Origin of the sequence: Actinomyces sp. ZJ308 (assembly GCF_011752065.1) — a bacterium.
Taxonomy (GTDB): Bacteria; Actinomycetota; Actinomycetes; order Actinomycetales; family Actinomycetaceae; genus Actinomyces.
Map to the genome: position 1 here is coordinate 1 of NZ_JAAIJY010000030.1, position 43015 is coordinate 43015.

Consider the following 43015-nt stretch of genomic DNA (forward strand, 5'->3'; position numbering starts at 1 on the left):
CCGCGCCGGGTCGGCCAGTGCCTCCAAGGTCATCCTCGTGGCTCGCTCGCGCAGCTCATCGGGGTACTTCTTCTGTCCCATGACAGTGATCCTTCCGTGTCATCACTGCCTCCATCAAACCCGGGGCGATTCAGGGAAGTACAACTAGTGGCCAACACGGTGGCCTGCCTGGTTCTGGCGCTGGCCTTCTTCCAGGCGACCCAGGACGTCGTCCTTCAGCTCTCCGCCTTCATCGCCCCCGGGGAGGCCGTCTTCTCCACCGAGATGCTGCTGAGGGTCCTCGGCTTCCTGGGAGGGTGGTGCGCCGTGGCCGTGCTGGCCTTCACCTACGTGCGTGCCTGCAAGGGGCTCCCACGGCGCGTCGCCAACCTGGCGGTACTCGGCTTCGCCGTCGTCATGACCGGAACCGACATCCTGAGCCTAACGCGTCTGCTGCATGCCACGCATCGCGTCGTGCTGTCCCCGGGGGCGTTTCGGTTCCTGGCCTGGGCCGGCAACAACCTGCAGACCATGATCCTGTTCCTTGCCGCCGCGGTCTTCCTCGTTCCCCTGGCCGGTCTGTTCGTCACCAGCCTGCGGCGCCTGCCGGATCAGCCCAACCCGGCCGTGCTGCGCTCCCGCCGGGCTGATCGACGTCGCAGCCGCCGGTGGGTTCTGGCCTCAGCGCTCGGCTTCAGCGCACTGGTCCTGACCCGTACCGTTGCGCTGGCCAAGGTCAACGAGGTGCCCCAGCTCTCCGAGCCCGAGCCCTACAACCTCGACCAGGCCGCCGGGCTCGCCCGCGTCTCGCTGTCCGGCCTGGCCGACGGCCACCTTCACCGTTATGCCTATGCCGGCTCCGAGGGGACCGAGGTCCGGTTCATCGCGATCCTCAAGAACGGTGGTGCCTACGGCGTCGGGCTGGACGCCTGCGAGAACTGCGGGCCGTCGGGCTACTACGAGAAGGACGGCAAGGTCATCTGCAAGCGCTGCGACGTGGCCATCAACCCGGCCACCATCGGGTTCAAGGGAGGCTGCAACCCGATCCCGGTGGACTTCGAGGTCGACGGCGGGGACCTGACCATCGCCACGACCCTGCTGGAGGACTCCGTCAAGGTGTTCAAGCGGTGAGCCCCGTGCGTCCATCATTCCTTCACCCGGCCGTCCACCCCGCCCACGGAAAGGAGTCCTGAGATGTTCTTCATCCGGCTGCTTCGCCGTTCCTTCCTGCGTCAGCTGCGCCGTCGCTCACTGATCGCCCTGACCGTGGCCCTGTGCGCCTCCATCTCCGTGGCCATGCTCGGCGTCGTCCTCGACGTGGGCGACAAGCTCAACGCCGAGCTGACCAACTACGGCTCCAACATCGTGGTCCAGCCCCGCGCCGGCGCTGTGGTCGACAACCTCTATGAGACGAGCAAGGACAAGGAGGCGGCATCCTTCCTCGACGAGAAGGAGGTCACCAACATCAAGACGATCTTCTGGGCCTACAACATCGTCGACCTCACCCCCAGGCTGTCGGGTGCCGTCAAGGTCAAGGGCTCCGGCAGCGGTCAGGAGGGCTCGGAGGGGACCGATGTCCTGGCCGCCGGAGCCTGGTTCAACAAGGACGTCAAGCTCTCCACCGGGGAGTCCACCACCCTGGGGGTGTCCACCATGCGTTCGTGGTGGAAGATGCAGGGCGCCTGGCCCTCCGACGACGCCGCCGAGGCGGTGGTCGGCACCAAGCTGGCGAAGCGGCTGGGCGTCTCCCAGGGGGACACGATCACGGTCACCGGGCCCCAGGGCGAGGAGAGTCTCACCGTGACCGGGATCTACACCTCCGGGGACAAGGACGACCAGACCTTCTACGCGCCGCTGGCCGGCATCCAGCAGGTCACCGGGCATGAGGGCCAGGTCGATGAGATCGAGGTCAAGGCTCTGACCACCCCTGAGAACGACCTGTCCCGCAAGGCCGCCGCCAACCCGGCGGCCCTGTCCTCCGCCGAGTGGGAGACCTGGTACTGCACGGCCTACGCCTCCTCCATTTCCTACCAGATCGAGGAGGTCGTCACCGGCGCCGTCGCCAAGCCCGTCCGTCAGGTCGCCGCGGTCGAGGGCAACGTGCTGTCCAAGACGCAGGTGCTCATGATCCTCATGACCGCCCTGAGCCTGGTGGCCGCGGCGCTGGCCGTCGCCTCCCTGACCACCGCCTCCCTGGTGGAGCGCACCGGCGAGTTCGCACTTCTCAAGGCGGTGGGGGCCTCCTCGGCCTCCATCAACCGACTCATCCTGGCCGAGAGCGCCGTCATCGGGGTGATCGGGCTGGCGATCGGAGCGGCGGTGGGCTCCGGACTGGCCCAACTCATCGGCAGAGTCGTCTTCCACTCGGGCATCACCATGCGTCCCATGGTCTACGTGCTGGTCGCGGCCCTCGTCTCCGTGGTCCTGCTGGCCGCCACCGCCTCGTCCATGCGCTCGATCCTGAGGATCCAGCCCGCCATCGCCCTGCACCGGAGGTGACGCAGGTGCCCACGGAGTCCCCACGCCGCGGCGGCCGGTTGATGACGAACCGCCGTATGTTCCTCACGATGCTGGCCGGCGCCACCTTCCGACGCCGGAGCCGGGCCCTGGCCGCCATGCTCTCCTCCGCCGTGGGAGCCGCCACCCTGTTCTGCCTGGCCGCGGTCTGCCTGGCGGTTCCGGCCCAGATGACCGCCCAGATGCGTCAGTTCGGTGCGAACCTCATCGTCGTGCCCGTCTCGGCCGATGCGACCACCCCGCGCATCACCGAGCAGTCGGCCCAGGCCGCCGTCCAGGCCGCCGCTCAGGCCGCCGGTACCGACACGGGCCGGCTGCGGCAGGCCGACTACCGCTACGAGACGGTCCGTATCAACCGCTCGCCCTACCTGCTCGCCGGCATCAACGTCGACGACGTGCGCCGTCTCAACGGCCACTGGTCGCTGGAGGGCTCCTGGCCGGACCAGGGCCAGGTCCTGGTGGGCAAGGACGTCGCCCAGGCCGCCTCCCTCAAGGTGGGCTCGACCGTCACCGCCGAGTACCTCTCCAGCGACAACCTCTCCCTGGACAACTCCCATCAGGGCTCCGCATCCAGTGCCGGCGATGCCGCCACGGGCTCGCCCCAGGCCACCGAGGGGAGCTCCGACGGGGGGAACGGGGATGCCGGCCACTCCGCTCATGCCGGCCACTCCGGTCACGGAGGCAGCGGGGGGCACGCGGGTCACGGGGGTTCCTCGGACGGGGGAGCGACCGGTGCCGCTGGTGACCCCGCTGCGACGGAGAGCGCCCAGGGCACCGCGCAGTGGCAGGTCGCCGGAATCGTCGACACCGGTGGTCAGGAGGACGACATCGTCTACGCGGCATCGGCCGACGTCGACCGGCTCACCGGAACGTCGACGGTCGGCTACGACGTCGTCGAGATGTCCGTCGACACCTCGTCGACGACGATGGACGACGTCGTCTCCGCCGTGGAGTCCGCCGGCGGCGGCCAGCTCCAGGCCGAGCCCGTCTCCAAGATCACCTCCGGCGACACCCGGATCATCACGATGCTCAACACCCTGTTCTGGGTGGTCTCCGCCGTCGTCCTGGGACTGACGCTGGTCGGGGTGTCCACCACCATGACCGTCATCGTCTCGGAGAGACGCAACGAGATCGGCCTGCGCAAGGCCCTGGGAGCCTCGGGACGGTCCATCGCCACCGAGTTCTACTCCGAGGCCGCCGTCCTGGGAGCCGTCGGAGGTGTCCTGGGCACCGCCGTCGGGTACGGTCTGGCCGTCGCCGTGTGCCGCGGCGTGTTCGAGACGACCCTGGCGTTCAACTGGCCGCTCGCCATCGCCTCGGTGGTGCTGACGTCGGTGGTGGCCGTGGCGGCCTCCTACTCCCCGGTGCGTCGCGCCTCGCGCATCGATCCCGCTCTCGTCCTCAGGGAGGAATGACATGCTGCTCGAGCTGTCCCACGTATCCAAGATCTACGGCGAGCTGCACGCCCTGGACGACCTCAGCCTGGAGGTGCCCCGCGGCCAGTGGCTCTCCGTGGTCGGATCCTCGGGATCGGGCAAGACCACGCTGATGAACATCATCGGCTGCATGGACACGCCCACGAAGGGGTCGGTCAAGCTCGACGACCGCGAGCTGGGCAGCCTCAACGCCGCCCAGCTCACCGACATCCGCAAGAACGTCATCGGCCTGGTCTTCCAGCAGTTCCACCTCATCGGCCACCTCACCGCGGTGGAGAACGTCATGGTGGCCCAGTACTACCACTCGATGACCGATGAGAAGGAGGCCCTCGAGGCGCTGGAGAACGTGGGACTGGCCGACCGCGCCCACCACCTGCCCTCCCAGCTCTCCGGCGGCGAGCAGCAGCGCGTATGCATCGCCCGGGCCCTCATCAACCACCCCGAGATCATCCTGGCCGACGAGCCCACCGGGAACCTGGACGAGACCAACGAGCAGCTGGTCCTGGACATCTTCTCGCGCCTGCACCAGCAGGGGACCACGCTCATCGTCGTCACCCACGACTCCCACGTCGCCTCCTGCGGTCAGCGTCAGATCCTGCTCAACCACGGCCGCCTCGTGGGGGAGAGGCTGTCCGACGGCGGTCAGGGCCCTCGCACCAGCACCATGCTCGACTTCGAGGACAGCTCATCGAGCACCGATGACAGGGGCGCGACCAGTGCGAGGACCATGAGCGAGGAGAACGCCGGTCTGGCCGACGAGCCCGAGCCGAAGGAGCAGCAGTGAGTCCTCAGACGCCCTCAAGCCCGCGACTCCCGGACGGCGGCCGATCCGGCGGCCGGGTCCTGGCCGTGGCCGGGGTGCTTCTGGCCTCTGCCGGCCCGCTGACCGGCTGCGGGGGAGGGGAGGTGACCCCCTCCCAGGGCGACTACGCCGGGCGCGAGCAGACCGCTAACCCGACCGCCGGGTCCTCCAACGGGTCCACCGGCTCCGCATCCGCGCCCGTCGCCTCTCCGACGGCGGGCCCCTACGCGGACGGGACCTTCTCGGCCTCCGAGGCGTACGGGCCCGTGGACGACCTCATCGAGGACGACTCCCTCGACGTCAGCCTCACCCTGTCCGGCGGCGTCATCACGGACGTCTCCGTCACCGGTCACGCCTCGACCGGCACCTCCAAGGAGCACATTCAGAACTTCGTCGACGCGATCAACGGGGCCGTCGTCGGTCACAGCATCGAGGACGCCCACGTCCAGGCCCTGGCCGGAGCCTCCAAGACCTCGAACGCCTTCAACGACGCCGTCGACGCCATCGCCGAGCAGTCCCGGGCATCGGCGACGCAGTCGGCCTCCTGAGACCCGTAGCAGCCCGCCGAGCCGGTCTGTATCCGGTTGACATTGCGCTGACGGTGGAGCGGGCCGGGATGCGGTGGGGAGCAGGCCGCTCACCCCGCTAGGCTGGGAAGCATGCCCAGCTCCGACGCCAGCTCTGCTGCCGCCGCCACGGTCCCCAGGCCCGTGGACGTCGACCGTATCCACGAGTGCGTCAAGCGCCTGGGGCTGCGCTACTTCATCGACGACGAGGGCGACATCGGCATCCCGTGGCGCTACGTCACCGTCCACGCCATCTTCCAGGACACCCGAGCGGTTCAGATGCGCGGGATCTGGCACCGTATCGCCGACACCGAGCACCTGACCCAGCTGCGCGCCCTGGTCGAGGACTGGAACACCACCCGCATCGGTCCCAAGGCCTACCTCACCGTCGCCGACAGCGGTGTGGTGCGCCTTCACGGCGAGTACACCTACCCTCTCGAGGCGGGGATGACGGACCGGCAGCTCGAGGACTTCGTCTTCGGCGGCTGCCGGCTCATCGTCGCCCTCATGCACGAGGCCGAGGAGCAGTTCCCCGACGAGCTGCGCGGAAACCTGGAGCCCTGATGCCGCGACTGCAACGCCTCACCGACTTCATCGCACGGCTCCTGGGCAAGGAGTGGGACGTGCGGGCACTGGACCATCAGCGAAGCAGCCGGTCGACCAGCCAGCAGGGAATCCGGGTGGCCAGCCAGCAGAGCGACCCGACGGGCCACCAGCCGGGAGGCCGGTACAGCAGCCGGCGGAGTCACCAGGACGAGTCCCCGGCCGCCTTACCGGACCCGGCGGATTCAGGGCATATGACGAGTGCAGCGGGCTCGGCCGGATCACTGCGATCCCGGGGCTCGGCGGTTTCCGCGGACTCAACCGACTCAGTCGACTCAGCCGGCTCAGCGGACTCGGTCGGCCCCACCGATCTCGCCGGCTCCGTGGGCCCGTCGGAGCGGACAGCGGGGCCGGCCGGGGAGGCCGCCTCGGCGCGGACCTCCCACGCCTCACGCGCCGGGTCCAGCGGATCAGGCCGGCCGGACGAGGGCCCTGCCGGGGGAGGCGACGTCGTCGACCGATCTCAAGGGCCGCAGCGAACCGGTGAGACGACCGAGGCGCTCACGCTGGCGAGGATCGAGGCCATGCTCACCGGCCCCATGGAGTACAACGTCCAGCTGGCCGACGACCGTGAGCACCCCTGCCTCCTGGGGACCTGGGACTCCTTCCCCTTCGTCATCGAGATCCCCGAGGGACACGACGGCTGGCTCCTGGTGTCCGGGGACTGGGAGGAGGCCGTCCCCGCCTCCCAGCGCGACGAGATCGCCGCCAGTGTCAACGACTGGAACCGGGACAAGTTCTTCCCCACCGTCGGCGTCGTCGACACCCCCATCGGGCCGCTGGTGCGGGCCACCTACCTCACCGACATGTCCGCCGGCGTCACCGACGCCCAGCTGCGCCTCCACCTCGACACGGCGCTGTCCGCCTGCACCCAGGCGCTCAGCCTCGTGGGCCCCCTCCTACCGGAGATCTGAGAGCCGTGAGCCCCACGGCCCAGAGCACCCCCCGCCTCCCGCGAGTCGCCGTGGTGGGGCCCACCGCCACCGGCAAGACCGACCTCGCCCTCGCCCTGGCCGATCAGACACGGGTCAGTGGCCCGGCCCGGCGAGCAGAGATCATCAACGCCGACGCCTCACTGCTCTACCGGGGCATGGACATCGGCACCGCCAAGCCCGGCCCGGCCGAGCGGGCCCGCGTCCCCCACCACCAGATCGACGTCCTCACCGTCAGGGACACAGCCAGTGTGGCCGCCTTCCAGCGCTCCGCCCGCGGTGACATCGACGCCGTCGAGTCCCGAGGGCACCTGGCGATCATCGCCGGAGGCTCCGGCCTCTACGTGCGCGCCCTGACCGACGGACTCGACTTCCCCGGCACCGACCCGCAGACGCGCGCCCGCCTGACCCGGCGCGCCGAGCAGGAGGGCACCGCCCCCCTCCACGCCGAGCTCACCCGACTCGACCCCATCGCGGCTAAGCGGATCGAGGCCTCCAACACCCGCAGGATCGTGCGGGCGCTGGAGGTCATCGAGATCACCGGACGTCCCTTCTCCGCCTCCCTGCCGCGCTACGAGGACGTGGTCCCCACCGCCCACATCGCTCTGCGCTGCGAGCGCCGGCTCCTGGACACCCGCATCAACGCCCGCGCCCGCGCCATGTTCGAAGGCGGCCTGGTGGAGGAGGTCGAGGCCCTCATCGACCAGGGCCTCAGACAGGGGGAGACCGCACCGCGCGCCATCGGCTACGCCCAGGCGCTCGCGGTCATCGACGGGACCATGAGCGTGCCCGAGGCCATCGCCTCCACCGCCCTGGCCACCCGCCAGCTCGCCTCCCGCCAGATCAAGTGGTTCCGCCGCGACCCGCGAGTGCACTGGGTCGACGTCTCTCTCACCGAGGACGGGCACTGCACCGACGCTGAGCGTTCCCGGGTGACCAGGCAGGCATGGGAGCACGTTCTCGCATCTCACGGCGTCGCTTAGGCTAGGGGCCATGCCGCACTCGACAGGTCTTCGTGGTCGCGAGCTCATCAAGGGCCACGCGACCCTCAACGACTTCCTCATGCTGGTCGATCCCAGCTGCGAGGTCGCCGTCAGCGGCGCCGACATCGCCGCGGTCTGCGACCGCCACGGCGGCATCGGCGCCGACGGATTCGTACGCGTCGTGAGAACCACCGCCCTGCCCGGAGCCGGGGCCTTCGCCGCGGCCGTGCCCGAGGCCGAGTGGTTCATGGACTACTACAACGCCGACGGCTCCGTGGCCGAGATGTGCGGAAACGCCACCCGCCTGTTCGCCCACGTCCTGGACAGTGAGGGTCTGCGGCCCATCGCCGACGGCGAGTCCGTCACCATCGGCACGCGCGGCGGAGCACGTACCGTCACCCGCCTGGGGGACCTGTGGACCGTGGACATGGGGGCGGCCCGCCTCACCCGGCCCCGTCAGGCGCAGGACGAGGGATGGGACACGACCGTCGTCGTCCCCGGCCTGGCGGGTGAGCGCGCCGCACTGAGCGTCGAGATGCCCAACCCCCACACCGTCGTCGCCCTGGGCGAGGAGAACGAGCTCGAGGCGGCCCTCTTCGCCGGGCTCACCGACTCCGCGGCCCCGGTCGTCTACGATCCTCCTCCCGAGGCCGGTACCAACCTCGAGCTGGTCGTGCCGCTGGGGGAGGAGACCGACCCCGATACCCAGGCTCCTGTCGGCATCGCCCGCATGCGCGTTCTGGAGCGCGGGGTGGGGGAGACGCTCTCCTGCGGGACGGGCTGCTGCGCCGTCGCCGTCGCCCTGCACTCGTGGACCGGCCCGGGTGCCCCCGAGGACTACCGGCTGCTCGTGCCCGGTGGACAGATCGGGGTGCACGTGGGCGCCGATCCCCTGGCCGAGGACAGTACCGTGCTGCTGACCGGACCGGCCACCATCACCGGACGGGTCACCATCGCCTGACGGTCTGCCTGCCAGCCCCGACCCGCCCGAGCAGTTCCCGGACGTCGCACCGACGCCGCATCCGAGAAGAGAAACCGACCACCACCATGACCCAGCCATCCAACCGCAGCGCCATCGGCACCATCCTGCCGACCGGCCTGATGCTCTTCGCCCTGTTCTTCGGGGCCGGCAACCTCATCTTCCCGCCCCTGTTGGGGGCCGCCTCCGGCAAGTCCTTCATCCCGGTCATGGCGGGCTTCATCGCCACCGGCGTCCTCATGCCACTGATCACCGTGGTGGCGGTCTCCACCTCCGGTGAGGGCATCCTCGGCCTGGCCCGCAGGGTGGGGCCCCGATTCGGCCTGGTCATGCCGCTGGCGGTCTACCTGGCGATCGGTCCGCTCTACGCCATCGCCCGCGTCACCACGGTGGCCTACGAGCTGGCGACCCGGCCGATCCTCGAGCTGTGGGGGCTTCACGACTCCCGTCTGGCCCTGCTGGTGCACGTCACGGTGTTCATGGCCGTCGCCTTCGGCATCGCCCGCAGCCCGAGCCGCCTGGCCGATCGCGTCGGCCGCTGGCTCACGCCCGCGCTGCTGGCCCTGCTCGCCCTGCTGTGCGGGGTCACCGTCCTGGCGGCCCCCGGCGTGGAGCGCGAGGCCATCGAGCCCTACGCGAGCGCGCCACTGACCACCGGACTGACCCAGGGATACCTCACCATGGACGTCCTGGCGGCAACCGTCTTCGGCATCGTGGTCATCACCTCCCTGCGTGAGCGCGGCCTGACCTCTCCCAAGCGCCTGGTGCGCGGCACGATCCTGTCCGGGGGCATCGCCGCGGCGCTCCTGGGGCTGGTCTACATCGGTCTGGCCGTCCTGGGCACCCACACCCGCGGGGAGATCACCACCGACACCAAGGACGGCACCGAGCTGCTGCGCAACGCAGCCTCCTCGACACTGGGGACCTACGGTGTCGTCATCTTCGCCGCCATCGTCATCCTGGCATGCCTGACCACCGCGGTGGGACTGCTGGCCTCCTGGGCCGGCTACGCCTACACCGCCTGGCCCGCCGTCTCCTTCAACCGGCAGCTCGCCGCCTGCGCCATCGTCTCCTTCACCCTGGCCAACCTGGGCCTGAGCGCCATCCTCAAGGTCGCAGGACCGCTGCTGTTCCTGCTCTACCCCTTCGCCATCGCCCTGGTCGCGGTGACACTGGTCGACGCCCTGGCCCCCGGTCGGCTCAGGGCCGCCTACCAGTGGTGCGTCATCACGGCCGGGACCTTCGGATCCGTCTCGGCGATCACCGCCGCCGGCTGGGAGGGGCCCAGCAGATTGCTCGCGCGCACCGGGCTGTGGAGCGACTCCACCGGCTGGATCCTGCCGGCACTCATCGCCCTGGGCATCGGGATCGCCCTGGACGTCCGGTCCGGGGCCTGGTCCACACCGGCGCCCGAGGAGCCCAGTCAGGCCCAGCACGACGTCGAGCACGCGGCGGCCTCACAGCTCTGAGCCGATCAGGGCGCGGTAGCCTCTCGGGGTGCCCAGCTCACGACCCCCGGCCCCCGATGCGGCCGCGCCCGACCACAAGCGGCTCCTGCCGACACTGCTCATCCCCGCCTTCGTCACTCTGCTGGCCGTCTCCTCGGTCAACGTCATCCTGCCGGCCGTCTCCCAGGACCTGAGTGCCGGCACCGCCGGACTCCAGCTCGTCGTCTCCGGCTACGCCCTCGTCTTCGGGGTCGTTCTCGTCCCGGCCGGACGGGCCGGTGACGTCATGGGGCGGGGTCGGATCTTCGTCATCGGCATGATCCTGTTCGGCGCCGGCTCGCTGGCCTCGGGGCTCGCCCCCGACGTCGTCACCCTCAACCTGGCCCGAGTGGTCATGGGAATCGGCTCCGGACTGCTCAACCCGCAGGTGGCCGGCATGATCCAGCAGTTCTACTCCGGTGAGGCCAGAGGGCGGGCCTTCGGGATCTTCGGCGCCGTCATCGGGGTCTCGGTGGCGGTGGGGCCGGTGATCAGCGGCGGGCTCATCGGCTGGCTCGGAGGCGACTGGGGCTGGCGCACCTCCTTCCTCATCAACGTCCCCCTCGTGCTGCTGGGCATCTGGGCCGCGCGCCGCTACCTGCCGGACTCCGCCTGGCGCCGCCAGGACGATGATGGCCGTGAGGACCGTACGGATGGTGCGGATCATGAGGATCGTGCGGACAGGGCCGGGATGCCTCGTCGCAGCGGGGTCGACCTCGACCCGGTGGGCATGGTGCTGCTCGCCGTGGGAACGCTCCTGGTCATGATCCCCTTCATGGAGGCCTCCGCCGGCGCCTGGATCTGGGGCCTGGAAGCGGCCGGCATCGGCGTCATCGGAGCCTGGGTGGCCTGGGAGAGGCGTTACCGCGCCCGGGGCGGCGCCCCCATGGTGGACCTCAGTCTCCTGGCCATCCCCTCCTTCGCCTACGGGAGCCTGGCCATCGCCGTCTACTTCCTGGGCTACACCTCGGTGTGGATCATCGTGGCCCAGTACGTCCAGGCCGGTCTGGGCTCGACCGCCCTGGCCAGCGGGATCATCGGTGTCCCGGCCGCCCTGGCGGGATCGGTGGCGGCCGCCGTCGCCGGCCGCCGCGTCATCCGGGTGGGCCGAGTCATGGTGCTCGGCGGCATGGCCCTGGGCATGGCCGGGCTGCTGGCAAGCGTCGGCGTCATCCACATGCACGCGAGCGCGGGCTGGAGCCCCTGGTGGCTGACGCTGACGCTCCTGTTGCTCGGGGTGGGGCAGGGCCTCGTGGTCTCACCGAACCAGACCCTGTCCCTGGCCGACGTCCCCCTGGAGTACGCGGGCGCCGCCGGCGGCATCCTCCAGACCGGTGAGCGCATCGGCACCTCCATCGGTATCGCCGCGATCACGGGCCTGACCTTCCGCGTCTCGCACTCCTCGGGGTGGGACGCCGCCGCTCAGGCCGGTCTGCTGGCCGTCGTGGCCGCCATCGCCGTGTCGGCGGCGGTCGCCGTGGTCGACCTGCGCCTGGCCGCCCGACGACGCCGGTCACCGCGGTAACCGGCGTAGCGGCCGGAACCGTGGGCAGCCGGCTCAGCCGTCAGCCGGCCCGTCCTGCGTACGGCGCACCCGCAGGACCCGGAAGCCCTTGGACGACGCCTGCCGGCTCACGTCCCAGCCCCGGCCGGTCAGCCACGTGGCCAGTGAGTCCGCCCCCAGGTTCTTGAGCACCACCAGCCAGGCCTCGCCGTCGTCGGACAGTAGCGGCAGCCAGGCCGCCAGCAGCTCGTGAAGGGCCTCCTTGCCGATGCGTACCGGCGGGTTGGACCAGATGAGGTCCAACGGCGTCGAGCCCTTGCGCAGCTCGGCCAGCAGCTCCTCGGCCGGGCGGACGCGCACGTTGTCCAGGCCCGCAGCGGTGGCGTTGCGGGCGGTCAGGGCCAGTGAGCGCTCGTTGACGTCCGCCGCCAGGACCGTGGCCCCGCCGGCGGCGTCGGCCAGGGCCAGCGTGATCGGGCCCCAGCCGCAGCCCAGGTCCAGGAAGGTGCCGGTCTGAGGCGGGTCGGGGACGTGGTCGAGGAGGACCCGGGTGCCCCTGTCGAGACGGTCGGCGCTGAAGACGCCCGAGGCCGTGACCACCTCGTGCTCCACGCCGCGGATCGTGAAGCGGTGGGTGCGCTCCTCGGCGCCGACGGCGGGGGAGGCGGTGAAGTAGTGCTCGCTCACGCGGGCCAGGCTACCCGCGTACCCTGACGGGCATGACTGCCCCCACCTGCCCCTCGAGCAGCCCGTCGCTCGGGGCGCTCCTCGGCTCACGGTCGGGGCACCTGGCGCTGGCGGTGCTCGTCGTCGAGCTGCTGTCGGGCATGCAGGTCTACCTCAACCAGACGGTCCTGCCGCTGCTGGCCACCGAGATGGGGGAGCGCAGCGCCTACGGGCTGGTGACGGCCGCCGCCCAGGTCCCCGCCTTCCTCACGATGCCGCTGGGCGGGGCCATGCTCACCCGGTGGCGCCCCGTCCGCCTCATGACCGCTCTGACCGCCCTGCTGGTGGCCGGCGCCGTCGTCGGAGCCCTCGCCCCGAGCATCGAGGTCTACGTCCTGGGGGAGATCCTGCGGGGCCTGGCCGCCGGGGCGCTCGCGACGGCGACCATGGGGGTCATGGTCGCAGGCCTGCCCGACGCCTGGAGACGGCTGTGCCTGGCAGCGGGATCGGGCATGTGGGTCCTGGCCGCCCTGATCGGTCCCGTCTATGCCTCCGGCATCAGCGCCTCCTGGGGCTGGCGCTGGGCACTCGTGGTCTACCTGCCCCTGCTCATCGCCGCCCGGGCCGTCATGGCCGGCCAGATCCGCGACCTCGGCCTGGATGAGGAGACGGGCGACGATGCGGCGGTCCCATGGCTGCCCGCTGTGGCCATGGCCGCGGGAGTGGCGATCATCGGGGCGCTGCGCGCCGCCAGCCCGTGGTTCTGGCCCGGCGTCGCCGGCGGGACCGCGCTGGTGCTCTGGTCCTGCTCGCGCGTCCTGCCCGCAGGAACCCTGCGCCTGGCGGCCGGCCGGCGCGCGGGCATCGCCACCCTGCTGTGGGTGTGCGCCTTCTTCCTGACCCTGGACTACCTGGTGGCCCCCACCGCCCACGACGCCCTGGGCATGAGCCCGACCCAGACCGGCTGGGCGCTGACCGCCGGCGGCATCGGCTGGTCGGCCACCGCCATCGCCTGCGGCGCCCGGGTGGCGCGCGAGCCGCGGGCCTACCGGCGCCGCACGGCACTGGCCGCGGTCTTCTTCGGGCTCGGCACCGCCCTCATGGTGGCCACGGTCCTGGAGCGACCGGACTGGTGGGGCTGGTGGGGACTGCCCGTGGGATACGGCGTGGCGAGCATCGGCATGGGCCTGACCCACCTGGACACCATGAACCGCATCGTCACCGACCCCGCCGAGCCCGACGGCATCACCCACGCCCAGGCCGCCACCGCCGTGACGATCGCCGGGGCGGCCGGCGGCGCCGTCCTGGGAACGGCCGCCACGGCCTTCGTCGCCCCCACCGCGTCCGGCGTCGAGACCGCCCGGCTGTGGCCGACGCTCACCCTGCTCGCCGTGGGACTCCTACTCACCCCGCTGCTGGCCCGACGCGCCGCCTGAGCGCGCAGGTGGCCTCACCGGCCCCTGAGCAGTAGCATCACCCCCATGTGGATCCTTCGTATGCGCTGACACGGCGGTCGACGCCGCTCCCGCCAGAACCATCGCGCCCCATCGAAGGGGCGCAGGCATACGACGAAGGATATTTTGTGACCCAGAACCACTCCACGACCCCCTCCACCCCCGAGGACGTCGGTGACACTCGTGACGGCCGTGACGTCCGTGACGTCGTCGCCCGGGTCCTCTCCCGGACCGGAACCGCCCTGGCCTCCACAGCCACCCAGCACGAGCGGGAGACCGGCCGCCGAGAGGGAGACGACTCCGACGACGGTGCCCTCGAGCGCGAGGCCCGTGCCGCCCGTCGCCGCGTGGCCGGCCTGTCCACCGAGCTGGAGGACGTCAGCGAGGTCGAGTACCGCCAGGTCCGCCTGGAGAAGGTCGTCCTGGTCGGCCTGGAGCTGCCCCGGGCCCATGGCACTGGTGCGCCGGGCGGAAGCGCTCTGGAGGCGCGGGACCTCCAGGACGCCGACACCTCCCTGCGCGAGCTGGCCGCCCTGGCCCAGACCGCCGGCAGTGAGGTCCTCGACGCCCTCATCCAGAGGCGCGACCACCCCGATCCGGCCACCTACCTGGGCAGCGGCAAGGCGCGCGAGCTGGCCGACGTGGTGGCCGCGGCAGGAGCCGACACGGTCATCGTCGACGGCGAGCTCGCCCCCTCCCAGCGCCGCGGACTGGAGGATGTCGTCGGTGTCAAGGTCGTTGACCGCACCGCCCTCATCCTGGACATCTTCGCCCAGCACGCCAAGTCCCGTGAGGGCAAGGCCCAGGTCGAGCTCGCCCAGCTCGAGTACCTCCTGCCGCGCCTGCGCGGATGGGGCGAGTCCATGTCCCGTCAGGCCGGGGGACGGGTGGCTGCGGGCCAGGGCATCGGCTCACGCGGCCCCGGAGAGACCAAGATCGAGCTCGACCGGCGCCGCATCCGCCAGCGCATGGCCCGGCTGCGCCGCGAGATCCAGGCCATGGCCCCCTCGCGCGAGACCAAGCGCGGCTCACGCCGACGCGGCGCCATCCCCTCGGTGGCGATCGCCGGCTACACCAACGCCGGCAAGTCCTCCCTCATGAACCGGCTCACCGAGGCCGGCATCATGGTCGAGGACGCCCTGTTCGCCACCCTCGACCCCACTGTGCGGCGCGCCGAGACCTCCGAGGGGCGCACCTACACCCTCACCGACACCGTCGGCTTCGTACGTAACCTGCCCCACGAGCTCATCGAGGCCTTCCGCTCCACCCTGGAGGAGGTGGCCGGGGCCGATCTCGTGCTCCACGTCGTCGACGCCGCCCACCCCGACCCCCTGGGCCAGGTGGCGGCCGTGCGCACCGTCCTGTCCGAGATCCCAGGCGCCCTGGACGTGCCAGAGCTCATCGTCCTCAACAAGGTCGATCTCGCCGACGCCGTGACCCTGGCGGCGCTGCGCACCCGCCTGCCCGGGGCGGTGGCGGTCTCGGCCCGCACGGGGGAGGGGATCGAGGAGCTGCGCGCCCGCATCGAGCAGATGCTGCCCCACCCGCAGGTGAGTATCGACGCCGTCGTGCCCTACTCGCGCGGAGACCTCGTCTCCCGGGTCCATGCCGAGGGCGAGATCGACACGGTCGACTACGTCGAGACCGGAACCCACGTCGTGGCGCGCGTCGGCGCCGCCCTGGCGGCCGAGATCGAGGGCGTCGCCACGGGCGCCACCGTCGGCTAGAGCCGCCGTGACCCCGACCGAGCCGGACCGGCCTGATACCGACGGCTCCAGTGGCCGCAGGGTCCTGGATGCCCTGGGCGCCGCGGTGTCGTCGATGGGCGGCAGCCCCCGCCAGGGCCAGACCACCATGGCCGTCGAGGTCGCCCGGTCCGTGGCCGACGGCACCCACCTCCTGGTGCAGGCCGGCACCGGAACCGGAAAGTCCCTCGGCTACCTGGTGCCCGCCATGGTCCACGCCGTGGAGACCGGCAACCGGGTCGTGGTCTCCACCGCCACCCTGGCCCTTCAGCGGCAGGTCCTCACCAAGGACGCGCCCCTGGCGGCCGACGCCGTCGAGCGGGTCACCGGCGCCCGCCCCGAGGTGGCCCTGCTCAAGGGCTGGCAGAACTACCTGTGCCGCCACCGCCTGGAGGGCGGCTACCCGCAGGAGGAGGACGAGTCCGCGCTCTTCGGCGTCGGCGACGCCATCGCCCAGCCGGCGGCGGGGCACGGAGGAGACGCGAGCCTGGGGGAGCAGGTGGTGCGCCTGCGCCAGTGGGCGACCAGGACGGACACCGGTGACCGCGACGACCTCGTCCCCGGCGTCTCGCAGCGCGCCTGGGCCCAGGTCTCCGTCTCCCGGGCCGAGTGCCTGGGCCAGTCCTGCCCCCTGAAGGCCGAGTGCTTCCCCGAGCTGGCCCGCGCCGCCGCCGCCCGGGCCGACCTCGTGGTCACCAACCACGCCATGCTCGGAGTGGTCGTGGCCGGCAACCCCGGGGTCCTGCCCGACCACCAGGTCCTCATCGTCGATGAGGCCCATGAGCTGGCCGACCGGGTCCGCTCCCAGGGCACCATCGCCCTGTCCGCGGCCGCCGTGGCCCGCACCGCCGCCACCGCCCGCAAGCACGCCTCCGTCGTCGTCAGCGAGCTGGAGTCCGCCGGACAGAGCCTCCAGCTCGCCCTGGCCGAGCTGCCCGACGGCCGCCTGGAGGCGCCGATCCCCGCCGCCCTGCACGACGCGCTCGTGGTCCTGGCCGGCGCCGCCCGGCAGGTCGCCTCCGACGTGCGCGACCAGGCCCGCTCCCTGGGCCGCGAGCGCTCCGGCGAGGCCGCCGGGGCACTGGCGATCGCCCGCACCGCCGTCGGCGACCTGGTCGACGCCCTGGACCGCATGACCTCGGAGTCGGTGGCCCAGGGGCGCGACGTCTCCTGGATCGAGCGGCCCCGCATGGGCGCCGAGCCCCCGCGGCTCCTCCTGGCACCCATCGAGGTGGCCGGCTCGGTGGCCGGCCACCTGCTGAACGGGCGGGCGAGCGTCATGACGTCGGCGACCCTCGCCCTGGGGGACAGCTTCGACCCCATGGCCCGGGCCCTGGGACTGGCCCTGGCCGAGCAGCCCTGGAAGGGCGTCGACGTCGGGTCCCCCTTCGACTACCCCAGGCAGGGGATCCTCTACGTGGCGGCCCACCTGCCGCGTCCCGGCGCCGGCATCTCCGAGGCCGCCCTGGACGAGATGCTCGCCCTGGTCGAGGCCTCCGGCGGCGGCATGCTGGGACTCTTCTCCTCCCGGCGCGCTGCCCAGGAGGCCGCCGAGGTGCTGCGCGGAGCCACCGACCTGCCCGTCTACGCCCAGGGGGACGACCAGCTGCCCACCCTCGTGCAGGCCTTCGCCGACGACGAGGCCGCCTGCCTGGTGGGCACCCTCTCCCTGTGGCAGGGCGTGGACGTGCCCGGGCCCACCTGCCGCCTCGTCGTCATCGACCGCATCCCCTTCCCCCGCCCCGACGACCCGGTTGCCCAGGCCCGCACTGACGCCGTCGTGGCCGCCGGCGGCAATGGCTTCATGAGCGTGTCCGCCACCCACGCCGCCCTGCTGCTGGCCCAGGGGGCGGGCCGACTCATCCGCCGCAGCCAGGACCGCGGCGTGGTCGCCGTGCTGGACTCGCGCCTGCGCACCGCCCGCTACGGGGGATTCCTCACCCGCTCCATGCCACCCCTGTGGCCGACGACGAGGCCCGACGTGGTCCGCGCCGCCCTCGGGCGCCTGTCCGGCCGCCGTGAGGTCCCGAAGGCGTAGCGAACCTGCCGGGTGGGCCCTTAGGTATGTGCCCCTCAGGAGGATCTGCACGTAGGCTTGGCGCGAGCGGGTGCTCTCGCCCCTGCGGTCCTGCCCAGCAGATCCCATTGAGGAGAAGAACGTGTCAGACCACATCACCACTACCGCTGAAGGCTCCTACCCCACCAACCGTTCCGGCCGTCCCTCCAAGGTCGCCGTCATCGGCGCCGGGGCCGTCGGCTCCACCCTCGCCTACGCCTGCGTGACCAAGGGCGTTGCCCGCGAGGTCGTGCTGCAGGACATCGTCAAGGAGAAGGTCGAGGCCGAGGCCCTCGACATCGCCCAGGGAATCCAGTTCACCTCCGCCGGCTCCGTCTCGGGCTCCGACGACCCCGAGATCTGTCGCGACGCGGACGTCATCGCCATCACCGCCGGTGCCAAGCAGAAGCCCGGCCAGTCCCGCCTCGAGCTCGCCGGCGCCACCGTCGGCATCATGGAGAAGATCCTCCCCAGGCTCGTCGAGGTCGCCCCCAACGCCATCTTCGTCCTCGTGGCCAACCCGGTGGACGTGGTGACCTACTGCGCCAAGAAGATCACCGGCCTGCCCGAGAACCAGGTCTTCGGCTCGGGCACCGTGCTGGACACGGCCCGCATGCGCTACCTCATCTCCTTGGAGACCGGCACGGCCGTCCAGAACATCCACGGCTACATCGCCGGTGAGCACGGCGACTCCGAGGTGCCCCTGTGGGCCTCCACCGAGATCGGCGGCGTGCCGATCACCCAGTGGGGCACCACCCTTGACGGAGGTGTGTTCGACGAGGCCAAGCGTGAGCGCATCGCCCACGACGTGGTCCGCTCCGCGTACCGCATCATCGAGGGCAAGGGCGCGACCAACTACGCGGTCGGCCTGGCCGTCCAGCGCATCATCGGCGCCGTCCTCAACGACGAGCAGCGGGTGCTCACCATCTCCCCGCTGCTGGACAACTGGCACGGCATCTCCGACGTGTGCATGGCCGTCCCCACGATCGTGGGCCGTGAGGGCGCCGGGCGTCGCCTCGAGCTGCCCCTGACCGCCGACGAGAAGGAGCGCCTGACCGCCTCCGCCGACCACCTGCGTGAGGTCGCCCGCGGTCTGGGCTACTGAGCCTGACTCACGTCCGCTGAGGGCCCGCCCCGTTCACCGGGGCGGGCCCTCAGTCGTAGGGCTGCGAGCAGCTCGAGCAGCTACAGAGAACGCAGAACCGTCACCACCTTGCCCATGATCGTGGCGTGGTCGCCGTCGATCGGGGCGTAGCTGGAGTTGCGGGGGAGCAGCCACTGGTGGCCGTCACGGCGCGAGAGCACCTTGACCGTCGCCGAGGCGCCGTCGACGTCCTCGACCATGGCCGCCACGATCTCGCCGTTGGCCGCGTCGGGCTGCGAGCGCACCACCACCCAGTCACCGTCGCAGATGGCCGCCTCGATCATCGAGTCCCCGTGCACCTCCAGCATGAAGAGCTCGCCCTCACCGGTGAGGCGGCGGGGCAGAGCCATGACGTCAGTCACGTCCTGCTCCGCCAGGATCGGGGTCCCGGCCGCGATCCGTCCCACGAGCGGAACGGCGACCGCGTCCCCGTCCTCGACGCCCAGGACCCGGGGGGCCTCCAACGGTGCCGTTTGTGCGGTGCCGGCGGGCGCGTCCCCACGGGCGCCGGCACCGCCGGCGGCCACGACCATCGCCCGAGGACGGTTGGGGTCCCGGCGCACCAGGCCCAGGCGCTCGAGCTTGTCCAGCTGGTGCTTGACGGAGGAGGGACTCGTCAGACCCACCTGCTCGCCGATCTCCCGCAGCGAGGGCGGGTAGCCGTGGGCCGCGATCGCCTCGCGAACCGCCTCGTAGACCGCGCGGGCACGCTTGTCGAGCCCGTTGACGGCCTCTGCGACTGCGCCCGCCTCAAAGGAATCCGCACCGGTGCGCGGGGCCGACGCCGGTGCGGCGCCCTGGTCTGCTGTGGTGCTCATGGTCCTGGCCCTCCCCGTCGGGCAGCCCTCACGCCCGGAGGCGTTAAGGGTGCGGAATAGATGTCGGTGGTCCGTGATCGTCTTGGTTGCGCCAAGCCTAGCGTTGAGACGACCGCGATTCAAACACATGTTCGAAGAAGTGCTGGACGTGTCGCGCTTCAGGCGCTAGTGTATCGAACAAGCGTTCGTCGAACATGTGTTCAGGAGGTAGCTATGAGCGCCATCGCCATCCCGCCCTCGCCCCGTTCGGCCTCTCGGGCCCGGGCTCGCGGGCGCGTCAGTGGTCGGACCGTCAGTGGTCAGGCCGCCGGGCGGCCTGCTGGACACTCCGGTGGGCCGGATGTCGTGCAGGCCTCCCCCAGGCCCCGGTTGCGTCTGGTCACCGACGACTTCGTCCCCGAGGCCCCGGTTCGTCATGGCGTCGACAACGCCTCCCGGCGCCCTGCAGCGACGTCTGCCTCCGAGTCGGCATCGATGCGTCGCCCCTCCGGGCCGGTGGCCCTGCGCGGCCGTCGGTCGGACCTGGAGAGGCTGGCTCCCCAGCACCCGGCGGTAAGGGCCGCCAGGCTGCGTGACGGCGCTCGGCGAGACGATGATCAGCAGGACAGCACCCCGCCGGCCACCGAGAAGGGGGCGGCCGGCCCGGCGCGGCGGCAGAACGGGCCGGAGCGGTCCGGGGCGGATCTGCGCCTCCTTCGCGGTGGTTCCCTCGTCGTCATCGCGGCGATCGTGCTCGCCTGCTGCGGGCTCATGGTCGGGGGCCTGGCGGGGCTGGCCTCCCCGTCCTCCTCCGCCGCAACCGCTCAGGCGCCGGCCAGGACGACCACCACAGTGGTTCGTCCCGGTCAGTCCCTGTGGGAGATCGCCGCGGCGAGCGGGGCCTCGGACGTCTCGGGGATGGTGACTCGGATCGTCGAGATCAACGATCTCCAGGACACGACGGTCCGTGCCGGGCAGACCCTTGAGGTCCCCGCTGCGTGAGAGTCTGCGTGTGGGCCGCACTGTGAGGCAGGCTTGCGGGGCGGCCCGTCGGGCGTTTAGTCTCCGATGGACTGACAGGTAGTCCAGTGAGATCGGAGGTCGAAGGCGTGCACTGCCCCTTCTGCCGTCATGACGGCTCTCGAGTCGTCGACTCCCGAACCGCGGAGGACGGCACCTCGATCCGCCGTCGCCGGGAGTGCCAGCAGTGCGGGCGCCGTTTCACCACGCTGGAGACCGCCAGCCTGTCGGTCCGTAAACGCTCCGGCGTCGTCGAGCCCTTCAGTCGTGACAAGGTGATGGTCGGGGTCAGACGCGCCTGTCAGGGACGTCCCGTCTCCGACGACCAGCTCGCGCTGCTGGCGCACAAGGTCGAGGAGGCCATTCGGGCGGGAGGTCAGGCCCTCGTCGACTCCCACGACGTCGGTCTGGCGATCCTGGGTCCCCTGCGCGAGCTGGACCAGATCGCCTATCTGCGCTTCGCCTCGGTCTACTCCTCCTTCGACTCCCTGGAGGACTTCGAGAACGCCATCGCCGAGCTGCGCCGCGCCGAGGTCGCCTCCTAGGGTCGGGTGCCCGCCCTCGACGGGGCCCTGTGAAGGAGGAGGCGTGGCAGACTTGAGGTCATGCGCGTCCTCATCGTCTCCGACTGCTACGCGCCGCGGCTGGGCGGCATCGAGACCCAGGTGCGGGACCTCGCCCGCAATCTGAGGCTGGCCGGCCACCGGCCCGCCGTCGTCACCGCGACACCGGTCGGTGACGATCGTGGCCGCAGCATCGAGAGGGATGACGGTTTCCCGGTCTACCGCACCACCGCGCACCTGCCCAGCGAGCTGCCCGTCCACCCGCGAGCCGGGCGCGAGCTGGGCGACCTCATGTCCCGTCTGCGTCCCGACGTCGTCCACGCCCATGTCGGCATCGTCTCTCCCTTCGCCTGGTCCGGCATCGCCGCGGCTCACCGGGCAGGGCTCCCGCTAGCCGTCACCTTCCACTGCGTCCTGGGTCCGTGGGCGCCGGCGGCAGGGGCGCTGGGGCCGGTCAGCCCCGTACGGCTGTGGCAGCGCGGCGGCGCCGACCTGACGGCCGTGTCCTCCATGCTCGCAGCCGAGGTCCGGCGCGCCGGCGCCCACGACCCGGTGACCGTCCTGCCCAACGGCATCACCATTGCCGACTGGCGCCTGGAGCATCCCGGCCCTCAGGAGCGCAGGCCCCATCGGCCGGTCACCGTCGTCGCCTCCCTGCGGTGGATCGAGCGCAAGCGCCCCCTGCAGGTCGTGCGCGCCTTCGCCCAGGCGGTCAGGAGCACCCCGGGATGCGACGCCGTCCTCAGGATCTACGGGGACGGCCCGCTGCGCGAGCGGCTCACTCAGGAGGTCGCCGACTCCGGCCTGGCCGACCGCATCACCCTCGTGGGGCGTGTTGAGCGCAGTGAGCTCGCCCGGGCCTTCACCCGAGCCGACATCTACCTGCAGACCTCGCCCGCGGACTCCTTCGGCATCTCCACCCTCGAGGCCCGCAGCGCGGGACTGGCGGTTGTCGCCCTGCGCTCCAGCGGGGTCAGCGACTTCGTCACCGACGGCGTCGACGGCCTCCTCGCCGACGACGACGCGGGCCTGGCCCGTGAGCTCGCGGCCCTCCTGGGTGACGACGAGCTGCTCGAGCGCATCAAGGCGCACAACTACGAGGTCGACCCGCTGCCCGAGTGGGGCTCCGTGGTGCGGATGAACGTCGAGGCCTACCGGCGCGCCATCGATCTGAGGGGTGCGCACCAGCCGCAGCCGTAAGCGAGAGGCCTGGCCGGGAGGCGCTGCGCCGCGAGGCGGGTCAGGCTGTGCCGGTGTCGCTGAGCACCTCGGACAGGCGGCGCGCCGCCGCCATGACCACGTGTCCGTGGACGCGGCCGGGTTGACGGCCCATGCGCTCGATGGGCCCGGAGATCGAGATCGCGGCCACGACCTTGCCTCCCGACCCGCGCACCGGCGCCGAGACCGAGGCGACCCCGGGCTCGCGCTCACCGACCGACTGGGCCCATCCCCGACGTCGGACCGCCGAGAGCATGGTGGCGGTGAAGCGGGCGCCCACCAGGCCGCGGTGCAGGCGGTCGGGCTCCTCCCAGGCGAGGAGCACCTGGGCCGCCGAGCCTCCCTGCATGGACATGGTGGCGCCCACGGGGATGGAGTCGCGCAGCCCGATGGGGCGCTCGGCGTTGGCCACGCAGATGCGCACGTCGCCCTGACGTCGGTAGAGCTGGGCGGACTCGTGGGTCTTGTCCCGAAGGGCCGCCAGTACCGGTCCGGCGGCGGACAGCAGATGGTCCTCGCCCGCGGCGCTGGCCAGCTCGGTGAGCCTGGGGCCCAGGACGAAGCGCCCCTGGGGGTCGCGGGTGACCAGGCGGTGGAACTCGAGGGCGACCGCGATGCGGTGCGCCGTGGGGCGGGCCAGGTGGGTGGCGGACACCAGCTGGGCCAGGGTCGCCGGGCCCGATTCCAGTGCGCTCATGACCAGGGCCGCCTTGTCGATCACGCCGACGCCGCTGCTGTCGTTCTCAAAGGAGCTGTCCATAATCTGATACTGGCATTTCAAGGTATGAGATTTCAAGTTAGGGTCGCCCATGGAAGCGGCACAGTGTCAGCATCCTGAGGTCGAGGCGGTGGCCGGTGCCTCAGGCGCGGCGCGGCCGCCTCTCGCAGTCTGTGCGGGGTCTCAGCGTGAGTCTCAGGGCCTGCCCGAGGCCGGCGCGACTGCGACCACCTGTTTCTGAGAGGATGAAGTCGATGGGAATGACTCTCGCCGAGAAGGTCTGGCGTGATCATGTGGTGTCCAAGGGTAGCGACGGCGCCCCCGACCTGCTGTACATCGACCTTCACCTGGTTCACGAGGTCACCAGCCCTCAGGCCTTCGAGGGGCTGCGGCTGGCGGGGCGCGAGGTGCGCCGCACCGATCTGACCATCGCCACCGAGGACCACAACACCCCCACCCTGGACATCGATCTGCCGATCGCCGACGTCACCAGCCGCGCGCAGATCGAGACCCTGCGCGCCAACTGCGCCGAGTTCGGGGTGCGCCTGCACTCGCTGGGGGACGCCGATCAGGGGATCGTCCACGCCGTCGGCCCCCAGCTGGGGCTGACCCAGCCCGGCATGACCGTGGTCTGCGGCGACTCCCACACCTCCACCCACGGTGCCTTCGGGGCGCTCGCCTTCGGCATCGGCACCTCGCAGGTCGAGCACGTCCTGGCCACCCAGACCCTGCCCATCGCCCCGTTCAAGACGATGAGCGTCACCATCGACGGCGACCTGCCCTCGGGCAGCGGGGCCAAGGACATCATCCTGGCCATCATCGCCAAGATCGGCACCAATGGAGCCCAGGGCCACGTCATCGAGTACCGCGGCCGCGCCATCGAGCAGCTCTCGATGGAGGCCCGCATGACGATCTGCAACATGAGCATCGAGGGCGGGGCCCGGGCCGGCATGATCGCCCCCGACCAGACCACCTTCGACTACCTCAAGGAGCGTCCCCACGCGCCCGTCGGCGAGGAGTGGGACGCAGCCGTGGAGTACTGGTCCAGCCTGCGCACCGACCCCGACGCCGTCTTCGACACCGAGGTGGTCCTCGAGGCCAAGGACATCGAGCCCTTCGTCACCTGGGGCACCAACCCCGGGCAGGGCCTGCCCCTGTCCGCCACGGTGCCCGACCCCGAGGACATCGCCGACGCCACCGAGCGGCTCGCCGCCGAACGGGCCCTGGAGTACATGGACCTCGTTCCGGGGACGCCCCTGCGCGACATCAAGGTCGACACCGTCTTCATCGGCTCATGCACCAACGGACGTATCGAGGACCTGCGGGCCGCCGCCGAGGTGGTGCGTGGACGCAAGAAGGCCGAGGGGCTGCGCATGCTCGTGGTTCCGGCCTCCGCCCGAGTGCGTCTGCAGGCCGAGGCCGAGGGGCTGGACCGGGTCTTCAAGAGCTTCGGCGCCGAGTGGCGCAACGCCGGCTGCTCCATGTGCCTGGCCATGAACCCGGACAAGCTCTCCTCCGGTGAGCGCGCCGCCTCCACCTCCAACCGCAACTTCGAGGGACGCCAGGGCAAGGGCGGACGCACCCACCTGGTCTCTCCCGTCGTCGCCGCGGCCACCGCCGTGCGCGGGGCCCTGTCCGCCCCCGGGGACCTGCCTCCGCGCCCCGCCGACTGGGAGGACGCAGCCGATGGTCCGGCTCTGGGGCAGGGCGACATCCCGGTGGTCACCGCGGTTCCCCCGGTGCCGCAGCCGGCGTCCATCATGCTCCCGGTGACCGTGCTGTAGCGCCCGGCCCGTGAAAGAGACGAAGAGACGTAAGGCAAGGAGCTGAAAGAGGCTGTGGAGAAGTTCATCCGGCACACGGGAATCGGCGCCCCGCTGCGGCGCAGCGCCGTCGACACCGACCAGATCATCCCGGCGGTGTACCTCAAGCGCATCACGCGCACGGGCTTCGACGACGCCCTGTTCGCCTCCTGGCGGGCCGGCGAGCCCGACTTCATCCTCAACCAGGAGGCCTACAAGCGGGCCTCGGTGCTCGTGGCGGGCCCCGACTTCGGCACGGGCTCCTCGCGCGAGCACGCCGTGTGGGCGCTCAAGGACTACGGGTTCAAGGTCGTCCTGGCTCCCCGCTTCGCCGACATCTTCCGCGGTAACGCCGGCAAGCAGGGGCTGGTGGCCGGGATCGTGTCCCAGGAGGACTGCGAGCAGCTGTGGAAGATCCTCGAGACCGAGCCGGGCACCGAGGTGACGGTGGATCTGGAGAACCGTACGGTCGAGGCCGGATCCTTCCGCTGCACCTTCGCCATCGACGACTACGTGCGCTGGATTCTCATGGAGGGGCTCGACGACATCTCCCTGACACTCACCCAGGAGGACGCCATCCGTGCCTATGAGGAGGCCCGTCCGGCCTTCAAGCCGCGTACGCTGCCGGCCAAGCACCTGCCCGTCCAGGAGGTCGTCTCAGCCAGGGCCGCGGACATGCCCCGGCCCTGAGAATGACGGGATCCGTCGAGGTCATCGGTCGAGGTCGAGGCCGGCGGCATCGGATTCCATCGGAAACGGTGCGGCGTCGTCGGGTATTGATCGGGACTTTCTGTGAGTCGAAGGCCACCTGATACGAGTCTGAAAACGGTCCTGGGAGCCCCTCCGGTGCGCTTATGCTGGGACGGCCTCACGCGCCCGCGTGAGGATGGGCACCCGGCTCACGCGCACGGCACGCCCAGATGACGTCATGGAGGTGCGCATGGTCGACGGTCTGCTCCAGGTCGAGGGCGGTCGCCCGCTGACTGGTGAGATCACCGTCCGGGGAGCCAAGAACCTGGTTCCCAAGGCGATGGTGGCGGCCCTGCTGGGGTCATCCCCCTCGGTGCTGCGCAACGTCCCGCTCATCCGCGATGTCGACGTGGTCTCGGGGCTGCTGAGTCTGCACGGCGTGAGCATCGACTACGACCAGCGCGAGGGCGTTCTTCAGCTGGACTCCTCCAAGGTCGAGTCCGCGCACATGGCCGACATCGACGCGCACGCCGGCTCCTCGCGCATTCCGATCCTCTTCTGCGGTCCGCTCCTGCACCGCCTGGGGGAGGCCTTCATCCCCGACCTGGGCGGGTGCCGCATCGGCGACCGCCCCATCGACTTCCACCTGGAGATCCTGCGCCAGTTCGGCGCGACGGTCGACAAGCAGGCCCAGGGCATCCGGCTGACTGCGCCGGCCGGCCTCAACGGTACCGTCATCGAGCTCCCCTATCCCTCGGTCGGCGCCACCGAGCAGACCCTGCTCACCGCCGTGCGCGCCCACGGGCTGACCGAGCTGCGAAACGCGGCCGTCGAGCCCGAGATCATGGACCTGGTCGACGTCCTGCAGAAGATGGGCGCCATCATCTCGGTGGACACCGACCGCACCATCCACGTCGAGGGCGTCGACGAGCTGTGCGGCTACACTCACTCGGCCCTGCCCGACCGCATCGAGGCGGCCTCCTGGGCCTCGGCCGCGCTGGCCACCCGCGGCGACGTGTTCGTGCGCGGCGCCCACCAGAGCCACATGACCACCTTCCTCAACACCTTCCGCAAGGTGGGAGGCGCCTTCGACGTCACCGACGAGGGCATCCGCTTCTACCATCCCGGCGGGGACCTGCGCTCGATCGTGGTGGAGACCAACGTCCACCCCGGCTTCATGACCGACTGGCAGCAGCCCCTCGTCGTGGCGCTCACCCAGGCCCAGGGCCTGTCCATCGTCCACGAGACCGTCTACGAGAACCGCTTCGGCTTCACCGGTGCGCTTCGCAAGATGGGGGCCACCATCCAGGTCTACCGCGAGTGCCTGGGCGGAACCGAGTGCCGCTTCGGGCAGCGCAACTTCTATCACTCCGCGGTCGTCTCCGGCCCGACGCCGCTGACCGGCGCCGACATCGTCGTGCCGGACCTGCGCGGCGGCTTCTCCCACCTCATCGCGGCCCTGACCGCCGAGGGCACCAGCCGGGTCGAGGGCGTCAACCTCATCGACCGCGGCTATGAGCACTTCATGTCCAAGCTGGAGTCCCTCAACGCGGCCGTCACGCGCCTGGCCTGATCGGGAACGTCAGGCAGCGCCGTCCCCGCGTCATTGACGTCCGGGGCCGGTGCAGGAGCGGGTGGGGCTCGGAGAGCTCCCTGAACGGATAGAGTTCACCCGTGCCTGCAACACGCCCCATGACTCCGTTCTACCGCTTCGCCGCACGCGGGGCGATCATCCCGTTCCTCAAGATGGTCTCCAGGCAGAAGGTGACCGGCCTGGAGAACATCCCCCGCGAGGGCGGCTTCATCGCCGTGGCCAACCACCTGACCGACCTCGACTCGCTCACGGCCATGCGCGCCCTGGTCGACGCCGACGTACCCGTCTACTCCCTGGCCAAGTCCACCCTGTTCAAGGTGCCGGTGCTCGGCTCCATCCTGCGGGCCGGCGGTCAGATCCCGGTTCAGCGGGGCACCCAGAACGCGGCCACGGCCCTCAAGGCCGCCAGTGACGTCCTGGCCGAGGGCGGGGCCATCATGATCTTCCCCGAGGGCACGCTCTCCCGGGACCCCCTCAAGTGGCCGATGGTTGCCAAGACCGGGGCCGCCAGGCTGGCCATGACCAGCGGCGCACCCGTCCTGCCCATGGGGCAGTGGGGCGCCCACGAGATCCTGGACACCTACGGGCGCTCCTTCCGCCCCTTCCCGCGCAAGGACGTGCGCGTCACCATCGGTGAGCTCATGGACCTGTCCCGCTTCGGGACGGACACCCAGGACCGCGAGGCCGTGCGCGCCTGCACCGCCGAGATCATGCGGGCCATCACCGCCCTGGTGGAGGAGCTGCGGGGCGAGAAGGCCCCCCGGCCCTTCGACATGCACTACGACGGCGACCCCGGCAAGGGCAGGATCGGAGTGCGCCGTCCCGACCCGCTGCCCGAGGCCGTCACCGACGGGAACGCGGAGGCCGAGGAGACTGACGAGCGTCGGGGGGAGGACGGGCAGTGAGCGGCATCGATGCGGTCCCGGTGCGGCGGGCGGCCGTCATCGGCTCGGGCGCCTGGGGCACCACCTTTGCGAGCCTCCTCGCCCAGGCGGGCACCCCGACGACGATCTGGGCCCGGCGCCGGGAGGTGTCCGATGAGATCAACGCCGGAACCAACGAGCGCTACGTTCCCGGCCACCGCCTGCCACCGGGGGTCACGGCCACCACGGACCTGGCCGGAGCCGTCGAGGGGGCGGGCGTCGTCGTCGTGGCCGTGCCCTCCCAGGAGGCCCGTGGGGTCCTGGAGCCCGCTCGTGGCGCCCTGGCAGACGATGCCGTGGCCGTCTCCCTCATGAAGGGCGTTGAGTTGGGCACCGGGCTGCGGATGAGCGAGGTGCTGGCCGAGGCCCTGGGCATCGACCGCTCCCGCGTCGTCGTCGTCTCTGGGCCCAATCTCGCCGATGAGATCGCCGCGGGCCAGCCCACCGCCACCGTGGTGGCCGCCGACGACGAGCAGGTCGCCGCCCGGATCGCCGCCATGTGCGCCACCGGAGCCTTCCGCCCCTACACGAATACCGATGTCCTTGGCGTCGAGCTGTGCGGGGCGGTCAAGAACGTCATCGCCCTGGCCGTCGGCGCCGCCGCGGGCCGGGGGCTGGGGGACAACTCCAAGGCCACGATCATCACCCGGGGCCTGGTGGAGATCACCCGCCTGGGCCTGGAGCTCGGTGCCCGTCCTGAGACCTTCGCCGGGCTGGCCGGCATGGGGGATCTGGTGGCCACCTGCTCCTCGCCCCTGAGCCGTAACCAGACCTTCGGTCGCCACCTCGGTGAGGGGATGAGCGTGGCCGCTGCGGCCGCGGCCTCCCGGGGCGTGGCCGAGGGGGCCAAGTCCGCCCGCGCCGTCCTCGACCTGGCCCGCTCCCACGGCGTGGACATGCCGATCACTGCCGGTGTCGTCGCTGTCGTCGAGGGCGCTGCCAGTGTCGCCCAGGTGACGGATGCGCTGCTGGCCCGCCCCCGCAAGGCCGAGGGCGTCCACGCGGCCCCGTCTCAGACCTAGCGCCCGGTCATGACCGTGGGCGCCGGCTGCGCCTCGGCACTCAGTTGTGGGCGATGTCGATGACCAGGCGCGTGGGGTTGGTGAGGCTGAAGACCCGGTAGGTCTGGGAGTCGGTACCCAGCACCACCTGGAACTCGCCCTCGAAGCCGGGGTCGATGTAGGCCGAGTCGATGCTGCGGTCATCGTTGGCGGAGTCGTCGAGCTCGATCTGCCGATGGCCGCTGACTCGCTGTCCCTCCGGAGGGACAGCGGCCACACCGCTGCCCCGGATCACCATCGTGTAGTCCCCCTCAACCTCGATCGGGTCGCCCTTGCCCATGGTGGAGGCCGGGATGTCCCACTGCGGCTGGCTCCAGCCGGGCGTTCCCTGGCCGTCGAACTCCACCACGAACCGGCTGTAGCCCTCATCGGGGTGGTTCCCGACCCTGACGTCGGCCACCGTGAGGGTGCTGCCCTCGGAGGCCTGCTGGCCCTGGGAGCCGGCTCCCCAGTCCGGGGCGTCCGAGCTGTTCTGGTGCGGGTGGGTGGGCGGAGCCGCTGTCTCGGCCGCAGCCTGGGACGCGGATGCCCCCGGTGTCCCGGCTCCGTCGGCAACGGTTGAGGCGGAGGAGGGCGACGATGTACTCACCGAGCAGGCGCTGAGTACCAGGGCCGTGACGGCCACGGTGCCGGTCACGGTTCCGGTCAGCAGGTTGAGCGGCATGACGGGGCGACGGTGGGGCATCATTGCCTTCTTTCACGAGGGAGCGCGAGGCGCCCGCTTTGTACCGGGATTCTTTGTACGTTAACAGCATACGGGTCCCCGCGCGGTAGCGTGGGACCTATGACAGACCTCCAGGAAACCGGCCCCTCCGTTCCCCGTCCTGACAAGTCCAAGGTGCGTGTCGCCGTCGTCTTCGGCGGCCGCAGCGGCGAGCACACGATCTCCTGCGCCACCGCCGCCGGGGTCCTGTCGGCCATCGACCGAGACCGCTACGAGGTCCTTCCCGTGGGCATCACTCCCGAGGGCCAGTGGGTGATCGTTGAGGACGATCCGGCCGCCCTTGAGCTCAGCGACAGCCGTCCGCCGGTGACGATCACCGCTGACGGGCTGGGTCGGGGCGTCCTCACCGCCCCGCTGGGAGGCGGCGAGCTGAGCATGCTCGGCCCCACGGGCCCGCAGGTGCTGGGGCGGGTCGACGTCGTCCTGCCGCTCCTGCACGGACCCTACGGCGAGGACGGGACCATCCAGGGAATGCTGGAGATGATGGGGGTGCCCTACGTCGGCTGCGGGGTGCTGGCCAGCGCCGCGGGCATGGACAAGCAGGTCACCAAGGTGCTCCTGGGGGCGGCCGGCATCGCCACGGCGCCGCACGTCGTCGTCGGCCCCCACGCCTGGAAGCGCGACCCCGAGGCGATCCTGGAGGCCTGCCGGTCCTTGAGCTACCCCCTGTTCGTCAAGCCCGCTCGTGCCGGCTCCTCCCTGGGCATCAGCAAGGTCGAGCGCCCCGAGGACCTGCCCGGCGCGATCGAGGCGGCCCGGGCCGTCGACCCCAAGGTCCTCGTGGAGAGCGGAATCGTGGGACGCGAGGTCGAGGTCGCCGTCCTTGAGGGGCCGGGCGACGACGCCCCTCGGGTGGCCGAGCCCGGTGAGATCGCCATGGACGTCTCCCAGGGCGCCGGTGAGTTCTACGACTTCGAGACCAAGTACTTGGCCCACGACGCCGTCGCCATGGTCTGCCCGGCGCGCATCGGCGCCGAGGAGAGAGCCCTCATCATGGACACCGCCGCCCGGGCCTTCGAGGCCGTGGGCTGCGAGGGGCTGGCCCGCGTCGACTTCTTCCTCACGCCCAGCGGCGAGGCCGTCGTCAACGAGATCAACACGATGCCCGGCTTCACCCCCTTCTCCATGTATCCCTACATGTGGCAGGTCTCCGGCCTGGAGTACACCGACCTGGTCTCCGAGCTCATCGAGCTGGCCCTGGCCCGCTCCACCGATGTCAACCGCTGAGCCGGCTCCCCTCGGCGGTGGGGGTGAGCGGGTCGGAGATCTCAGCGAGGAGGAGCTCCTCGCCGTCATCACCCCCCTCCTGCCGCGCGCCGCGCAGGCCCCGGTCGGCACCGGGGACGACTGCGCGGTCCTGTCCTTCCCCGATACGCGCACGGCGGTGAGCACCGACGTCCTGGTCGAGGGGCACCACTTCCGCACCGAGTGGTCCACGGGGCGCGACGTCGGCGCGCGGGCCGCGGCCCAGAACCTCGCCGACGCCGCCGCCATGGGGGCCCGACCGGTCGCCCTCGTCATCGGCCTGGTCATGCCGCCGGCCACGCCGGTGGCATGGGTGCGGGACTTCGCCGAGGGTCTGGCTCAGGGCTGCGGGCCCTGCGGGGCGGGTGTCGTCGGCGGTGACCTCAGCGGTGGGGAGTCGCTGGTCGTGGCCGTCACGGTCCTGGGGGACCTCGAGGGCAGGACACCGGTCCTGCGAAGCGGTGCCCGCCCCGGGGACCTCGTCGTCCACGCCGGCACCCTGGGGCGCAGCGCGGCGGGACTGGCGCTGCTCAGCGCCGGGCCACAGGTCGTGGCCGCCGTCGAACGGGACGGGAGCCCGGCTCAGGCACGGAGCTGCCTGGCAGCCTTCCGGGCGCCCACCCCGGCCCTCGCGGCCGGCCCCGCCCTGGCCGACGCCGGCGCCACCTCCATGATGGACGTCTCGGACGGACTGCTGCGCGATGCAGGACGGATCGCCCGGGCCAGCGGCGTCGTCATCGACCTGGATGACCCGGACGACCTGCCTGACCTGTCCTTCCTGGAGCCGGTCGCCGCCCTCGTGACCGACGGGGCGGCACCGGCGACACGCACCCTGGCCCGCAGCTGGCTGCTCACCGGGGGAGAGGACCACGGGATGCTCGCCACCGTCCCCGCCGCCGTAGGGCACCTCCCGGCGGATGCCAGGGTGATCGGCCGCGTCCTGGACCCCGGAACCCCACGGGCTCGCGCACTGGGACACCGGCCGGGAGTGCTCCTGGGGGGAGAACCGGCCCAGGAGCACGCCGGGTGGGACCACTTCGCCGGGGCCTGAGCGAGTTCCGCCAGAACGTGCCGGATCACGACAAAGGCCGCCGACTGCTTGCGCAGCGGCGGCCCCGTGCTCGAAGGACTCGAGGCGATACGCTCAGATGTTGCGCGTCACCTTGCCGGCCTTGAGGCAGGACGTGCACACGTTGAGGCGCTTGGGGGCGCCGTTGACGAGAGCACGCACGCGCTGGATGTTGGGGTTCCACCGGCGGTTGGTCCGCACGTGGGAGTGCGAGACGCTCTTGCCGAAGATGGGGCCCTTGCCGCAAACGTCGCACACAGCAGCCACGGTCTCACTCCTGATCTTCAATGCTTCAACGCTCAGGCCGGTGCCTGGCGCCAGGTCTTACCGCCCAGGCGCGGAGCGCTGGGCAACCCGAAAACAATAGCGGACCCTCTGACCGCCTCCCAAGCCGCGAGGGCGTGGGTTCGGGCACATGTGCGGCTTCTTCGCGGGGTGGGAACCGCATGATCGATCGGTTTCAAACGTGCTGGATCTCACCATATGACGAACGTTTGCCTCAGTCGGGTGCGGTGGTACGCAGTTTGACCAGCGTGTCAGTGGTTCGGGTGTCCAATTGGCTCTTTGACGCCCAGAACGGGGCGTTGTGAGGGCCGGCCTCTCCGGTGGGAGGAATGTGTTCGGGCAGGTACTCTGAAACCACATATCAACCCAGAGGCTCGGCCCAGCCGTGAACCAGGCTCGCTGAACGCCAGCACATATGCAGATCATGCAGTGGAACAGAAGGTGTTCGCAGCGTGAGACGCACGGTGTGGTGGCCGCAGCCAGGACGCAGGGGAGGCGAAGATGGCGCAGTCGCAAGGACACCGCCCCGCTACCCCTGTCTCCGGGACCCACGTGCTGCAGGGGCCCGCAGTGCGGCGCTGGATCGCGCTGGCGGAGATCGTCGCCGATCAGACCCGTGATCTTGTGGATGTCCTCAATGTCTTCCCCGTGCCGGACGCCGACACCGGAACCAACGTGCTGCTCACCCTGCGCTCGGCCTCCGACGCGCTCCACCGCCTGGGCCGGGCCGCCGATGCCGCCCAGGTCGCCCGCGCCGCAGCCGACGGGGCCGTGCGCGGAGCCCGCGGTAACTCGGGGCTCCTGGTCTCTCAGGCACTGGCGGCCTTCGCCGACGTCTGCGCCGATGCTCCCGACCCCAGCGGCCTGCGCCCCGTCGAGCTCGTGCACGCCTACGAGGCCATGGCGGACACCACCTGGGCCGCTGTCTCCCGCCCGGTGGCCGGCACCCTGCTGTCGGTCGCCAGGGACGCGGCCACGGCCGCCCGATCCGCCCTGGAGGAGGCGACGGCGAGCTCGCCGGCGACCCTGAGCCTCATCGCCTCCGCCGCCGCCTTCGGGGCCCAGGAGTCCGTCGTCGAGACCGCGGGTCTCGGGCACGGCCCGGTGGATGCCGGGGGAGCGGCCTTCATGCTGCTGCTGACCTGCCTGTCGGACACCATTGACGCGGTCCGGGACTCCGGCGGCGGGCCGGATGAGGCCCCGGAGCTGCGCCAGGGGCACGAGGACGCCGACGAGCACGCCCCCTACACGGCCGTCGCCCGTCAGATGCTCACCGACCTGGCCGAGGGCGGGGTCCCGCACAGCGTCGGTCCCGAGCCCCTGGGCATGTCCACCGGTGAGTTCGAGGTCATGTACCTGCTGGAGGCGACCGCGGTCCAGGCCGGTCAGCTGCGCCGTGACCTGGAGCTCGTCGGCGACTCCGTCGGCGTCGTCGGCACCCCTGACGCCCTGGGCGTGGGGCTCTACCAGGTCCACGTCCACACCGATACGCCGCGCGCGGCCCTGCCGCATGTGGGCCGTGCCCGACAGATCTGCATCCACCACCTCCACCCCACTGCCCTGGTGGCCCCCACCGACGAGCCCCCGTCCCCGTGGGGAGCGCTCGACTCCGACCCCACGGGCCACGTGGTCTCCTTCGAGCGCCTGGCCGCCCGTCGGGCCGAGCGCAAGGCCAAGTCGGTGCGGATGCACCCCTCCCAGGCGGCCGCGCCCCGTCCCGCACCTGTGGAGAGCCCGCGTCTGGCCGTGCGCTCGCGGCAGTCCGGCGTCGGTGTCATCGCCTGCACCCGCGCCCCCGGGCTCATCGAGCAGCTCGCCCGCTCCGACGCCGCCGTCGTCCTCGATCCCGACAGGGAGGGGATCGCCCGCGCCGCCGCGGACCTGGGGTCCTCGCAGGTCATCGTGCTGCCCTGTGACGCCGCCTGCACCGAGGCCGCCCATGACGCCGCCCGCTTCCTGGCGGCCCGCTCCGCCGTCTCCACCGTCCGAGCCCCGGCCGGAACGCGCAACGCCGGAGCCGCTCGCGAGGCCGCCCGAGCCGGGATGCAGGCGGGGGCGCCGTCGGAGCGCTACGCGGCCGAGGGCATCCAGCTCCTCGTGTGCGACACCGACGACGAGGCCCGGGTCCTGGCGGCCACCGTCGCCCTGGCCGGACGCAGCGAGGAGGCCGAGCTGGCCGAGCTGGCCCGCCGCGCCTGGAGCGCCGCCGCGGGCCTGCGCACCATCGCCCTCAACGGAGTCCAGGCCGATGCCGATGCCGTGGCTCATGCCGTGGCCTCGGCGCTGCGGCCCTCCGACGAGCTGCTCACCGTCATCACCGGCCGTAACGCCGGCCGCGACGTCGGCGCCCTGGCCGCCAGCGCGGCGGTGGGCGCGCGGGGGCACGTGGTCGGTGAGGACGTGGAGGTCGCCGTCCACGCGGGTGGCCAGGAGCACCCCGACGTCCTCATCGCCATCGAGTAGCCGTCGGGCAGCGACTCTCGTCATAGGGTGGAGGCCGTGCCCAGCTCGTCCGATCGCTCGACCCGCGCGCCTCGCCCCGGCAGCGTCGGCCTTCTCGAGCGTCCCGTGACCCGGATCGTGGGCAAGCGCACCGCCGCCCAGCTCGCCAAGCAGGGAGTGGAGACCGGGGCCGACCTGCTGCGCCTCCTGCCCCGGCGCTACGACACCTGGGGAGACCTGACCGACATGCGCACGCTCGTCAAGGGCGAGCAGGCCACCATCCAGGCCCAGATCGTGCGCGCCTCCTCCCGCCGCACCCGCTCCGGCCGGGCGCCGGCGCTCATGGAGGCCACGGTCACCGACGGCGTCTCGACCATGGACGTCGTCCAGTTCGGCGCGGCGGGCCAGATGCGTGCCCGCGCCACCCAGCTGACCCCCGGGACCACCGTCCTCATGAGCGGCAAGGTCGGTCTTCACCGCGGACGCAAGCAGCTGTCCAACCCGCGCCTGTACGTCCTCGACGATCTCGACGAGGCCGAGCGCGAGGCCCTGCTGGCCCGCCCCATGCCCATCTACCCGGGCACGGAGGCCCTCCCGTCCTGGTCGGTGGCCAAGGCGGTGCGCACCGTCCTGGACCAGCTGGAGCCGGACGACGTGCCCGACCCCCTGCCCGAGGAGCTGCGGCGCTCAGCCGGCCTGGTCGACGCCTGCACCGCCTACCGCTGGGTGCATCGGCCCGACGACGCCCACCAGTGGAAGGCCGCCCGAAGCCGGTTGCGTCATGAGGAGGCCCTCATCCTCCAGGTGGCCCTGGCGCAGCGCCGAGCCCACCACGAGGCCACCCGCACCGCCGTGGCCTGGCCCGAGCCGGAGGCGACGGGCTCCCTGAGAGCGGATCTCGACGCGGCCCTGCCCTACGAGCTCACCGACGGACAGGCACGGGTAGGCCGGGAGATCGCCGCCGACCTGGCCCGCACCGTCCCCATGCAGCGCCTCCTCCAGGGCGACGTGGGCAGCGGCAAGACCCTGGTGGCCCTGCGCGCCATGCTTCAGGTGGTCGACGGCGGGGGCCAGGCGGCCCTGCTGGCCCCCACCGAGGTGCTCGCCGCCCAGCACCACTCCTCACTGGAGGCGGTTCTCGGGCCCCTGGCCGGTCTCGGGATGCTCGGCGGTGCCGAGCGCGCCACCCGGGTCCACCTGCTGACCGGCTCCACCCCGACCGCCCAGCGGCGTCGGATCCTGGCCGAGTTGGCGGCCGGAGAGCCGGCCATCGTCGTGGGGACCCACGCCCTGCTGTCGGACACGGTGCAGATCCCCTTCCTCGGTCTGGTCGTCGTCGACGAGCAGCACCGCTTCGGCGTCGCCCAGCGCGACGCCCTGCGCGAGCGCGGCGGTGTCACCGACCCGGCCACCGGCCGGCGTCACACCCCCCACCTGCTGGTCATGACCGCCACCCCGATCCCGCGCACCATCGCCATGACGGTCTTCGGCGACCTGGCCACCTCCGTCCTCGATGAGCTGCCCGCCGGGCGCAGCCCCGTTCCCACCCACCTCGTCCCGTGGTCGCGCACCTCCTGGGTCGAGGGCATCTGGCGGCGCGCCGCCAAGGAGGTCGCCGCCGGCGGACGCGTCTACGTCGTCTGCCCGCGGATCGAGGTTGGTGATGACGAGACCCTGCAGGTGGAGCCGGAGGCCGTGGCGGCCTCCGACGCCGATACCGACCAGGCCTCTGGCCTGCTCGATCCCGCTGAGAGCGCTCCGCGCCCCGACCGTCCCCTGGCCGCCGTCGAGGAGTGGAGGCAGCGCCTGGAGGTCGAGCCCGCCTTGGAGGGGATCGGCGTCGGAGTTCTCACCGGACGCATGAGCAGTGAGGACAAGGCCGCCGTCATGGCCGACTTCGCCTCCGGAGACGTACCCGTCCTGGTGGCCACCACGGTCATCGAGGTGGGGGTGGATGTGCCCGAGGCCTCCATGATGGTCATCCTGGACGCCGACCGCTTCGGCCTGTCCCAGCTACACCAGCTGCGCGGACGGGTCGGGCGCGGCAGCCGGGAGTCGGTCTGCGTGGCGGTCACCGGGGTGGAGGTCGGCTCCACCGCCTTCCACCGGCTCAAGGCCTTCGCCTCCACCACGGACGGATTCGCCCTGGCCGAGGCTGACCTCGACCTGCGCAGTGAGGGTGACGTCCTAGGAGCCTCGCAGTCGGGTCGCACCTCGGGCCTGGACCTGCTGCGCGTCACCCGCGATGCCCGGCTCATCGCCACCGCGCGGCGCCAGGCCGAGCAGATCGTGGCCGCCGACCCGCAGCTGCGCGAGCACCGGGCCCTGGCCGCGGCGATTATCGAGCGCCTCGACGAGGAGTCCCAGGCCTTCCTCGAGCGAGCGTGACGGACCGGTTCAGTCCGGTTCAGGCCGGCTCGGCGAACCAGATCGTGGTCTCGCCGTACCGCTTGTCCGCGAAACGTCTGAGCCCCGCAGGCCAGGTGGGCTCCGGTGAGCGCGTGGAGCGCTCGACGACGACGACGGCGCTCGCGGCCAGCCACGGATCCTCGCTGCGGGTCAGGGGGTTGAGCATCGCGGTGAGCTCCTCCTCGCTCAGGTCGTAGGGCGGGTCGATCAGCACCAGGTCCGCCGGGGCTCCCGCTCCGCCGGCCAGGAACGCGGCCGCCTTCGCCGTCACCGCCGACACCTCGCGCAGGCCCAGCGCCCGGATGTTGCGCCGGCAGACCTCGGCCGCCGCGCGCGAGGAGTCCACGAGTACGACGTCGCCGGCGCCCCGACTCGCCGCCTCCAGGCCCAGGGCGCCCGAGCCCGCGCACAGGTCCACCACTCGGGCGCCGTCGAGCACCCCGTAGTGGTCCAGGCGGGCGAAGAGGGCCTCACGCACCCGCTCGGAGGTGGGGCGCGTCCCGGACCGGGGCACCTCGATCCTGCGCCCGCCCACGGTCCCGGCCACGATCCTCGTCATGGTCAGACCATACGCGAGGTCCGGCCTCCCGGGCCGCCGCCTTGGTCCGTGCCGGCCGTCGCAGGCCCTTCATCCTTTCTCGGTCGGCGCGTGCTGGCCGTAGCCGGTGTCCCGGATCTTGCGCGCGACCGCCGCGATCTGCTCGTCGGAGAGGATCTTGGGGGTGCCGACGGCGCGCGTGCGCAGGTAGAGCTCGCAGACCCACTCCAGCTCCTGGGCCAGGACGTAGGTGGAGGCCAGGTCGGGTCCGGCCACCACGGAGCCGTGGTTGCTCATCAGGGCCGCAGTGCGCCCCTCCAGGGCCTTGGCGACATTGGACGCCAGCTCGGGGGAGCCGTAGATCGCGTAGTCCGCCACCCGCACATCGCTGCCGCCGAACATGCAGATGTAGTAGTGCACGGCCGGAAGCGCGCTCACGCCCTCGAGGCTGGCCACGGTGGTGGCCGCGTAGGAGTGGGTGTGCACCACCGAGAGCTGACCGGTCGCCCGCAGCGCGGTCAGGTGCAGGTCGAGCTCGCTGGCGGGCTTGAGAGGGCCCTCGACCTGCTCACCCGTGACGTAGTCGACCACGGCGACCAGGTCGGGCCGCATCTCCTGATAGGGCAGCCCCGAGGGTGTGATGGCGACCAGGTCCCCCTGCCTGACGGACAGGTTACCGGCGGTGCCGACGACCAGCCCGTCGTCGGCCAGGTGGGAGCAGGCCTCGGTGATCTGCTGGCGGGCGTCGTGAAGAAGCATCATGAGCTCTTTCCTCGGGACGTACCGCAGCGCGCCCCGTTGCGTCTGAGGTGGTACCGACGAATCGTCTCATGTTGGCGCTCCCATGTCCATGGTCGAGTTCTTTTGTTTTCATGCTTGACACTATCGAGTGGTTGGGGTCATGCTTTGTTTGCGCTCACATTCATGTGGGTCCTGGTCATCGTCGCCCAGTGAAAGGAACCTGTCATGCCCACTGCGTCCTACCCCGCCATCGGAATCCGTCCGCTCATCGACGGTCGTCGTCGCGGCGTGAGGGAGTCCCTCGAGGACAAGACCGCTCAGCTGGCCAAGGATGTCGCCGAGCTCATCTCCTCCCACCTGACCTATCCCGACGGCAGCCCGGTGCGCTGCGTCGTCTCCGAGACCGCGATCGGCGGAGTGGCCGAGGCCAACCGCTGCAAGGAGCAGTTCCGCACCGAGAACGTGTGCGCCGACCTGACCGTCACCGCCTCCTGGAACTACATCACCGAGGTCCTCGACCTCGACCCCTCGATCCCGCACGCCATCTGGGGCTTCAACGGCACCGAGCGCCCCGGGGCCGTGACCCTGGCCGCCGCGGCCGCCGCCTACAACATGCTGGGCATCCCCTGCTTCGGCATCTACGGTCATGACGTCCAGGACGCCGATGCCTCCGGCCTGACCGACGACGTCGTCGAGAACATCCTGCGCTACGCCCGCGCCGCCCTCGGCGTGGGCCTCATGAAGGGGCGCAGCTACCTCTCGATCGGGACGGTCTCCATGGGTATCGCGGGCTGCCGCGTCCCTGAGCAGTTCTTCGTCGACTACCTGGGGATGCGCGCCGAGTACATCGACATGATCGAGATCGACCGCCGTATCGCCAACGGCATCTACGATCACAAGGAGTACGAGACCGCCCTGGCCTGGGCCCGTGAGCACCTCACCATCGGGGAGAACCGCAACCCCGAGGCCAACCGCTTCACCCAGGAGGAGTACGACGAGCAGTTCGACTACTGCATCAAGATGCTCCTCATCGGCCGTGACCTCATGGAGGGCAACCCCGCCCTGGCCGATCTGGGCTTCGTCGAGGAGGCCGACGGGCACGACGCCATCGCGGCCGGCTTCCAGGGACAGCGCCAGTGGACGGACTACAAGCCCAACGGCGACATCCTCGAGACCTTCCTCAACACCACCTTCGACTGGAACGGCAAGCGACCGGAGAAGGTCTTCGCCACGGAGGGCGACGCCGGCAACGCCGTCGCCATGCTCTTCAACTCCGTCCTGACCCACCGCCCCCAGCTCTTCAGTGACGTGCGCACCTACTGGAGCCCCGAGGCCGTCGAGCGGGTCACCGGCTACCGGCTTGAGGGCCGGGCGGAGCACGGGTTCATCGACCTGCGCAACTCCGGGGCGACGACCCTCAACGCCACCGGCCAGGAGAAGGACGCCGAGGGCAACCCGATCATCAAGCACTGGTGGGAGATCACCGAGGCGGACATCAAGGCCGACCTGGAGGCCTCCACCTTCCACGCGGCCACCCGCGAGTACTTCCCCGGAGGCGGGTTCTCCACCCACTTCACCACCGCCGGCGGCATGCCCGTGACCGCGACCCGCCTCAACTTCGTGGCCGGGCAGGGGCCGGTCCTCCAGATCTCCGAGGGCTGGACCGTGGAGCTGCCCGACGACGTGCGCGACCAGATCGTCAACCGCACCGACCCGACCTGGCCGACGACCTTCTTCGTCCCGCGGCTGACCGGCGAGGGCGCCTTCACCTCCGTCTACGACTGGATGGCCAACTGGGGCGCCAACCACACGGCCACGGGCTACGGGCACTTCGGCGCCGACCTCATCACCCTGGCCTCGATGCTGCGCATCCCCGTCTACATGCACAACGTCGAGCGCGAGAGGGTCCTGCGCCCCAAGGCCTGGGTCCCCTTCGGCACCGCCGAGCCCGAGAGCGCCGACTTCAGGGCCTGCGCCGCCTTCGGGCCCCTCTACCGCTGAAGGACCGCAGCCATGACGAGCACCGACGAGCACCGTGCGACCACGGGCCACAGCGGGCCGGGTGCCGAGCACCACGCCCTCGCCCTCGACCTCGGCTCCAGCTCCGTGCGAGCGGTTCTGGGAAGCTACCGGCAAGGGGTCGTGAGCACCGAGGAGGTCTACCGGCTCCACCACCGGGCGGTGGACGACCACGGCACCCTCACCTGGGACCTCGAGCGCATCATGGACGGTGCTCGTCGGAGCATCGTCGAGGCGACACGGCGCCTGGGGCGCCTGCCCGACTCCATCGGGATCGACACCTGGGGCGTCGACTACGGACTCCTCGACGCCCAGGGCGCCCTGCTGCGCGCTCCACGCGCCTACCGCGACCGGCGCATGTCCCGCTGGGCCGCGGACCTGGACCGGGCCATCACCCCGCAGGCGGCCTGGCGGGAGACCGGCATCCTGCCCCAGCAGATCAACACGGTCTACCAGCTCTACGCGGACCTGAGGGAGGAGCCCGACCTTGTTGAGCGAGTCGACCGTCTCCTGCCGCTGCCCGACCTGGTGGCGCACCTGCTCGGTGCCCCGGTCGGGGCGGGGCGGGCGATCGCCTCGACCACCGGGCTCGCCTCGCCGGGGGCGCGCCACTGGTCGCCGCAGGTGCTTGAGGCCGCCGGGATCCCCGAGCGGTGGATGCCCCCGCTCGTCGACGACGCCACGGCGGCCGGGACGACGCCGGAGGGGATCACCATCGTGCGGCCCGGCGGGCACGACACCGCCTGCGCCGTCCACGCGCTCGGACTGGCGGATGACGAGGTGCGCCTGTTCATCTCCTCGGGGTCGTGGAGCCTCATCGGGGCCACCGTTCCCCGACCCGTCCTGGGCGAGGCGGCGCTGCGAGCCGGACTGACCAACGAGGTCCGCACCGACGGAGGCATCCGGCTCCTGCGCAACCTCACTGGGTTCTGGCTGCTCCAGGAGTGCCAGCGATCCTGGAACGAGCCCGACACAGGGGCGCTGGTCAAGGCGGCGGGGGAGTGCGCCTCGCTCGGCGTGGTGATCGACCCCGACGACGAGCTCTTCGCAGCCCCCGGGGACATGCCCGACAAGATCGCCCAGTGGTGCCGCCTCCACTACGAGGTGGCGCCTGAGGGGCCCGCGCAGACGGTCCGGCTCATCCTGGAGTCCCTTGCCTGCGCCCACGCCGCCTACGCCCAGGGACTGCAGGACGTCGTCGGCGACCTGCTCGACCCCGCCGCCCCGATCCACCTGGTGGGAGGCGGTGCGCGCAACAGCCTTCTTCCGGCAATGACGGCGGCGGCCTGCCAGCGCAGGGTCGTTGTCGGTACCCCGGAGGCCAGCGCCCTGGGCAACATCCTCGCCCAGCTCGAGGCCGTCGGGGTACTCGACCCGGCCACGCGTGGCGAGGTGCTGCGCCGCAGCGTCCGCCCCGTCGAGGTCGGTGCCTCGGACTCCATCACGGATCCCGCCTCCTTCAACGCCATGCGAGAGCGGCTGCTCAACGCCACCGCCCACTGACCGGGGCGCACCAGCACGTATCCATCCACGACCCGAACACCCGCCAACTCACATACGAAAGGAGCGACGATGCTCCGCAACATTCCCGCCAACCTCTCACCCGACCTCGTCAAGATCCTGCTCGAGATGGGCCACGGGGACGAGATCCTCCTGGCCGACGCGAACTTCCCCGGACACCACCTCCACCCCACCACGGTGCGGGCCGACGGACTGGGGATTCCCGACCTGCTGAGATCCATCCTCACGCTCATGCCCCTGGACCGGTACAGCAGCTACCAGGTGGCCCTCATGGAGACGGTCGGTGACGATCCCCGGCCCCCGGTGTGGGACGTCTACGAGCAGATCTGGAACGAGGCCGAGAAGGATGCCGGGCCCGTGAGCGTCAGGACGATCGAGCGCATGGCCTTCTACGACTACACCCCGAGCGTCTACGCCGTCGTCGTCACCGGGGAGACCGCCCTGTACGGAAACCTCATCCTCAAGAAGGGCGTGCTGTCATGACTGCCATCCGACCCGCTGCGGCCGGTGTCGAGGCGGGTCCCGCCCAGGAGGCCCGCTCCAGCCGTGGATTCCTGTACCCCGGGATGGTGGTGCCCTTCTGCCTGCTGGTCTCCTGCTTCGCCGCCTGGGGTCTGGCCGGGAACATGACTGACCCGCTGGTCAAGGTGTGAATCGCCCCGGGTTTGATGGAGGCAGTGATGACACGGAAGGATCACTGTCATGGGACAGAAGAAGTACCCCGATGAGCTGCGCGAGCGAGCCACGAGGATGACCTTGGAGGCACTGGCCGACCCGGCGCGG

At 71.3% G+C, this 43015-nt stretch carries 37 protein-coding genes and 1 pseudogene; 31 read left to right on the forward strand and 7 right to left on the reverse strand.

Features of this window, described 5'->3' with window-relative positions:
- The 11 genes from HCR68_RS11575 to HCR68_RS11625 form a co-directional block, all read left to right on the forward strand.
- Nucleotides 1-1110: DUF2318 domain-containing protein (locus HCR68_RS11575; RefSeq protein WP_167149635.1), on the forward strand; the 1110-nt coding region annotated here is incomplete at its 5' end.
- A 63-nt stretch (nucleotides 1111-1173) separates the two neighbouring features.
- Nucleotides 1174-2478 (forward strand): FtsX-like permease family protein, encoded by a 1305-nt coding sequence (locus HCR68_RS11580; protein WP_167149637.1) that lies wholly within the window; start codon nucleotides 1174-1176, stop codon nucleotides 2476-2478.
- A 5-nt stretch (nucleotides 2479-2483) separates the two neighbouring features.
- Complete coding sequence (locus HCR68_RS11585) at nucleotides 2484-3911, forward strand: FtsX-like permease family protein (RefSeq protein ID WP_208320598.1); 1428 nt, start codon at nucleotides 2484-2486, stop codon at nucleotides 3909-3911.
- Between the two features lies 1 nt (nucleotide 3912).
- Nucleotides 3913-4716, forward strand: a complete 804-nt coding sequence (locus tag HCR68_RS11590; RefSeq protein WP_167149639.1) for an ABC transporter ATP-binding protein — start codon at nucleotides 3913-3915, stop codon at nucleotides 4714-4716.
- On the forward strand, nucleotides 4713-5282 hold the full coding sequence (locus tag HCR68_RS11595; protein ID WP_167149642.1) for an FMN-binding protein: 570 nt from the start codon (nucleotides 4713-4715) through the stop codon (nucleotides 5280-5282). Before HCR68_RS11590 ends, HCR68_RS11595 begins: the two co-directional genes overlap by 4 nt.
- Before the next feature lie 111 nt (nucleotides 5283-5393).
- The gene (locus HCR68_RS11600) at nucleotides 5394-5864 is read left to right on the forward strand and encodes a YbjN domain-containing protein (RefSeq protein ID WP_167149643.1); all 471 of its coding nucleotides are present in this window, start codon (nucleotides 5394-5396) and stop codon (nucleotides 5862-5864) included.
- A complete protein-coding gene (locus HCR68_RS11605) occupies nucleotides 5864-6817 on the forward strand; it encodes a YbjN domain-containing protein (RefSeq protein WP_167149645.1) in 954 nt (317 codons plus the stop codon). Before HCR68_RS11600 ends, HCR68_RS11605 begins: the two co-directional genes overlap by 1 nt.
- 5 nt (nucleotides 6818-6822) lie before the next feature.
- Nucleotides 6823-7818, forward strand: coding sequence for a tRNA (adenosine(37)-N6)-dimethylallyltransferase MiaA (miaA, locus tag HCR68_RS11610; RefSeq protein ID WP_167149647.1), 996 nt, complete (start codon nucleotides 6823-6825; stop codon nucleotides 7816-7818).
- 10 nt (nucleotides 7819-7828) lie between these two features.
- Complete coding sequence (gene dapF, locus HCR68_RS11615; protein ID WP_167149650.1) at nucleotides 7829-8779, forward strand: diaminopimelate epimerase; 951 nt, start codon at nucleotides 7829-7831, stop codon at nucleotides 8777-8779.
- Nucleotides 8780-8865: 86 nt separating this feature from the next.
- Nucleotides 8866-10266 (forward strand): branched-chain amino acid transport system II carrier protein, encoded by a 1401-nt coding sequence (gene brnQ / locus HCR68_RS11620; RefSeq protein ID WP_167149652.1) that lies wholly within the window; start codon nucleotides 8866-8868, stop codon nucleotides 10264-10266.
- A gap of 28 nt (nucleotides 10267-10294) precedes the next feature.
- Nucleotides 10295-11809, forward strand: a complete 1515-nt coding sequence (locus tag HCR68_RS11625; RefSeq protein ID WP_167149654.1) for an MFS transporter — start codon at nucleotides 10295-10297, stop codon at nucleotides 11807-11809.
- Nucleotides 11810-11842: 33 nt separating this feature from the next.
- Here the strand turns inward: HCR68_RS11625 and HCR68_RS11630 are convergent, their stop codons facing one another.
- Nucleotides 11843-12475, reverse strand: a complete 633-nt coding sequence (locus HCR68_RS11630; protein ID WP_167149656.1) for a methyltransferase — start codon at nucleotides 12473-12475, stop codon at nucleotides 11843-11845.
- A 32-nt stretch (nucleotides 12476-12507) separates the two neighbouring features.
- Here HCR68_RS11630 and HCR68_RS11635 point away from each other — a divergent pair, with 32 nt between their 5' ends.
- From HCR68_RS11635 to HCR68_RS11650, 4 genes are all read left to right on the forward strand, one after another.
- Nucleotides 12508-13890 (forward strand): MFS transporter, encoded by a 1383-nt coding sequence (locus HCR68_RS11635; protein ID WP_167149658.1) that lies wholly within the window; start codon nucleotides 12508-12510, stop codon nucleotides 13888-13890.
- 146 nt (nucleotides 13891-14036) lie between these two features.
- Entirely contained in the window at nucleotides 14037-15635 is a 1599-nt protein-coding gene (hflX, locus tag HCR68_RS11640; protein WP_167149660.1) for a GTPase HflX, read from the forward strand.
- A 7-nt stretch (nucleotides 15636-15642) separates the two neighbouring features.
- Nucleotides 15643-17691 (forward strand): ATP-dependent DNA helicase, encoded by a 2049-nt coding sequence (locus tag HCR68_RS11645; protein WP_167149662.1) that lies wholly within the window; start codon nucleotides 15643-15645, stop codon nucleotides 17689-17691.
- Between the two features lie 121 nt (nucleotides 17692-17812).
- Complete coding sequence (locus HCR68_RS11650) at nucleotides 17813-18814, forward strand: L-lactate dehydrogenase (protein WP_167149664.1); 1002 nt, start codon at nucleotides 17813-17815, stop codon at nucleotides 18812-18814.
- A gap of 80 nt (nucleotides 18815-18894) precedes the next feature.
- On the opposite strand, the gene lexA is transcribed toward HCR68_RS11650, so the two are convergent.
- Nucleotides 18895-19671 (reverse strand): transcriptional repressor LexA, encoded by a 777-nt coding sequence (lexA, locus tag HCR68_RS11655; RefSeq protein WP_167149666.1) that lies wholly within the window; start codon nucleotides 19669-19671, stop codon nucleotides 18895-18897.
- 213 nt (nucleotides 19672-19884) lie between these two features.
- Here lexA and HCR68_RS11660 point away from each other — a divergent pair, with 213 nt between their 5' ends.
- From HCR68_RS11660 to HCR68_RS11670, 3 genes are all read left to right on the forward strand, one after another.
- Nucleotides 19885-20652, forward strand: a complete 768-nt coding sequence (locus HCR68_RS11660; protein WP_167149668.1) for a LysM peptidoglycan-binding domain-containing protein — start codon at nucleotides 19885-19887, stop codon at nucleotides 20650-20652.
- A 107-nt stretch (nucleotides 20653-20759) separates the two neighbouring features.
- Nucleotides 20760-21215, forward strand: coding sequence for a transcriptional regulator NrdR (gene nrdR, locus HCR68_RS11665; RefSeq protein WP_167149670.1), 456 nt, complete (start codon nucleotides 20760-20762; stop codon nucleotides 21213-21215).
- 60 nt (nucleotides 21216-21275) lie between these two features.
- Nucleotides 21276-22433: a glycosyltransferase family 4 protein gene (locus tag HCR68_RS11670; RefSeq protein ID WP_167149672.1), complete on the forward strand. Its 1158-nt coding sequence runs from the start codon at nucleotides 21276-21278 to the stop codon at nucleotides 22431-22433.
- A 40-nt stretch (nucleotides 22434-22473) separates the two neighbouring features.
- Here the strand turns inward: HCR68_RS11670 and HCR68_RS11675 are convergent, their stop codons facing one another.
- On the reverse strand, nucleotides 22474-23211 hold the full coding sequence (locus HCR68_RS11675) for an IclR family transcriptional regulator (RefSeq protein ID WP_167149674.1): 738 nt from the start codon (nucleotides 23209-23211) through the stop codon (nucleotides 22474-22476).
- A gap of 212 nt (nucleotides 23212-23423) precedes the next feature.
- On the opposite strand from HCR68_RS11675, the gene leuC reads away from it, so the two are divergent.
- From leuC to HCR68_RS11700, 5 genes are all read left to right on the forward strand, one after another.
- The gene (gene leuC / locus HCR68_RS11680) at nucleotides 23424-24953 is read left to right on the forward strand and encodes a 3-isopropylmalate dehydratase large subunit (protein WP_167149676.1); all 1530 of its coding nucleotides are present in this window, start codon (nucleotides 23424-23426) and stop codon (nucleotides 24951-24953) included.
- A gap of 54 nt (nucleotides 24954-25007) precedes the next feature.
- Complete coding sequence (gene leuD, locus HCR68_RS11685) at nucleotides 25008-25661, forward strand: 3-isopropylmalate dehydratase small subunit (RefSeq protein ID WP_167149678.1); 654 nt, start codon at nucleotides 25008-25010, stop codon at nucleotides 25659-25661.
- 250 nt (nucleotides 25662-25911) lie between these two features.
- Nucleotides 25912-27234 (forward strand): UDP-N-acetylglucosamine 1-carboxyvinyltransferase, encoded by a 1323-nt coding sequence (murA, locus tag HCR68_RS11690; RefSeq protein WP_167149680.1) that lies wholly within the window; start codon nucleotides 25912-25914, stop codon nucleotides 27232-27234.
- A 119-nt stretch (nucleotides 27235-27353) separates the two neighbouring features.
- On the forward strand, nucleotides 27354-28160 hold the full coding sequence (locus HCR68_RS11695; RefSeq protein WP_243859083.1) for a lysophospholipid acyltransferase family protein: 807 nt from the start codon (nucleotides 27354-27356) through the stop codon (nucleotides 28158-28160).
- Complete coding sequence (locus HCR68_RS11700) at nucleotides 28157-29200, forward strand: NAD(P)H-dependent glycerol-3-phosphate dehydrogenase (protein WP_167149684.1); 1044 nt, start codon at nucleotides 28157-28159, stop codon at nucleotides 29198-29200. The genes HCR68_RS11695 and HCR68_RS11700 overlap by 4 nt, the downstream gene beginning before the upstream one ends.
- Before the next feature lie 40 nt (nucleotides 29201-29240).
- On the opposite strand, the gene HCR68_RS11705 is transcribed toward HCR68_RS11700, so the two are convergent.
- A complete protein-coding gene (locus HCR68_RS11705; protein ID WP_167149686.1) occupies nucleotides 29241-29924 on the reverse strand; it encodes an AMIN domain-containing protein in 684 nt (227 codons plus the stop codon).
- 99 nt (nucleotides 29925-30023) lie between these two features.
- Here HCR68_RS11705 and HCR68_RS11710 point away from each other — a divergent pair, with 99 nt between their 5' ends.
- Together HCR68_RS11710 and HCR68_RS11715 are read left to right on the forward strand one after the other, a co-directional pair.
- On the forward strand, nucleotides 30024-31190 hold the full coding sequence (locus HCR68_RS11710) for a D-alanine--D-alanine ligase family protein (protein ID WP_167149688.1): 1167 nt from the start codon (nucleotides 30024-30026) through the stop codon (nucleotides 31188-31190).
- Entirely contained in the window at nucleotides 31177-32259 is a 1083-nt protein-coding gene (locus HCR68_RS11715) for a thiamine-phosphate kinase (protein WP_167149690.1), read from the forward strand. The genes HCR68_RS11710 and HCR68_RS11715 overlap by 14 nt, the downstream gene beginning before the upstream one ends.
- A 93-nt stretch (nucleotides 32260-32352) precedes the next feature.
- Here the strand turns inward: HCR68_RS11715 and rpmB are convergent, their stop codons facing one another.
- A complete protein-coding gene (gene rpmB / locus HCR68_RS11720; RefSeq protein ID WP_003785965.1) occupies nucleotides 32353-32544 on the reverse strand; it encodes a 50S ribosomal protein L28 in 192 nt (63 codons plus the stop codon).
- 519 nt (nucleotides 32545-33063) lie between these two features.
- On the opposite strand from rpmB, the gene HCR68_RS11725 reads away from it, so the two are divergent.
- Both HCR68_RS11725 and HCR68_RS11730 read left to right on the forward strand, forming a co-directional pair.
- Nucleotides 33064-35025, forward strand: coding sequence for a DAK2 domain-containing protein (locus HCR68_RS11725; RefSeq protein ID WP_167149692.1), 1962 nt, complete (start codon nucleotides 33064-33066; stop codon nucleotides 35023-35025).
- Nucleotides 35026-35130: 105 nt separating this feature from the next.
- Entirely contained in the window at nucleotides 35131-37392 is a 2262-nt protein-coding gene (locus HCR68_RS11730; protein WP_167149702.1) for an ATP-dependent DNA helicase RecG, read from the forward strand.
- Between the two features lie 19 nt (nucleotides 37393-37411).
- Here the strand turns inward: HCR68_RS11730 and rsmD are convergent, their stop codons facing one another.
- Both rsmD and HCR68_RS11740 read right to left on the reverse strand, forming a co-directional pair.
- Nucleotides 37412-37972 (reverse strand): 16S rRNA (guanine(966)-N(2))-methyltransferase RsmD, encoded by a 561-nt coding sequence (gene rsmD / locus HCR68_RS11735; RefSeq protein ID WP_167149694.1) that lies wholly within the window; start codon nucleotides 37970-37972, stop codon nucleotides 37412-37414.
- Nucleotides 37973-38041: 69 nt separating this feature from the next.
- Entirely contained in the window at nucleotides 38042-38710 is a 669-nt protein-coding gene (locus HCR68_RS11740; RefSeq protein ID WP_167149704.1) for a class II aldolase/adducin family protein, read from the reverse strand.
- Nucleotides 38711-38917: 207 nt separating this feature from the next.
- Between HCR68_RS11740 and HCR68_RS11745 the strand changes: the two genes are divergently transcribed.
- From HCR68_RS11745 to HCR68_RS11760, 4 genes and pseudogenes are all read left to right on the forward strand, one after another.
- Nucleotides 38918-40693, forward strand: a complete 1776-nt coding sequence (locus HCR68_RS11745) for an L-fucose isomerase (protein ID WP_167149696.1) — start codon at nucleotides 38918-38920, stop codon at nucleotides 40691-40693.
- A 12-nt stretch (nucleotides 40694-40705) separates the two neighbouring features.
- The gene (locus HCR68_RS11750) at nucleotides 40706-42214 is read left to right on the forward strand and encodes an FGGY-family carbohydrate kinase (protein WP_167149698.1); all 1509 of its coding nucleotides are present in this window, start codon (nucleotides 40706-40708) and stop codon (nucleotides 42212-42214) included.
- A 69-nt stretch (nucleotides 42215-42283) separates the two neighbouring features.
- Complete coding sequence (locus HCR68_RS11755) at nucleotides 42284-42715, forward strand: RbsD/FucU domain-containing protein (protein WP_126413193.1); 432 nt, start codon at nucleotides 42284-42286, stop codon at nucleotides 42713-42715.
- A pseudogene (locus tag HCR68_RS11760) lies at nucleotides 42712-42882 on the forward strand (L-fucose:H+ symporter permease); the annotation flags it as partial. The gene HCR68_RS11755 and the pseudogene HCR68_RS11760, both read left to right, overlap by 4 nt.
- Nucleotides 42883-43015: the final 133 nt, after the last annotated feature.

Coding starts and splice junctions, on each gene's coding strand:
- HCR68_RS11745 (WP_167149696.1), top strand. CDS start 38,918: ATGCCCACTGCGTCCTACCCCGCCATCGGAATCCGTCCGCTCATCGAC.
- HCR68_RS11600 (WP_167149643.1), top strand. CDS start 5,394: ATGCCCAGCTCCGACGCCAGCTCTGCTGCCGCCGCCACGGTCCCCAGG.
- leuC (WP_167149676.1), top strand. CDS start 23,424: ATGGGAATGACTCTCGCCGAGAAGGTCTGGCGTGATCATGTGGTGTCC.
- HCR68_RS11750 (WP_167149698.1), top strand. CDS start 40,706: ATGACGAGCACCGACGAGCACCGTGCGACCACGGGCCACAGCGGGCCG.
- dapF (WP_167149650.1), top strand. CDS start 7,829: ATGCCGCACTCGACAGGTCTTCGTGGTCGCGAGCTCATCAAGGGCCAC.
- HCR68_RS11755 (WP_126413193.1), top strand. CDS start 42,284: ATGCTCCGCAACATTCCCGCCAACCTCTCACCCGACCTCGTCAAGATC.
- murA (WP_167149680.1), top strand. CDS start 25,912: ATGGTCGACGGTCTGCTCCAGGTCGAGGGCGGTCGCCCGCTGACTGGT.
- HCR68_RS11605 (WP_167149645.1), top strand. CDS start 5,864: ATGCCGCGACTGCAACGCCTCACCGACTTCATCGCACGGCTCCTGGGC.
- HCR68_RS11635 (WP_167149658.1), top strand. CDS start 12,508: ATGACTGCCCCCACCTGCCCCTCGAGCAGCCCGTCGCTCGGGGCGCTC.
- HCR68_RS11725 (WP_167149692.1), top strand. CDS start 33,064: ATGGCGCAGTCGCAAGGACACCGCCCCGCTACCCCTGTCTCCGGGACC.
- HCR68_RS11740 (WP_167149704.1), bottom strand. CDS start 38,710: ATGCTTCTTCACGACGCCCGCCAGCAGATCACCGAGGCCTGCTCCCAC.
- HCR68_RS11715 (WP_167149690.1), top strand. CDS start 31,177: ATGTCAACCGCTGAGCCGGCTCCCCTCGGCGGTGGGGGTGAGCGGGTC.
- HCR68_RS11695 (WP_243859083.1), top strand. CDS start 27,354: ATGACTCCGTTCTACCGCTTCGCCGCACGCGGGGCGATCATCCCGTTC.
- HCR68_RS11660 (WP_167149668.1), top strand. CDS start 19,885: ATGAGCGCCATCGCCATCCCGCCCTCGCCCCGTTCGGCCTCTCGGGCC.
- HCR68_RS11675 (WP_167149674.1), bottom strand. CDS start 23,211: ATGGACAGCTCCTTTGAGAACGACAGCAGCGGCGTCGGCGTGATCGAC.
- rsmD (WP_167149694.1), bottom strand. CDS start 37,972: ATGACGAGGATCGTGGCCGGGACCGTGGGCGGGCGCAGGATCGAGGTG.
- HCR68_RS11705 (WP_167149686.1), bottom strand. CDS start 29,924: ATGCCCCACCGTCGCCCCGTCATGCCGCTCAACCTGCTGACCGGAACC.
- HCR68_RS11670 (WP_167149672.1), top strand. CDS start 21,276: ATGCGCGTCCTCATCGTCTCCGACTGCTACGCGCCGCGGCTGGGCGGC.
- brnQ (WP_167149652.1), top strand. CDS start 8,866: ATGACCCAGCCATCCAACCGCAGCGCCATCGGCACCATCCTGCCGACC.
- HCR68_RS11580 (WP_167149637.1), top strand. CDS start 1,174: ATGTTCTTCATCCGGCTGCTTCGCCGTTCCTTCCTGCGTCAGCTGCGC.
- HCR68_RS11710 (WP_167149688.1), top strand. CDS start 30,024: ATGACAGACCTCCAGGAAACCGGCCCCTCCGTTCCCCGTCCTGACAAG.
- lexA (WP_167149666.1), bottom strand. CDS start 19,671: ATGAGCACCACAGCAGACCAGGGCGCCGCACCGGCGTCGGCCCCGCGC.
- HCR68_RS11590 (WP_167149639.1), top strand. CDS start 3,913: ATGCTGCTCGAGCTGTCCCACGTATCCAAGATCTACGGCGAGCTGCAC.